The 57,187-nt window shown below is 70.1% G+C and carries 49 protein-coding genes, 2 tRNA genes and 2 pseudogenes (1 of these 53 cut by a window edge); 34 read left to right on the top strand and 19 right to left on the bottom strand.

Going from position 1 to position 57,187, the window contains the following annotated elements:
- Both GA0115254_RS31520 and GA0115254_RS31515 read left to right on the top strand, forming a co-directional pair.
- A pseudogene (locus GA0115254_RS31520) lies at positions 1–1,518 on the top strand (MMPL family transporter); it begins 731 nt to the left of the window's first position.
- A gap of 61 nt (positions 1,519–1,579) precedes the next feature.
- Positions 1,580–2,653 (top strand): zinc-dependent alcohol dehydrogenase family protein, encoded by a 1,074-nt coding sequence (locus tag GA0115254_RS31515; protein WP_093898675.1) that lies wholly within the window; start codon positions 1,580–1,582, stop codon positions 2,651–2,653.
- Positions 2,654–2,706: 53 nt separating this feature from the next.
- Here the strand turns inward: GA0115254_RS31515 and GA0115254_RS31510 are convergent, their stop codons facing one another.
- The 3 genes from GA0115254_RS31510 to GA0115254_RS31500 form a co-directional block, all read right to left on the bottom strand.
- The gene (locus GA0115254_RS31510; protein WP_093898674.1) at positions 2,707–2,904 is read right to left on the bottom strand and encodes a helix-turn-helix transcriptional regulator; all 198 of its coding nucleotides are present in this window, start codon (positions 2,902–2,904) and stop codon (positions 2,707–2,709) included.
- A 246-nt stretch (positions 2,905–3,150) separates the two neighbouring features.
- Complete coding sequence (locus tag GA0115254_RS31505) at positions 3,151–3,564, bottom strand: peptidoglycan-binding domain-containing protein (protein WP_093898673.1); 414 nt, start codon at positions 3,562–3,564, stop codon at positions 3,151–3,153.
- A gap of 127 nt (positions 3,565–3,691) precedes the next feature.
- Positions 3,692–4,618 (bottom strand): sugar phosphate isomerase/epimerase family protein, encoded by a 927-nt coding sequence (locus tag GA0115254_RS31500; protein ID WP_093898672.1) that lies wholly within the window; start codon positions 4,616–4,618, stop codon positions 3,692–3,694.
- Between the two features lie 132 nt (positions 4,619–4,750).
- Between GA0115254_RS31500 and iolC the strand changes: the two genes are divergently transcribed.
- The 8 genes from iolC (at position 4,751) to GA0115254_RS31460 (ending at position 16,478) form a co-directional block, all read left to right on the top strand.
- Positions 4,751–5,752 (top strand): 5-dehydro-2-deoxygluconokinase, encoded by a 1,002-nt coding sequence (gene iolC / locus GA0115254_RS31495; protein ID WP_093898671.1) that lies wholly within the window; start codon positions 4,751–4,753, stop codon positions 5,750–5,752.
- Positions 5,749–6,684 carry a Cgl0159 family (beta/alpha)8-fold protein gene (locus GA0115254_RS31490; RefSeq protein ID WP_093898670.1) on the top strand — a complete coding sequence of 312 codons (936 nt, stop codon included), beginning with the start codon at positions 5,749–5,751 and terminating at the stop codon, positions 6,682–6,684. Before iolC ends, GA0115254_RS31490 begins: the two co-directional genes overlap by 4 nt.
- The gene (iolB, locus tag GA0115254_RS31485) at positions 6,681–7,562 is read left to right on the top strand and encodes a 5-deoxy-glucuronate isomerase (protein ID WP_093898669.1); all 882 of its coding nucleotides are present in this window, start codon (positions 6,681–6,683) and stop codon (positions 7,560–7,562) included. Before GA0115254_RS31490 ends, iolB begins: the two co-directional genes overlap by 4 nt.
- Positions 7,559–9,448: a 3D-(3,5/4)-trihydroxycyclohexane-1,2-dione acylhydrolase (decyclizing) gene (iolD, locus tag GA0115254_RS31480; RefSeq protein WP_093898668.1), complete on the top strand. Its 1,890-nt coding sequence runs from the start codon at positions 7,559–7,561 to the stop codon at positions 9,446–9,448. The genes iolB and iolD overlap by 4 nt, the downstream gene beginning before the upstream one ends.
- Before the next feature lie 12 nt (positions 9,449–9,460).
- Entirely contained in the window at positions 9,461–10,960 is a 1,500-nt protein-coding gene (mmsA, locus tag GA0115254_RS31475) for a CoA-acylating methylmalonate-semialdehyde dehydrogenase (protein ID WP_093898667.1), read from the top strand.
- 226 nt (positions 10,961–11,186) lie between these two features.
- On the top strand, positions 11,187–11,651 hold the full coding sequence (locus GA0115254_RS31470; RefSeq protein ID WP_093898685.1) for an acyl carrier protein: 465 nt from the start codon (positions 11,187–11,189) through the stop codon (positions 11,649–11,651).
- Between the two features lie 5 nt (positions 11,652–11,656).
- Positions 11,657–14,845, top strand: a complete 3,189-nt coding sequence (locus GA0115254_RS31465) for a type I polyketide synthase (protein ID WP_093898666.1) — start codon at positions 11,657–11,659, stop codon at positions 14,843–14,845.
- A 64-nt stretch (positions 14,846–14,909) separates the two neighbouring features.
- The gene (locus tag GA0115254_RS31460) at positions 14,910–16,478 is read left to right on the top strand and encodes a long-chain-fatty-acid--CoA ligase (protein ID WP_093898665.1); all 1,569 of its coding nucleotides are present in this window, start codon (positions 14,910–14,912) and stop codon (positions 16,476–16,478) included.
- Between the two features lie 116 nt (positions 16,479–16,594).
- Here the strand turns inward: GA0115254_RS31460 and GA0115254_RS31455 are convergent, their stop codons facing one another.
- Positions 16,595–17,377: a thioesterase II family protein gene (locus GA0115254_RS31455; RefSeq protein ID WP_093898664.1), complete on the bottom strand. Its 783-nt coding sequence runs from the start codon at positions 17,375–17,377 to the stop codon at positions 16,595–16,597.
- 186 nt (positions 17,378–17,563) lie between these two features.
- Here GA0115254_RS31455 and GA0115254_RS31450 point away from each other — a divergent pair, with 186 nt between their 5' ends.
- Entirely contained in the window at positions 17,564–19,009 is a 1,446-nt protein-coding gene (locus GA0115254_RS31450; RefSeq protein ID WP_256102871.1) for an MFS transporter, read from the top strand.
- An 85-nt stretch (positions 19,010–19,094) separates the two neighbouring features.
- On the opposite strand, the gene GA0115254_RS31445 is transcribed toward GA0115254_RS31450, so the two are convergent.
- Positions 19,095–19,982: a helix-turn-helix domain-containing protein gene (locus GA0115254_RS31445; protein ID WP_218105594.1), complete on the bottom strand. Its 888-nt coding sequence runs from the start codon at positions 19,980–19,982 to the stop codon at positions 19,095–19,097.
- 592 nt (positions 19,983–20,574) lie between these two features.
- Here GA0115254_RS31445 and GA0115254_RS31440 point away from each other — a divergent pair.
- The 13 genes and pseudogenes from GA0115254_RS31440 to GA0115254_RS31380 all read left to right on the top strand — a co-directional run bounded on the left by GA0115254_RS31440 (position 20,575) and on the right by GA0115254_RS31380 (position 33,048).
- A complete protein-coding gene (locus tag GA0115254_RS31440; protein WP_370740973.1) occupies positions 20,575–22,065 on the top strand; it encodes an aldehyde dehydrogenase family protein in 1,491 nt (496 codons plus the stop codon).
- A complete protein-coding gene (locus GA0115254_RS31435) occupies positions 22,065–23,204 on the top strand; it encodes an acyl-CoA dehydrogenase family protein (RefSeq protein WP_093898663.1) in 1,140 nt (379 codons plus the stop codon). The genes GA0115254_RS31440 and GA0115254_RS31435 overlap by 1 nt, the downstream gene beginning before the upstream one ends.
- A gap of 17 nt (positions 23,205–23,221) precedes the next feature.
- Positions 23,222–24,490, top strand: a complete 1,269-nt coding sequence (locus GA0115254_RS31430) for an aspartate aminotransferase family protein (protein WP_093898662.1) — start codon at positions 23,222–23,224, stop codon at positions 24,488–24,490.
- Positions 24,491–24,533: 43 nt separating this feature from the next.
- Positions 24,534–25,058 carry a type II toxin-antitoxin system RatA family toxin gene (locus GA0115254_RS31425; protein ID WP_093898661.1) on the top strand — a complete coding sequence of 175 codons (525 nt, stop codon included), beginning with the start codon at positions 24,534–24,536 and terminating at the stop codon, positions 25,056–25,058.
- Positions 25,058–25,561, top strand: coding sequence for a hypothetical protein (locus tag GA0115254_RS31420; RefSeq protein ID WP_093898660.1), 504 nt, complete (start codon positions 25,058–25,060; stop codon positions 25,559–25,561). Before GA0115254_RS31425 ends, GA0115254_RS31420 begins: the two co-directional genes overlap by 1 nt.
- Complete coding sequence (locus GA0115254_RS31415; RefSeq protein ID WP_093898659.1) at positions 25,558–26,094, top strand: flavin reductase family protein; 537 nt, start codon at positions 25,558–25,560, stop codon at positions 26,092–26,094. The genes GA0115254_RS31420 and GA0115254_RS31415 overlap by 4 nt, the downstream gene beginning before the upstream one ends.
- Complete coding sequence (locus tag GA0115254_RS31410) at positions 26,091–27,047, top strand: VlmB-like protein (protein ID WP_093898658.1); 957 nt, start codon at positions 26,091–26,093, stop codon at positions 27,045–27,047. Before GA0115254_RS31415 ends, GA0115254_RS31410 begins: the two co-directional genes overlap by 4 nt.
- Complete coding sequence (locus tag GA0115254_RS31405; protein ID WP_093898657.1) at positions 27,044–28,075, top strand: beta-ketoacyl-ACP synthase III; 1,032 nt, start codon at positions 27,044–27,046, stop codon at positions 28,073–28,075. The genes GA0115254_RS31410 and GA0115254_RS31405 overlap by 4 nt, the downstream gene beginning before the upstream one ends.
- A gap of 57 nt (positions 28,076–28,132) precedes the next feature.
- Positions 28,133–28,372, top strand: coding sequence for a phosphopantetheine-binding protein (locus tag GA0115254_RS31400; RefSeq protein ID WP_093898656.1), 240 nt, complete (start codon positions 28,133–28,135; stop codon positions 28,370–28,372).
- Positions 28,369–29,614, top strand: a pseudogene (locus GA0115254_RS31395) (beta-ketoacyl synthase). The gene GA0115254_RS31400 and the pseudogene GA0115254_RS31395 overlap by 4 nt, the downstream one beginning before the upstream one ends.
- Positions 29,615–29,665: 51 nt before the next feature.
- Positions 29,666–30,715, top strand: coding sequence for a fatty acid desaturase family protein (locus GA0115254_RS31390; protein ID WP_093898655.1), 1,050 nt, complete (start codon positions 29,666–29,668; stop codon positions 30,713–30,715).
- 339 nt (positions 30,716–31,054) lie between these two features.
- Positions 31,055–31,849 carry an AfsR/SARP family transcriptional regulator gene (locus GA0115254_RS31385; protein ID WP_176740376.1) on the top strand — a complete coding sequence of 265 codons (795 nt, stop codon included), beginning with the start codon at positions 31,055–31,057 and terminating at the stop codon, positions 31,847–31,849.
- A 77-nt stretch (positions 31,850–31,926) separates the two neighbouring features.
- Positions 31,927–33,048, top strand: coding sequence for an FkbM family methyltransferase (locus tag GA0115254_RS31380; RefSeq protein WP_256102870.1), 1,122 nt, complete (start codon positions 31,927–31,929; stop codon positions 33,046–33,048).
- 83 nt (positions 33,049–33,131) lie between these two features.
- Here the strand turns inward: GA0115254_RS31380 and GA0115254_RS43470 are convergent, their stop codons facing one another.
- The 6 genes from GA0115254_RS43470 to GA0115254_RS31360 form a co-directional block, all read right to left on the bottom strand.
- A complete protein-coding gene (locus tag GA0115254_RS43470) occupies positions 33,132–33,299 on the bottom strand; it encodes an ABC transporter ATP-binding protein (RefSeq protein WP_107451432.1) in 168 nt (55 codons plus the stop codon).
- A 91-nt stretch (positions 33,300–33,390) separates the two neighbouring features.
- Positions 33,391–34,392: a DUF2156 domain-containing protein gene (locus tag GA0115254_RS31375; RefSeq protein WP_093898653.1), complete on the bottom strand. Its 1,002-nt coding sequence runs from the start codon at positions 34,390–34,392 to the stop codon at positions 33,391–33,393.
- A 117-nt stretch (positions 34,393–34,509) separates the two neighbouring features.
- Positions 34,510–34,600, bottom strand: a tRNA-OTHER gene (locus GA0115254_RS44835).
- Between the two features lie 120 nt (positions 34,601–34,720).
- Positions 34,721–35,143: a hypothetical protein gene (locus GA0115254_RS31370; RefSeq protein ID WP_093898652.1), complete on the bottom strand. Its 423-nt coding sequence runs from the start codon at positions 35,141–35,143 to the stop codon at positions 34,721–34,723.
- On the bottom strand, positions 35,140–36,072 hold the full coding sequence (locus GA0115254_RS31365; RefSeq protein ID WP_093898651.1) for a helix-turn-helix domain-containing protein: 933 nt from the start codon (positions 36,070–36,072) through the stop codon (positions 35,140–35,142). The genes GA0115254_RS31370 and GA0115254_RS31365 overlap by 4 nt, the downstream gene beginning before the upstream one ends.
- Positions 36,073–36,227: 155 nt before the next feature.
- Positions 36,228–36,956 (bottom strand): VC0807 family protein, encoded by a 729-nt coding sequence (locus GA0115254_RS31360; RefSeq protein ID WP_093898650.1) that lies wholly within the window; start codon positions 36,954–36,956, stop codon positions 36,228–36,230.
- A gap of 226 nt (positions 36,957–37,182) precedes the next feature.
- Here GA0115254_RS31360 and GA0115254_RS31355 point away from each other — a divergent pair, with 226 nt between their 5' ends.
- Together GA0115254_RS31355 and GA0115254_RS31350 are read left to right on the top strand one after the other, a co-directional pair.
- Complete coding sequence (locus tag GA0115254_RS31355) at positions 37,183–37,788, top strand: DUF4291 domain-containing protein (RefSeq protein ID WP_093898649.1); 606 nt, start codon at positions 37,183–37,185, stop codon at positions 37,786–37,788.
- A gap of 63 nt (positions 37,789–37,851) precedes the next feature.
- A complete protein-coding gene (locus tag GA0115254_RS31350; protein WP_093898648.1) occupies positions 37,852–38,574 on the top strand; it encodes a DUF981 domain-containing protein in 723 nt (240 codons plus the stop codon).
- Between the two features lie 5 nt (positions 38,575–38,579).
- Here the strand turns inward: GA0115254_RS31350 and GA0115254_RS31345 are convergent, their stop codons facing one another.
- Complete coding sequence (locus GA0115254_RS31345; RefSeq protein WP_093898680.1) at positions 38,580–39,152, bottom strand: nucleoside/nucleotide kinase family protein; 573 nt, start codon at positions 39,150–39,152, stop codon at positions 38,580–38,582.
- Between the two features lie 189 nt (positions 39,153–39,341).
- Here GA0115254_RS31345 and GA0115254_RS31340 point away from each other — a divergent pair, with 189 nt between their 5' ends.
- From GA0115254_RS31340 to GA0115254_RS31325, 4 genes are all read left to right on the top strand, one after another.
- A complete protein-coding gene (locus GA0115254_RS31340) occupies positions 39,342–42,041 on the top strand; it encodes an alpha/beta fold hydrolase (RefSeq protein ID WP_093898647.1) in 2,700 nt (899 codons plus the stop codon).
- Positions 42,038–42,913 (top strand): ABC transporter permease, encoded by an 876-nt coding sequence (locus GA0115254_RS31335; protein WP_093898646.1) that lies wholly within the window; start codon positions 42,038–42,040, stop codon positions 42,911–42,913. The genes GA0115254_RS31340 and GA0115254_RS31335 overlap by 4 nt, the downstream gene beginning before the upstream one ends.
- A 132-nt stretch (positions 42,914–43,045) precedes the next feature.
- The gene (locus GA0115254_RS31330; protein ID WP_093898645.1) at positions 43,046–44,641 is read left to right on the top strand and encodes a vWA domain-containing protein; all 1,596 of its coding nucleotides are present in this window, start codon (positions 43,046–43,048) and stop codon (positions 44,639–44,641) included.
- A 75-nt stretch (positions 44,642–44,716) separates the two neighbouring features.
- Positions 44,717–45,166, top strand: a complete 450-nt coding sequence (locus GA0115254_RS31325; RefSeq protein WP_093898679.1) for an anthrone oxygenase family protein — start codon at positions 44,717–44,719, stop codon at positions 45,164–45,166.
- Between the two features lie 48 nt (positions 45,167–45,214).
- Here the strand turns inward: GA0115254_RS31325 and GA0115254_RS31320 are convergent, their stop codons facing one another.
- The 6 genes from GA0115254_RS31320 to GA0115254_RS31295 all read right to left on the bottom strand — a co-directional run bounded on the left by GA0115254_RS31320 (position 45,215) and on the right by GA0115254_RS31295 (position 51,277).
- Positions 45,215–45,529, bottom strand: a complete 315-nt coding sequence (locus tag GA0115254_RS31320) for an L-rhamnose mutarotase (RefSeq protein WP_093898644.1) — start codon at positions 45,527–45,529, stop codon at positions 45,215–45,217.
- A gap of 21 nt (positions 45,530–45,550) precedes the next feature.
- Positions 45,551–46,636 (bottom strand): rhamnose ABC transporter substrate-binding protein, encoded by a 1,086-nt coding sequence (gene rhaS, locus GA0115254_RS31315; protein ID WP_093898678.1) that lies wholly within the window; start codon positions 46,634–46,636, stop codon positions 45,551–45,553.
- A 43-nt stretch (positions 46,637–46,679) separates the two neighbouring features.
- Positions 46,680–47,741 (bottom strand): ABC transporter permease, encoded by a 1,062-nt coding sequence (locus GA0115254_RS31310; protein ID WP_093898643.1) that lies wholly within the window; start codon positions 47,739–47,741, stop codon positions 46,680–46,682.
- Positions 47,725–48,777: an ABC transporter permease gene (locus tag GA0115254_RS31305; protein WP_093898642.1), complete on the bottom strand. Its 1,053-nt coding sequence runs from the start codon at positions 48,775–48,777 to the stop codon at positions 47,725–47,727. The genes GA0115254_RS31310 and GA0115254_RS31305 overlap by 17 nt, the downstream gene beginning before the upstream one ends.
- Complete coding sequence (locus GA0115254_RS31300) at positions 48,774–50,285, bottom strand: sugar ABC transporter ATP-binding protein (RefSeq protein ID WP_093898677.1); 1,512 nt, start codon at positions 50,283–50,285, stop codon at positions 48,774–48,776. Before GA0115254_RS31300 ends, GA0115254_RS31305 begins: the two co-directional genes overlap by 4 nt.
- Before the next feature lie 221 nt (positions 50,286–50,506).
- Positions 50,507–51,277 (bottom strand): nucleotidyltransferase domain-containing protein, encoded by a 771-nt coding sequence (locus tag GA0115254_RS31295; RefSeq protein ID WP_093898641.1) that lies wholly within the window; start codon positions 51,275–51,277, stop codon positions 50,507–50,509.
- A 338-nt stretch (positions 51,278–51,615) separates the two neighbouring features.
- Between GA0115254_RS31295 and GA0115254_RS31290 the strand changes: the two genes are divergently transcribed.
- On the top strand, positions 51,616–52,905 hold the full coding sequence (locus GA0115254_RS31290; protein WP_093898640.1) for a sensor histidine kinase: 1,290 nt from the start codon (positions 51,616–51,618) through the stop codon (positions 52,903–52,905).
- Positions 52,878–53,537, top strand: coding sequence for a response regulator (locus GA0115254_RS31285; protein ID WP_176740375.1), 660 nt, complete (start codon positions 52,878–52,880; stop codon positions 53,535–53,537). The genes GA0115254_RS31290 and GA0115254_RS31285 overlap by 28 nt, the downstream gene beginning before the upstream one ends.
- 332 nt (positions 53,538–53,869) lie before the next feature.
- Here the strand turns inward: GA0115254_RS31285 and GA0115254_RS31280 are convergent.
- A tRNA-Arg gene (locus GA0115254_RS31280) sits at positions 53,870–53,942 on the bottom strand.
- 328 nt (positions 53,943–54,270) lie between these two features.
- Between GA0115254_RS31280 and GA0115254_RS31275 the strand changes: the two genes are divergently transcribed.
- Positions 54,271–55,914, top strand: coding sequence for an ATP-binding protein (locus GA0115254_RS31275; protein WP_093898638.1), 1,644 nt, complete (start codon positions 54,271–54,273; stop codon positions 55,912–55,914).
- Positions 55,911–57,187, top strand: a 1,277-nt coding sequence (locus GA0115254_RS31270; RefSeq protein ID WP_107451430.1) for a YfjP family GTPase, incomplete at its 3' end; no start/stop codon positions are given. The genes GA0115254_RS31275 and GA0115254_RS31270, both read left to right, overlap by 4 nt.

The raw sequence follows: 57,187 nt of genomic DNA, 5'->3' as shown, positions 1-57,187 counted from the left end.
CACGGCCCTCGGCCTCGGGCTCGCCATCGACTACGCGCTGTTCATCGTGCGCCGGTTCAGGGAAGAGCTCGCGGCCGGGGCGGACACCCGGGCGGCTGTGGGGGCGACGCTGCGCACCGCGGGGCGCACGGTGCTGTTCTCCGCGCTGACCGTCGCGGTTTCGCTCGCCGCGATGATGGTCTTCCCGCAGTACTTCCTGCGCTCGTTCGCCTACGCGGGGATCGCCGTGGTGCTGCTGGCGGCTGCCGCCGCATTGATCCTGCTGCCGGCCGCGCTGATGCTGCTCGGACCACGGGTCAACTCCTTGGATCTGCGCCGTCTGCTGCGACGGGGGCCGGGGGCACGGGCGGGCGTGTCGACCTGTCCGCGACCGCCGCAGCCGGATCCGGCAGCGGGTGGGGCCGGTTCGCGGCCCTCGTGATGCGTCGGGCGCCGGTCTTCGCCGCCGTCACCACCGTGGGTCTCGTCCTGCTCGGGCTGCCCTTCCTCGGGGTGAAGTTCGGTACGGCGGACGACCGCCAGCTGCCCGCGACCGCCGAGTCGCATGTCGTCCAGCAGCACATCCGGGACGGCTTCCCGGGCAGCCCGGGCGGCGGCCTCGCAGTACTCGCGGAGGGTGCGGCGACGCCGGCCCAGTACGCCGAATACCGCAGCAGGATCACCGGCCTTCCCGGTGTGCTGCGGGTCGACGGGCCGGTCACGACGGGGCGGTTCGCCTACTTCAGCGTTCTGCCCGACGGTGAGTCCGTGGGGGAGGAGTCCCAGCAGCTCGTCCAGGACCTCCGGGCCGAGCCCGCCCCCTTCGACACCTCGGTGACGGGCACGGTAGCCGTCCTGGTCGACTCCAAGCACGCCATCGCGGACCGGCTGCCCTGGGCGGTGGGCATCATCGTCGTGGTGACACTGCTTCTCGTCTTCCTGCTCACCGGAAGCGTGCTGATCCCCCTCCAGGCGGTCGTGCTCAACGCGCTGAGTCTCACGGCGATGTTCGGAGCGGTCGTCTGGGTCTTCCAGGACGGGCATCTGTCCGGATTGCTCTCCTTCACCAGCACCGGGGACATAGAGACGACACTGCCGGTGCTGATGTTCTGCGTCGCCTTCGGACTCTCCATGGACTACGGGGTCTTCCTGCTCTCCCGGATCAAGGAGGAGTACGACCGCACCGGGGGCCACGAGCGGTCGGTGACCTTCGGGCTGCGGCACACCGGCGGGCTGATCACCGCGGCAGCCGTGATCCTGGCGGTGGTGATGGTCGCCATCGGTACGTCACGGGTGGCCAACACCAAGATGCTGGGCCTCGGTATCGCCCTGGCCGTGCTGATGGATGCCATGGTGGTGCGCAGCCTGCTGGTTCCTTCCGTGATGAAGCTGATGGGCAAGGCCACCTGGTGGGCACCCGCTCGGCTCCGGGCCTTCCACCGGAGGTTCGGCCTGAGCGAAGGGACGTCCCTGCCGCTGCCGGCCGAGGAGATATCGAAGGACGCTCCGGAGCGGGACAAGATCACCAGCGGAGCGTAGATTCGGCCGCCCGGACGACGGGCACGGAGCGGACAACGGGGCTGAACGAAGGGCTGGGTCGATGCGAGCAGTGGTGTTCGAGGAGTTCAAGCAGGACGCCAGGGTGCGGGAAGTGCCGGACCCGAGCCCGTCCGGCCAGGGCGTCGTGGTCCGCGTCGAGGCCACCGGGCTGTGCCGCAGCGACTGGCACGGCTGGATGGGTCACGACCCCGACATCACCCTGCCCCATGTGCCCGGTCATGAACTCGCCGGTGTGGTCGAGGCGGTGGGGAGCGGTGTCGTCAACTGGCGACCCGGCGACCGGGTCACCGTGCCCTTCGTCTGTGCCTGCGGCCGCTGTCCCGCCTGTGCGGCCGGGGCCCAGCAGGTCTGCGAGCGGCAGACCCAGCCAGGCTTCACCCACTGGGGCTCGTTCGCCGAGTACGTGGCGCTGGAGCAGGCCGACGTCAATCTGGTCTCCGTTCCCGAGGGCCTGTCCTTCGCCACGGCGGCCGGTCTGGGGTGCAGGTTCGCCACGGCGTTCCGGGCGGTCGTGGCTCAGGGGCGGGTGGCGCCGGGCGAGTGGGTCGCGGTGCACGGTTGCGGAGGGGTCGGGCTTTCGGCCGTCATGATCGCGGTGGCCTGTGGGGCCAGGGTCGTCGCGGTCGATGTCTCGGCGGGCGCTCTCGACCTGGCGCGGGCGTTCGGCGCGGTGGAGTGCGTGGACGCGTCCGCGTACCCGGGCGGGGCGGACGAGGCGGTACGCGAACTGACGGGCGGCGGGGCCCATCTGTCACTCGACGCGTTGGGCTCCCCGGTGACCTGTGCCGCCTCGGTGCGGAGCCTGCGCCGACAGGGCCGCCATGTGCAGATCGGGCTGCTGCCCACGGCCGCCGGTGACCCCGTCGTGCCCATGGCGCGGGTGATCGGCCTGGAGCTGGAGATGCTCGGCAGTCATGGCATGGCCGCGCACGCGTACCCGCCGATGATGGACATGATCCTGGCCGGTACCCTGCGCCCCGATCTGCTGGTGACCTCCACCATCGGCCTGGACGCGGCCCCGGCGGCGCTCGCCGCGATGGGTACGGCGCCCGGGCCAGGGGTGACGATCATCCAGCCGTCGAGCGGTGGGACGTACACCGCGGCGAAGGAGTGAAGCCCCGTACGGCGGCAGGTGGGAGTCGTTCCCCGTACGGGGCGCCGGAGGTGTCAGTCCCTGCGTCCTCGGTTGCCGGGTCTTGAGGCGACCCAGGCGCGGATGGTGTCCGCGTACCAGTAGGGCTTGCCGCTCTCCACATGGTCGGGTGACGGGAGGAGGCCGTGTTTGCGGTAGGAGCGGACGGTGTCCGGCTGCACCCGGATGTGCGCGGCAATGTCCTTGTAGGACCAGAGTCTTCTGTCCGTCATGTATGACACCTCTCTGCGCCGCAGCGCAGCCGGGCAGGCCGTCGGGGGAGCTGCGGCGCGGACGCTGACGATCACTCAGCCTGCGCCCGGTGCAACGACAGGGGGAGAGTTCCGGGGAGGGGCTGTCGAGCGCCTGTGACGGAAGACCCGCGTAACGGAGACATGTGTGACGAGAGTGTGATCTCTGTTACAGAAGCCATGCATGGTGCCCAACGGGGCCACGGGAGAGGAGTGCCGCGTGCCGGGTCACACCGGTGGGTAGGGGAGAGGGGTCGTGCGGGTCGGTCCCGCGTGCCAGAGCGCCGACCAGGTGACCGGGGTGACCAGGCCGTCCGGCACGAGCGGCGGATTGTCCGCCTGGAAGCGCTGTACGGCGAGGAGGGTCTGCGGTCCGAACGTTCCGTCGAGCGCCGACCACGGCAGATAGTGGCGGTTGGCCAGCATGCACTGCACCTGGGAGACCCGATCGCCCCGGTCGCCGTACACGGTGAGCCCGTCGCCGTCGTAGAAGACGCAGACCGCGCTCGAGCCGGGCGGTGGCGGCGGGTTGTGCTCGTCGGCCGAGGCGCCCGGGGCAGCGGCGAGGGCGGCGGCCAGAGCGACGACGGCCAGGGCCGAGGCCCCGGCCGTCCTGCGGGACGACAACATTTTCCGGATCATGGCGAGTTGCTCCTGGTGCGGTGGTGTGTGCGGTGGTGGTGGGGCGCGGCCGGGGCCGCGCACCGACTCTCACCGAGGACAACACCGCGTACCGCCACTACGTCACTTCCCGGGGCCGCTCGGCGTGTCAGGGTTCCCGGTGCGGGCTGCCGCAGGAGCGGAGGAAGTCCCGGGTGCGGCGGGCGATGGGGAAGGGCTTGTCGGGCGGGCAGGGGTACATGTCCTGCTCGACGATGGCGAAGAGATCGACATCCAGCTTGCGGGCGGCTGCGAGTACGGGCTCCAGCGCGGGCACCCCGCCCGGCGGTTCGCACATCACTCCGCGCGCCACGGCGGGGCCGAACGGCACTTCGTCCGCCATGACTTCGGCCAGGATCTCCGGGTCGACCTGCTTGAGATGCAGATAGCCGATCCGTTCGCCATAGGTCTCGATCAGTTTGACGCTGTCGCCGCCGCAGTAGGCGTAGTGGCCGGTGTCGAGGCAGAGCGAGACCAGTTCGGGATCGGTGGCGTCGAGGAAGCGGCTGACGTTCTCCTCGCTGTCGATATGGGTGTCGGCATGCGGATGGACGACGATGCGCAGCCCGAAACGGTCCTGCACCTCGCGGCCCAGTCGTTCCGTCTGGGTGGTGAGGCTGCGCCACTGCTCCGCGGTGAGGTTGCGGTCCTCCAGGACCTCTCCCGTCCTGTCGTCGCGCCAGAACGACGGGATGACCACGAGATGCCCGGCGCCCATCGCCCGGGTGAGTGCCGCGATGTCGGCGACATGCGCCCAGGTCCGGTCCCAGACGTCCGTTCCATGGTGCAATCCGGTGAAAACGGTCCCGGCCGAGACCGTGAGCCCGCGTCGGTGGGTCTCGTCGGCGAGGCGGGCCGGGTCGGTCGGGAGATAGCCGTACGGGCCGAGCTCGATCCACTCGTAACCCGCCGCGGAGACCTCGTCGAGGAAACGCTGCCAGGGCACTTGCCGCGGATCGTCGGGGAACCACACACCCCACGAGTCGGGTGCCGAGCCGATACGGATACGGGCCGGAGCCAATGCGGAGGAGGTCATGCGGCCCAGCCTCCCGGCCCGGCAGACGCGTGTCAATCATTCGTCCTTATGTCCGGACAAAGCATTGACAGGGTTCCGGGGGAGGGCTAGACCTGGGAGCAGCCGCCCCGGTCGCCGGTCGAAGGGATGCATATGCCTGAGCTGTACGACGTGATCACCATGGGCCGGATCGGTGTGGATCTCTACCCCCTGCAGACCGGCGTGCCGCTGGCCCGGGTCGAGACATTCGGGAAGTTCCTCGGCGGCTCGCCGACCAATGTCGCCGTTGCGGCAACCCGGCTCGGCCGGCGGACCGCCGTGGTGACCCGCACGGGCCGGGATGCCTTCGGGGAGTATCTCCACCACCAGTTGCGGGAGTTCGGGGTGGACGACCGGTGGGTGACGCCCGTCGACGCGTATCCGACACCGGTCACCTTCTGCGAGATCTTCCCGCCGGACGACTTCCCGCTCTACTTCTACCGGCAGCCCAAGGCCCCCGATCTGGAGATCCACGAGTCCGAGCTGGACCTCGACGCGGTGCGGTCCGCCCGGGTCTTCTGGATGACCGGGACCGGGTTGTGCGCCGAACCGAGCCGCACATCGACCCTGGCCGCCCTGCGCGCCCGCGACCGGTCCGGCATCACCGTCTTCGACCTCGACTGGCGCCCGATGTTCTGGGACACCGCAGAAGAAATGCCCGGGACCGCGTCCGGCGCCACCGCCCGCTACCGCGAGGCGCTCGCCCATGTCACCGTCGCCGTCGGCAACCTCGACGAATGCGAGATCGCGACCGGCGAGCGCGAACCGTACGCGGCCGCCCGCGCCCTGATCGCCGCGGGCGTCGAGCTCGCCGTCGTCAAACAGGGCCCCAAGGGCGTACTGGCCGTCCACCGCGACGGCACGGTGGCCGATGTGCCGCCGCTGCCCGTCGAGGTCGTCAACGGCCTCGGTGCCGGTGACGCCTTCGGCGGGGCGCTCTGTCACGGGCTGCTCGCAGGATGGGAGACCGAACGCATCATGCGGTACGCCAACGCCGCCGGCGCCATCGTCGCCTCCCGGCTCGCCTGCTCGTCCGCCATGCCGTTCCCGTACGAAGTCGAAGCGGCCCTGACCGAAGGTGCCGTCACCTCCCGCCCCACCGGAGCCACTCCATGACGCCACCGGCCTCCTCGGTCTCCGAACTCGTCCAGCTGCGCATGCGCCACCCCGAGGCCATCGCCGAAGCCGCCGCGCGACGCCGCAGACGCCCCCTCGTCGGCAGCGGCGGCCGTCTGATGATCATCGCGGCGGACCATCCGGCCCGTGGCTCCCTCGCCGTCGGCGACCGCGAACTGGCCATGGCCAACCGCTTCGAGCTCCTGGACCGGCTCTGCCTCGCCCTCTCCCGCCCCGGTGTCGACGGAGTCCTCGCCACCGCCGACATCCTCGACGACCTGCTGCTCCTCGGCGCACTGGAGAACAAGGTCGTCGTCGGCTCGATGAACCGCGGCGGACTCGCGGGCGCCGCCTTCGAACTCGACGACCGCTTCACCGGCCACCGCCCCGAGGACCTCGCCCGGCTCCGCTTCGACGCGGGCAAGCTGCTGCTCCGTATCGACTACGACGACCCCGGCTCGCTCGACACCATGCACGCCACCGCCCGTGCCATCGACGCCATGGCCGCGCACCGGCTGCCCGTCTTCGTCGAGCCGTTCCTCTGCCGCCGCATGGACGGCCACGTCCGCAACGACCTCGGCGCCGAGGCGGTCACCACCTCGATCGCCATCGCCTCGGGGCTGGCCGGGACATCCGCGTACACCTGGCTCAAGGTCCCCGTCACCGAGAACCCCGACGACATGACCCGGGTGATGGAGGCTTCGACGCTGCCCGCCGTGCTGCTGGGCGGCGAGGTGGGTGACGACCTGGACGGCGCGTTCGAGAAGTGGCGCACGGCGCTGCAACTGCCGACCGTCCAGGGCCTGGTGGTGGGGCGTTCGCTGCTCTACCCGGCCGACGGTGAGGTGGCCGCGGCCGTCGACACGGCCGTATCGCTGCTGGAGCCGAGAGGAACGGGCGGGGACCGGGTATCAAGTAGGGAATGGGTATGACGACGCACAACGAACCGCGGTACCACCTCGGAGCCGGGAGCGCGGCGAGCGGCCCCTACGCCCTCGACATCGACCCGAAGCGCGCCGGCTGGGACCGGTCGAGCCTGCGTGTGCTGGAGCTGGGGCCGGGCGGAGTTCACACGCTTGTCACCGGGGAGAGCGAATGGATCGTTCTGCCATTGACCGGTGGCTGTACGGTGCACACCTCAGGTGAGATCTTTGAACTGCTGGGCCGGGAAAGCGTGTTCAGCGGGGTATCCGACTTCGCGTACGTACCGCGTGACGCCCATGCACAGATCGCCTCCGGCGCAGGAGGCCGCTTCGCCCTGGCAGGAGCGAAGTGCGAGCGACGACTCCCCGCTCGCTACGGCCCCGCGCCGGAGGTACCCGTCGAACTGCGCGGCTCCGGGAACTGCTCCCGCCAGGTCAACAACTTCGCCGCCGCCGACACCTTCGAGTGCGACCGGCTGATCGCCGTCGAGGTACTCACCCCGGGCGGCAACTGGTCGTCCTACCCACCGCACAAGCACGACGAGCACCGCCCCGGCGTCGAGTCCGTGCTGGAGGAGATCTACTACTTCGAGGTGGAGAACGACGGCCTCGGCTACCACCGTGTGTCGCCGTCGAGGGACGGCGGTACGGACGTCCTGGCCGAGGTCCGCAGCGGCGACGCGGTCCTCATTCCCGACGGCTGGCACGGTCCGTCCATTGCCGCCCCCGGCCGCACGCTCTACTACCTCAATGTGATGGCGGGCCCGGGGGAGCAGCGGGAGTGGCTGATCAGCGACCACCCCGACCACGGCTGGATCCGCGACACCTGGCCGTCGCAGCCGGTGGACCCCAGACTCCCGCTCTACGGACCGGAGGCGACCTCGTGAGCGCACCACGCACCCGTAGGCTCACCACCGCCCAGGCCCTGGTGTCCTTCCTGTCCCGCCAGTACACCGAGCGCGACGGCCGGCGACAGCGCCTGATCAGCGCCACCTGGGGCATCTTCGGCCACGGCAATGTCGCCGGGGTCGGTCAGGCGCTCGTCGAGTCGGGCCGGGCGATGCCCTATCTCCAGGGCCGCAACGAGCAGGCCATGGTGCATGCCGCCGTCGGCTACGCCCGCCAGTCCGGCCGGCTCTCCGCGCACGCCGTCACCACCTCCATCGGACCCGGCGCCACGAACCTCGTGACCGGCGCCGCCCTCGCCACCATCAACCACCTCCCTGTCCTCCTCCTGCCCGGGGACACCTTCGCGACCCGGCCCGCCGACCCCGTGCTCCAGCAGCTCGAGGTCCCGTCCGCGGGCGACATCTCGGTCAACGACTGTCTGCGTCCCGTCTCCCGCTACTTCGACCGGATCACCCGCCCCGAGGCCCTGATCCCGGCCGCGCTCCAGGCCATGCGGACCCTCGCCGACCCGGCGGAGACCGGCGCGGTCACGCTCGCGCTGCCGCAGGACGTGCAGGCGCAGGCGCATGACTGGCCGGAGGAGTTCTTCGCCGAGCGCATCTGGTACGTACGCCGGCCGGCCCCCGACCCGCACGAGCTCGACCGGGCGGTACGGGCCGTGCGCAGCGCCCGTCGGCCGCTGATCGTGGCAGGCGGCGGCGTCCATCACAGTGCGGCGGAGGAGACCCTTGCCGCGTTCGCCGCCGCCACCCGTATCCCCGTCGCCGCCACCCAGGCCGGCAAGGGCTCCCTGCGTCACGACCACCCCGCCGACGTCGGCGGCATCGGCCACACCGGCACCGCGACCGCCGACGAGCTGGCCCGTACCGCCGACCTGGTGATCGGCATCGGCACCCGCTACTCCGATTTCACCACCGCCTCCGCCACGCTCTTCTCCGAACCGGCGGTCCGCTTCCTCAACCTCAACATCACCGGCTTCGACGCACACAAGCTCGGAGCGCTCCCGCTCGTCGCCGACGCCCGCACCGCCCTCGAAGCCCTCACCGCCGCGCTCGCCGCACGCAACCACCGCGTCGACCCGTCCTACGAGACCGAGTACACCGAGGCCAAGGAGGAATGGGAGCGGCGCGTCACCGCCGCGTTCACCGCCGACGACCCGCACGCCCGCCCCACCCAGGCCCAGGTCCTGGGCCTCCTCGACACCCTGGTCACCGAGGACGACATCCTGATCAACGCGGCCGGATCGCTCCCCGGCGACCTGCACAAACTCTGGCGGGCCCGCTCCCCGCACCAGTACCACGTCGAATACGGCTACTCCTGCATGGGCTACGAGATCCCGGCCGCGATCGGGGTCCAGCTGGCCGCCCCCGGCCGCCCCGTCTGGGCCCTCGTCGGCGACGGCACGTATCTGATGAACCCCACCGAGATCGTCACCGCGGTGCAGCAGGAACTCCCCGTGAAGCTGGTCATCCTGCAGAACCACGGCTACGCGTCCATCGGAGGCCTGTCCGAGACGGTCGGCGGTGAGCGCTTCGGAACGGCCTACCGCCAACGTGCCGCGGACGGCACCTTCACCGGCCCCCCGCTCCCCGTCGACCTCGCGGCCAACGCCGGCTCGCTGGGAATGCGGGTGCTGCGTGCCAAGACCGTGCGTGACCTGCGCGAAGCCCTTGCCGAGGCGCGCGCTGCGGACCGTCCCACTTGTGTCTACGTCGAGACCGAAACGGCAGACACAGTGTCGGGCCCCCCTCCGGCGCAGGCGTGGTGGGATGTTCCTGTAGCCGAAACGGCCACCCGGCCGTCGGCCGTGAAAGCCCGGGAAGAGTACGACCGTCACGTCGCCGACCGACGCCACCACCTTTGAAGGAGTTCTGTCATGAAGACCGTCAACCACTGGATCGGTGGCAAGACCGTCGAGGGTGCGTCGGGCAACTACGGCCCGGTCACCGACCCGGCCACCGGCGCCGTCACCACCCAGGTCGCGCTCGCCTCGCTCGAAGAGGTCGACGCCGCGGTCGCCGCCGCCAAGGACGCCTACGCCACCTGGGGCACGTCCTCGCTGGCCACCCGCACCGCGGTCCTCTTCCGCTACCGCGCGCTGCTCGACGCCCACCGCGACGAGATCGCCGCGCTGATCACCGCCGAGCACGGCAAGGTGCACTCGGACGCGCTGGGCGAGGTCGCCCGCGGTCTGGAGATCGTCGAGCTGGCCTGCGGCATCACCACCCAGCTCAAGGGCGAGCTGTCCACCCAGGTCTCCAGCCGGGTCGATGTCTCCTCGATCCGCCAGTCGCTCGGTGTCGTCGCCGGCATCACCCCGTTCAACTTCCCGGCCATGGTGCCGATGTGGATGTTCCCGCTCGCCATCGCCTGCGGAAACACCTTTGTGCTCAAGCCCAGCGAGAAGGACCCGTCGGCCGCGAACCTGCTGGCCGAGCTGGCCGCCGAGGCCGGTCTGCCGGACGGTGTGCTGAACGTTCTGCACGGCGACAAGGTCGCCGTCGACGGGCTGCTGAACCACCCGGACGTCGCCGCGGTCTCCTTCGTGGGCTCCACCCCGATCGCCCGCTACATCCACGCCACCGCCTCCGCCAACGGCAAGCGCGTCCAGGCGCTCGGCGGCGCGAAGAACCACATGCTGGTGCTGCCGGACGCCGATCTCGACGCCGCGGCCGACGCCGCCGTCTCCGCCGCGTACGGCTCCGCCGGTGAGCGCTGCATGGCGATCTCCGCGGTCGTCGCGGTCGGCTCCGTCGCCGACGAGCTCGTCGCCAAGATCAAGGAGCGCGCCGAGAAGATCAAGATCGGTCCCGGCAACGACCCGACGTCCGAGATGGGCCCGCTGATCACCACCGCCCACCGCGACAAGGTCGCCTCCTACGTCAAGGGCGCGGCCGCCCAGGGCGCCGACGTCGTCCTCGACGGCACCGGCTTCACCGTCGAGGGCTTCGAGGACGGCCACTGGATCGGCCTCTCCCTCCTGGACAACGTCTCCACCGACTCGGACGCGTACAAGGACGAGATCTTCGGCCCGGTCCTGTGCGTCCTGCGCACCGAGACGTACGAAGAGGGCGTCGCCCTCATGAACGCCTCGCCGTTCGGCAACGGCACCGCGATCTTCACCCGTGACGGCGGTGCCGCCCGCCGCTTCCAGCTGGAGATCGAGGCCGGCATGGTCGGCGTCAACGTGCCGATCCCGGTGCCGGTCGGCTACCACTCCTTCGGTGGCTGGAAGGACTCCCTCTTCGGCGACCACCACATCTACGGCAACGACGGCGTGCACTTCTACACCCGCGGCAAGGTCGTCACCACCCGCTGGCCGGACCCGGCCGACGCCCCGGCGGGCGTGGACCTGGGCTTCCCGCGCAACCACTGACCCCACTGCCCTTCTGCACCGACGGCCCGTACGGAAGCTGTATCCGTACGGGCCGTCGCCATGCCCGCGGCACCCCCGCGCTGACGTGTCGCTGACGCCGGAGACACATGGCCGTACCGCCGTTCCGACGGCGCTGGACTGCTCTCGTGCCCGTCGACTGGAATGGAGCAGGCACCCACGAAGCGCGGTACGGGGGCTCTTGCGGAGGCTCGACCTGGCGGAGGCGATGGCAGTGAGTGCGGTGGACGAACGCCCTTCGGGGCCCGAGACGGTGGGTGCCGCCACGGTTGTGGACGACCTGCTCGATCTGCCCCGGTCCGAGCGGCGGCAGGCATTGGAGGACCTCGTCGTCGCCGAGTTCAAGATCGCGCTTCTCATGGAGGGCGATGATGAACTCCCCCTGGACGAGAGCTACTTCGACCTCGGGCTCACCTCGCTGACGATCACCGATCTGAAGCAGGGCCTGGAGGCGATGATCGGACACGAACTCAGCGCGAGCCTGCTGTTCAACAGTCCCACCGTGGGCCGGCTGATGGACCACATCTGCGACGAGCTGCTCCCCGGCCTGTTCCGCCCCGCGGGCGTGACCGCGTCGGCGAACGGGCCCGCATCCGCCGCCGCACCCAGCCCGGCCGACCCTTCGGCGGACGCGCTGCTCGACGAAGCCCTCAAAAACCTCTACCAGGGGTAGGAGACATGGCAGATCCGGACGACGCGACCAGCGAAAGCGCCCTGAAGCAGGCTCACGAGGAACTGCGCAAGCAGCGCGAACTCCTGAAGGACCTGCTGCGGGAGAAGTACGAGCCGATCGCGATCGTGGGCGTCGGCCTGCGCTTTCCCGGCGGGAACAACTCCCTGGAGGAATTCACCGAGTTCCTGCGCGAGGGGCGCAGCGCCATCGGCCCGCTCCCGAAGGACCGCTGGGACGTCGAGGCATACGCCTCCGGTGAGGGCCGCGGCGTCATCCGGACCACGGGCGGCGGCTTCCTCGACGGCCTCGAACGGTTCGACCCCAAGTTCTTCAGGACGGCCCCGGCCGAGGCGCACTGTCTGGACCCGCAACAGCGGCTGGTGCTGGAGACGGCGTGGGAGTCCCTCGAACACGCGGGGATCGACCCGACCGCGCTGCGGCACGGAAACGGCGGCATCTACGTGGGCGCCAGCTCCCTCGACTACGTGATGGAGATGGACGAGCTTCCCGACGACGAGCTGGACGGCCGGATCGCGGCCGGGGTCTCGCACTCGGGCATCTGCGGCAGACTCTCGTACTTCCTCGGCTGGCGCGGGCCCTCCATCACCGTGGACACCGCCTGCTCCGCCTCCCTGGTCGCACTCCACCTCGCCGCCCAGGGACTGCGCCGCCGCGAGTGCGACATCGCCCTGGCCGGCGGGGTCAACGCCATCCACCACCCCCGGAGCACCGCGCTCTTCTCCGATCTGACCGCACTCTCGCCCGACGGCCTCTGCAAGACCTTCGACGACGCGGCCGACGGCTACGGCCGGGCCGAGGGCTGCGGCATGATCGTGCTGAAGCGGCTCTCGGACGCCCGGCGCGACGGCGACACCGTCCTGGCGCTCGTCCGGGGCAGCGCCGTCGGGCAGGACGGGGAGAGCGCCGGGCTCACCGTGCCCAACGGCGCGGCGCAGGAGACCCTGTTGCGGCGGGCGCTCAGCAGCGCCCGGCTGGAGCCCGGCGACATCCAGTACGTGGAGGCGCACGGCACCGGAACCCCTCTCGGGGACCCGATCGAGATCGGTGCGATCAGCGAGGTCTTCGCCGACTCGCACAGCAGGAACGATCCGTTGATCGTCGGCTCGTCCAAGACCAACCTCGGACACATGGAGCCGGCCGCGGGGATCGGCGGAGTCATCAAGGCCGTCGCCCAGCTGCGCAGCGGCGAGATCTTCCCGCACCTCAACTTCGAGAAGCCGTCGTCACGCATTCCCTGGGAGGTGTCCCCGGTCGAGATCCCGACGGAGACCCGCCCCTGGACGTCCGGCACCCGTCGCGCGATGGTCAACTCTTTCGGCTTCGCCGGAACTCTGGCCTCTGCGGTCCTCGAAGAGGCGCCCGCCGAGACGGACGCCCCCGCCCGGGAGCAGGTGGACCCGACCGGGGACGCGAACCGTGAGACGGACGGCCTGCCCGGGGATGCGAACCGTGAGACGGACGGGCGGCCCGCCGGCGCCGGCCGGGAGAGCGGTCATGTCTTCACACTGTCCGCGAAGTCGGCCCGCTCCCTCGCCCTGCAGATCGAGCGCTACCAGCGGCTGCTGGCCGACCGGCCCGACCTGCCCGTCGACGCCGTCTGCTACACCGGCAACACCGGGCGCGCCCACTTCGACCACCGGATCGCCGGAGTCGTCCGCGACCACGCGGGTCTCTCCGCGCTGCTCGCCGACCGGGCCGCCAGGCCCACGGCCGACAGGCCGGAGGCCGTACGCAAAGCGGTCTTCCTGTTCACCGGGCAGGGGGCGCAGCACCCGGGCATGGGCCTCGCCCTGTACGGCCGTCACCCGCTGTTCCGCCGGACCGTCGACGAGCTGGACGAGCTGTTCGCCCCTCATCTGGGCCGTTCCATCAGGGAGTTGATGTTCGGCCGAAGCGAGGACGCCGAGGAGCTGCATCGCACCCGGTACACCCAGCCCGCCCTGTTCGTCCTGGAGTACGCGCTGGCGCGGCTGTGGCTCTCCTGGGGCGTGCGGCCCTCCGCCGTCATCGGACACAGCATCGGCGAGGTGGTCGCGGCGACCGTCGCCGGACTCTTCACCGTGGGCGACGCGGTCCGGCTGGTGGCGATCCGGGCGCGGCTGATGGACTCGGTCACCGCGCCCGGCGGCATGGCGGCCGTCGGGGCCGACGCGGAGACGGCGACCGCCCTGGTGGAGCCGTACGAGGACCTCGCCGTCGCCGCGTACAACACACCCACGCAGTGCGTCGTCTCGGGAGGCGCCGCCTCGCTCGACGCGGCGATCGCCGAGCTGTCCGCCAAGAGCGTCCGGGTCAAGCGGCTGCCCGTCTCGCACGCCTTCCACTCGCCGTTGATGGACGCGGTCACCGAGGAGTTCCGGGCGGCCTTCGACGACATCGTCTTCCACGAGCCCGAGTTCACCCTGATCTCCAACCTCACGGGCCAGGTGGCCCGGTGGCGGGACATCTCCAAGCCCGACTACTGGGTCCGGCACATCGCCGAACCGGTGGACTTCGCGGCCGGGATGCGCACCGTGGCCCGGCGCGGCAGGCACGCGTACATCGAGATCGGGCCGTCCGCCACGCTGTCCTCGCTGGCCCGGGAGAACCTTGACGCCCCGGGCGACACCTGGCTGCCCAGCCTGCGTCCGGCCCAGCAGGACGACCTGGCGCTGCTGTCGTCGGTCGCCAAGCTGTACGCCGCCGGATACCCGGTGTCCTGGACCGGCTTCCACTCGGAGCGGCGGATGCGGCGGGTGGTGCTGCCGGGCTACGCCTTCGACCGCCAGGAGTACTGGCTCCGGTCGGCGAACCCGCGCCGCTTCTCGCCGAGGGCCGGAGCGGACGCCCGGCCGAGCACCGCACCGGAGGGCCCGTCGACCGGGCCCGTCGCCACCGCCCCGGCGGAGCTGGACACCGGACGGCTGCTCTCCATGGACCAGGGCGAACGGCTCGCCGCCCTCACCGGGCACATCCGCGCGCTGATGGCCGCCGAGCTCCAGTTCGACGACCCCGCGGAGATCGAGCCCGGCGCGCACTTCCTCGACCTGGGCCTCGACTCGCTGGCCGCCGCCCGGCTCAGCGGACAGCTGGGCACGGCTCTGGGCCGGCGGACCACGGTGTCCGAGGTCATGGACCACCCCAGCGCACGCTCCCTGGCCGAGTTCGCCGAGCAGCGGCTGACCTCGGACTGAACCCCGCGCCGCACCCGGCCGGGCAGCAACCTTCCGATCAGCCGGACCTGTTGATGGAGAGACCATGGACGAGGCCACGCCAGAGACACTCGCCGCCATCCCCGGACACCACGCCGCCGTCCGGCCCGATCATGTCGCCATGATCCACCTCGGCACCGAGGTGACGTACGCCGAACTCGACCGTGAGAGCAACCGTGCCGCGCACGCCCTGCTCGCCGCGGGGCTCGCTCCCGGCGACCGGGTCGCGTTCCTCGGCATGGAGTCGCAGTACTACTACGAGATCGCCTTCGCCTGCGCCAAGAGCGGCACCGTCCTGGTACCGGTCAACTGGCGGCTCACCGAGAGCGAGGTCGAGCACCAGCTGCGCGACTCCTGCGCCCGGCTGCTCTTCGTGGAGGAGGAGTACCGCGCCACCGCCGAGCAGATCGAGGCCGAGCTGCCGGAACTGAAATGCGTCGTCGGCATGGACACCGACGGGCGGCGCGGCGCGGGCTTCCTGGACTGGAAGTCCGCCTTCCCGGACTCTGGCACCGGCTATCGCCCCGATCCCGCCCAGCCCGTCGCCCAGATGTACACGAGCGGCACCACCGGGCTGCCGAAGGGCGTGGTCCTGCCCCACCGGAGCTTCTTCGCGCTGGGCCGCGCCATGGACGACAACGGCCTGGACTGGGTGGACTGGAAACCCGGCGACAGGAGCCTGATCGGGCTGCCGGGACTGCACATCGCCGGGCTGTCCTGGTCCATGCAGGGGTTCACCGCCGGCGTGACGAACGTGATCATGCGGATGTTCGTCGCGCAGGAAGCGGTCGCATTGATCAGGGACGTGGGCGTCACCACCACGTTCGTCGCCCCGGCCATGCTCCAGATGATGCTGGCCGAGCCCGCCGCGTCCAAGGAGACCTTCGCGACACTGCGCAAAGCGGTCTACGGCGGATCGCCGATCGCGGAGGAGTTGCTGGTCCGCTCCCTCGACGTGCTGGGGGCCGATCTGGTGCAGGCGTACGCCGCCACCGAGACGGGCAACGCGGTGGCCCTGCTGCCGATGCCCGACCACGTACCGGGAAGCCCCCGGCTGCGTGCCGCCGGGCGTGCGTGCCCGGGGGTGGAGATACGGATCGTCGCCGACGGCAAAACCTGTGCGGCGGGGGAGACCGGCGAGGTGTGGGTGCGGTCGGCCGCGGTCATGCTGGGCTACTGGAACCTCCCGGAGGCCACCGCGCGGACCCTGACGGACGGATGGCTGCGGATGGGCGACGCCGGATACCTCGACGAGGACGGCTACCTCTATCTCTGCGACCGGATCAAGGACACGATCATCGTCGCCGGGGAGAACGTCTACCCCGGCGAGGTGGAGGAGGCGCTGGGCAAGCACCCCGCGGTGGCCGAGGTGGCGGTCATCGGTGCCCCGCACCCTCGTTGGGGCGAGGCGGTGCATGCCTGCGTGGTGCTGAACGAGGGCACGCGGGCGACCCCGAGGGAACTGATGCTCTCGCTGAAGGGGCGGATCGCCGACTTCAAGATCCCCGTCCGGTACGACTTCCTGGACGGCCTGCCCCGCAACTCGACCGGCAAGGTGCTCCGCCGCGAACTGCGGGACCGGTTCTGGGCCGGGCGGGCCAGCAAGATCCACTGATGGCTGAGGCCGACGACGGTGCCGGTGCCGAAACCGGCACCGGAGCGGCATCGGCTGCCGCACCGGTCTCGGCGCCGGTACCGAGACCGGTACCGGCGCCGAGACCGGTACCGGTGTCAGCCCCGGCGCCGGCCCGCCGCGCCGCGCCGCAGCCGGCGCGCCAGATCCGCGGCCACCGCCATGGCCTGCTCGTAGATGTAGAAGTGGCCGCCCGGAAGCTCGTTGAGCCCCTGGAACGCGTCCGCCCGGTCCGCCCACGCGCCCATGGCGCCCCCGCCCAGGAGCGGGTCCGAGGCTCCGCCGTAGGCCACCACGGGGCAGTCGACCCGCGCACGGTCGTCCGTGTATCCGTTGACCACGGTGAAATCGGCGCGCAGCGTGGGGAGTACGAGGTCGAGCAGTTCGCGGTTCCCGGTGACCTCCGGCGGCAGACCCCCGAACTCCCCGACGCGGGCCAGGAATTCCTCGTCGGAGAGCTGTGCGACGGGCGCCGGGCTCGGCCGGTGCGCGCTCCCCTCCCACCCCGAGACCGCGAGCAGAGCGGGAGCGGGGGCACCGTCCTTCTGCAGGGCGAGGGTCAGCCGGTAGGCGATCAGCGCGCCCATGCTGTGCCCGAAGAACGCGAAGCGGCGTCCGTCGAGGTCGTCCTCCAGGGCCTCGTACACGGCCTCGACGAGTGTGTCCAGATCGGTGAACGCAGGGGTGGAGCGGCGGTTCTGCCGGCCGGGCAGTTGGACCGCGGCGACCTCCACGTCGTCGGGCAGCATCTGTGCCCAGCGGGCGTACGTCGCGGCCGACCCGCCCGCGTGGTGGAAGACGTACAGCCTGCACGCCGCGTCGGGCCGTGCCCGGCCGGTGTGGAACCAAGCGGCGCCGAGCCCCGCGTTCTCCTGGACCATCTGCCCCTCCCACGCTTGTGCCGCAATGGGCGGGGACCTTGCCGCGGCCCCGCCTCGCGTCCGTACCGCTCGACGCTAGGCAGCCGGCCGTGGCCCGGACAATTACCTGCCAGGTAATCGACGCCGTCGCCACCGTACGCGGAAGGTGAGCGGACTCGTACCGGTTCGAGCGCGGGGAGGAACGCTGTGACCGACGTCGACACCGCACCACCGAAACCTGGCCGGGCCGCTGCCGACCGGCCCGGCTCCCTGGCGCTGCCGGTGATCCTGGCCGGAATTTTCATGGTCGTCCTCGACTTCTTCATCGTGAACGTCGCGATTCCCGCGATGCAGAGCGAACTGGGCGCGAATACGGCTCAGGTCCAGCTGATCGTGGCCGGATACGGCCTGGCGTACGCCTGTGGCCTGATCACGGCGGGACGGCTGGGCGACATCTTCGGGCGGCGCCGTCTCTACGTCATCGGGCTGCTGCTGTTCACGGCGGCCTCGTTGGTGTGCGGGATCGCGCCGAACGCCCTGGTGCTGGTGCTCGCCAGGGTCGCCCAGGGCGTCGGGGCCGCAGTGCTCTCCCCGCAGGTGCTGACCATCCTCGGGGTCACCTACACCGGAGCCTCCCGTGTGCGGGCGTTCACGGCGTACGGCCTGGTCCTGGCGTCGGCTTCGGTCGGCGGCCAGCTGATAGGCGGGGCGCTGATCCAGGCCGATGTCGCCGGTCTGGGCTGGCGCAGCTGCTTCCTGATCAATGTGCCGATCGGGGCAGCCGCGCTGCTGCTGACCCCCAGGCTGATCACGGAGTCACGCGCGGAGGGGGCCAGCCGGCTCGACATCCCCGGGATGCTGCTGGTCACGCTGGGCCTGGTGGCCGTGGTGCTGCCGCTGGTCGAAGGGCGGGAGGCGGGCTGGCCGGCCTGGACCTGGGCGTGTCTGATCCTCGCTGTGCCGTTCCTCGGAGCCTTCGTACTGCATCAGCGACGGCTGTCGGCCAGGGGCGGCTCGCCCCTGCTGGATCCGGGACTCTTCCGTCAGCGCGCCTTCACCGTCGGACTGTTCGCAGTGATCGTCTTCTACTCGGGGATGGCCTCGTTCTTCCTCGTCCTCGCGCTGTATCTGCAGCAGGGACGCGGGCTGAGCGCGCTGGACTCCGGTCTCACCTTCACGATCATGGGAGCCGGATTCTTCGTCACGTCCGTGTTCGGGCGGAGGCTCGGGGCATGGCTGGGACGACAGGCGCTGGCCCTGGGCGGGGTACTGATCGCGGTCGGTCAGCTGCTGCTCTTCCTCACGGTGTCCCGCATCGGTGTCGAAGGCAACATCTGGCTGCTCGCCCCGGCCCTGCTGCTCGACGGGGCGGGGATGGGGATGGTGATGGCGCCGCTCAACTCGACGGTCCTGGCGGGCATTCCGCCCCGTCTGGCCGGTGCGGCCTCCGGGGTTCTGACCACGATGATGCAGGTGGGCAACGCGCTGGGTGTCGCACTGATCGGCATCATCTACTACGGCAGGGCCGACGCCGTCCCGGCGAGCGCGGCGGACGGGCTGGACGCCGGGCTGGTGTATCTGACCGCCCTCGCACTGCTGCTCGTTGTCGCCATCCAGCTGCTGCCGAAGAAGGCCACCGAGGAAGCCGCCTGAGCGCACGGTCACCGGGGAAGCCGCCTGAGTTCACGGCCACCGGGGAAGCCCCCGCTGAGCGCACCCGCAACAGCGGCGGGTGCGCTCAGCGGCCCGTCGGCAGCAGAGGAGAGCTCTCGGGCACAGCCGCGCGCAGGTGATCGTTCCAGTGGTGGGAGTGGAGCGTGCCGGCGGTGTGCCTGTCGGCGGGATAGAACGTCTCGATGGTCAGCTCGGCCAGCGTGATGTCGACGGGCGCCACAAAGGTGGTCACGGCACTGATGAATCTCAACTCGGTCCCCAGCGCGCGGATGTGCAGCGGAATCGCGATCTGGTGGGTGTCCGAGGTGTCCGGGGAGTTCGGCTCCGTGCCCAGCAGACCCGGTGGGTACCGGTAGGCGCGGACCTCCTCGTACAGGCAGCTGAGCCGCTCGTCATGGGTGAACGCGGCATCGCGCCGCAGCCGTGCTAGCAGATGCCGGCGCCACTCGGCGAAGTTGGTGATCGTGCGTGCCATGCCCTGCGGATGCAGCGAGAGCCGCACGACGTTGACGGGCGGCAGCAGCAGTTCATCGGCCACACCGTCCAGCAGCGCCATCGCCGACCGGTTGGCCCGGAACAGATCCGAGACGGTGTCGAAGACCAGGGCGGGGTACGGCTCATGCCCGGTGAGGAGCCGCTCGACGGCCTCGTTGGCCCGATTCATAGGTGACTCGCCGATCGGCGTCTCCTCGTAGGCCGGCGCGTAACCCGCGGCCATGATGAGGGAGTTGCGCTGGCGTACGGGCACGCCCAACTGGTCGCAGAGCCTCAGGAGCAGTTCGCGGCTCGGCCTGGCGCGCCCGGTCTCTATGAAGCTCAGATGACGGCTGGACGTCTCGGCCAGCAGGGCAAGTGCCAATTGGCTCAGATTCCGTCGATGGCGCCACTCCCGGATCATGGGGCCGATTCGATGGGGCTTCGTGTGTCCGCTGGGCATCGTGTGTCCGCGCATTTGCCCATCGTAGGCAGGTCGACTTCACCATTCCTGGCCCGGCCGTGAGCTGTAATAAAGTTTGGCCGGAATGATTCGCCCGCGGCCGTAGAGGTTGTTTATCGCCTTCCTGGCCTGTTGCTGACGCCCTCGTAAATAAACGGGAATCGGTGACAAGAATCCGTACTGCCGACCCAGCACCTGCGAAGCCGCGCTCCGTCCGGTTTCCGGATGGGTCAGTCCACTGTCAGGGCCGTATCAGTGCGCCCTGCCAGAATCGCCGACGTGCCGAGTCGCGCAGCTTCCGGCCACTTCCGTGTATCCGCAGCTTTTGTCTCCGCAGTGTCGAGCGCCCAGCACCTCGGAAGGAAGACATCGAATCGTGGAATCTCCCACCGGGACCTTCGGACAAGTCGCCATGAGTGGTTCGCGACCGGCCCGACCCGTGTTCCTCAGCTACGACTCGTATATCGCCGGACGTGAGGTGGCCGCAGAAAGACACGTCTACACGGTGAAGACGTCATCCATTCTTGATGATGTCTTCAGAAGCCTGACACTCAAACGAAAACTGGAACGTGGTAAAGCCGATCCCGCGGAAGCGACGGACTTTGTCGTGGGGCGCTGCGCACTGGCCGACGACCGTACGGTCGAGGAGGCATCCCGCAAAGCGGCCGAGGCGGCTCCGGCATGGGCACGGTTTCCGCTGGAACAGCGTCTCGGACTGGGCAGAGGAATCCGCGAACGGCTGCTGAGCCGCCACCTGGAGTTCGTCGATCTGCTCATCGCCGAAGGCAACCCGCGGGCACTCGCCGAATGGCAGGTGGCCGGACTGCTGGAGATCTTCAGCGAGGAGACCCTCGGCTGGTGCGCCCGGCAGATGGAGCAGAGCATCGAGCACGCCGGCCGGCGGATGACCGTACGGCGGGTCGCGGACGGCGTGGTCGCCGTCAACCCGCCGCAGAACGCGCCCGCCAGCAGCGCACTGTTCGGGATCACCCCGCTGATCGCCGGCAACGCCGTGGTCGTGCGGGCCCCGCGCAGCGCACCGCTCGGCGTCATGTACGCGATGCGTGAGCTGGTGGCACCCGCCCTCGACGACATCGGCGCTCCCCCCGGCACGCTCAACGTCTTCTGCTCCCGCCCCGGGCCGGCCATCAAGAGCTGGCTGCAGAGCCCGCACATCGACGACATCTTCTACACCGGAGGCGTGACCACCGGACTGGAGCTGGAGCGCGACTGTGTCGCGCACGGCAAGAAGCCCGTCCTCGAACTCGCCGGCAACGACGCCGTGCTGATCTGGCACGACGCCGATCTGGAGGCCGCCTGCGAGGCCCTCGTGGAATGCTTCTTCGGCTCGGGGCAGATCTGCATGGTGCCCAACCAGGTGATCGTGCACCCCGCCGTCGCCGAACAGCTGCTGGAACGGCTGCGGCTGACCGCATCACTGATCCGCCCGGGACTGCCCGAGGACCCCGGCGCGCTGCTCTCCCCCGTACTGCGCAGCGAGCGCTTCTACGCCTATGTCCAAGACGCCCTGGACAAGGGCGCCACCCTGGTGCACGGTGCCCGGCGGATGGAGACCGACGGTACGCCCTCCGACACGGGCCTCTTCCTGGAACCGACCGTCCTGCGGGTGGACGGCCTCGAAAACTGCCGCGACATCGAGGCGGTCGCCGAGGAGACGTTCTTCCCGCTGCTTCCGGTCATCGTGCCCGAGGCGGCCCCCGACGGCGAACTGCTGGACCGGATGCTCGCCTACGTCAACAGCAACCCCTACGGGCTCCGCAACTCGCTGTGGACCCGGGACGAGGCCGTCGCCGACCGCTTCGTGGACGAGGTGTCCAACGGCGGCCTGCTCAAGGTCAACGACTCGCACATCGGCTTCCTGCCCTATCTGCCGACGCACGGCGGCACCGGACGCACCGGCGGCGTCTTCGGCGAGGCCAACTATCCGATGCTGCGCACCACTCATCTGCAGGGCGTCTCCCGCGCCACCGGGGTACGGCCGCGCGAGGCGGTGTTCGGAGCGTACGCCGAGCTCGCCGGGCTGCGCCCGGGGCCACCGCCGACCGCGACGCCGGATCACAACTCTGAGGAGCAGTAATGCAGTTCATGCAAGCCGACCGTGAAACCTGTGAGGCGCTGCTGCCCGGCCTGCTGGACCGGCTGGACGAAGTCCCCTTCGCCGAGCTGGAGTCCGACAACAGCCCCGCCGTCGGGATCTTCCGGGACCACGGCGGATCCAACCTGCTGGTGCCCGCCGCGTTCGGAGGGGCGGACGCCACCGCGCTGCAGGCAGCCCGGGTGGTGCGCGCCCTGGGCGCCGCGGCCCCCTCCCTCTCCGTGGCGACCGCCATGCACCACTTCTCGATCGGCACGCTCTTCGGCGTCGCCGACACCTTCGCGGACGGCACCGACCTCGACGACCTGCTGCTGAAACGGGTCTCCCAGGAACGCCTGCTGGTGGCCTCGGCCTTCGCCGAAGGACGTACCGAACAAGGCATCCTCAGCCCCACCATGGAGGCCCGGCCGGTGGACGGCGGATATCTGCTGACCGGCTCCAAGAAGCCGTGCAGCCTGTCGAAGTCCATGGACCTGATCACCGCGAGCGTCGGGATGCGCCGGCCGGACGGCTCGGTCGACATGGGCTTCCTGATCCTGCCCGCCGACACCCCCGGCATCAGCGTGCACCCCTTCTGGAAGACCAGCGCACTGCTGGGCACCGAGAGCAACGAAGTCCGCCTGACCGATGTGTTCGTGACCGACCGCCAGATACTCCAGCCGCCGGCCGAGCTGGCCGAGGAGCTCAGCGAGCTCCAGGAGGTCGGACTGATCTGGTTCCAGATGATCGTGTGCGCCGCGTACACCGGCATGGCCAGCTCCCTGGTCGACCGGGTGCTCAAGCGCGGACGCGGCTCCGCCTCCGACCGCGGGGCCCTCGCCGTCGGCATCGAGACCGCGGCCGCGCTCACCGAGGGACTGGCCCGGCGCGTCATGGACGGCGACACCGACAACGACGGGCTCGCGGCCGCACTGGTCACCCGGTTCGGCGTGCAGAAGCTGATCGCCGAGACCACCGCACAGGCCGTGGAGATGCTCGGCGGCATGGCCTTCATCTCCTCCTCCGACATCGCGTACCTCGCCGCGGCGACCCACGCGATCGCCTTCCACCCGCCGTCGCGCACCAGCACCGTCGACGGCCTGCTCGACTACTACGCGGGCCAGCCGCTGGTTGTGGCATGACACCGGGAGCGTCCACGATGACCACCACCTACACCGGCACCGCGCCGGCCCCCGCCGAGGACCCGTACGCCGACCTCGTCACCCGCTACCGCCGCTGCCTGAGCAAGGGCCGCGCCTCTCTCGGCGAGATGTTCGGCGGCGATGTGGAGGTCGCCGCCGAGGGCCCCTGGATCCACACCGCGTCCGGAAGCCGCATCCTCAACTGCGGCGGATACGGGGTCTTCCTGATGGGCGCCCGGCACCCCCGGGTCGTCGCCGAGGTGACCCGGCAGCTCAACACCAATCCGGTCGCCACCCGGCTGCTCCTCGAACCCGCCGTCGTCGAAGCGGCCGAGGCGCTGATCGACGTCGTCCCCACCGGGCTGCAGAAGGTGCACTTCGCGGGCTCCGGAGCGGAGGCCGTGGAAGGTGCCATCAAGCTGGCACGCGCCCAGGGCCGCAGACGGCTGATCTCCATGGACCTCGGCTACCACGGCAAGACCATGGGCGCCCTCAGCCTCACCGCGAAGGATGTCTTCCAGCAGCCGTTCCGGCCGCTGCTGCCCCAGGTCTCGCATGTGCCGTACGGCGACGCGGCCGCCCTGGAGACCGAGCTGGCACGCCACCCGGGAGAGGGCTGCGTCATCGTCGAGCCGGTGCAGGGCGAGGCCGGTGTGATCGTGCCGCCCGAGGGCTATCTGCGGGACGTCGCACGGCTGTGCCGTGAGTACGGGGCGCTCTTCGTGCTCGACGAGATCCAGACCGGACTCGGCCGCCTCGGCACCTGGTGGGGTGCCGACCGGGAGGGTGTGGTGCCGGACATCCTTCTGGTGGGCAAGGGGCTGGCCGGCGGCGTGGTGCCGGTCTCGGCCCTGGTGGCGACCCCCGAGGCGTTCCGGCCCTTCGACAAGGATCCGTTCATCCACACCTCGACCTTCTCCGGCAACCCGCTGGCGATGGCCGCGGCCCGCGGTGCGCTCGCCGCCATCAAGGAGGACTCCCTGGTGGAACGGTCCGACGAGCTGGGGCGGCTGCTGCTGACCGAGCTGCACCGGATCGCCCGCGAGGTACTCGGCCACCGGCTGCTGGAGGTACGCGGAGCGGGCCTGCTCATCGGCCTGGAGTTCACCGTGCCGGGACTGGCGGGGGACCTGCTCCTGGAGCTGATCGGCGCCGGTGTCCTCGCCAACCACTCGCTGAACTCCTCCACCGTCATGCGGCTGACGCCACCGGCGGTGCTCGGCCAGGACGACGTGCAGTTCCTTCTCGACGCGTTCGAGAAGGCCGCCCACGCCGTCATCGCCTGACCCTCCGGACCGCTCTACCCCCGACAACTGGAGCTGCATCACCGTGAGAAGCATTCACCTCCGGGTGGCCCTGGACACCGAGAACTCCTCGGCGGCCTTCGGGACCATCGCGGACTTCACCCGCTTCGCGGACATCGCGGAGGACATCCACGTCGTCGAAACCCATCCGCCCGCCGCCCCGGACACTGCGCGCGACAGCGACTGGGAGGTGAACTTCCGGCGCGGCATCATGCGCTGGAACGAGGCGGAGACCCTCGACCCGGAGAACCTGAGGATCGAATTCGACCAGACCGACGGCGACTTCGAGGAGTTCCGGGGCAGCTGGCAGCTGACCTCGGCCGGCTCCGGTACCGAGGTCCGCTTCGAGGTCACCTACGACTTCGGCATCGAGAGCCTCGTGGGAATCATGGACCCCATCGCCGAACGCGTCATCAAACGGGCCATCTGCGCCGTGCTCGAAGGGCTTTTCGGCTCCATCACGGTGCTGGAGGGCGGCGAGGCGCTCACCGATCTGCCCGGCCCCGCCCCGGAAGCGGCCCCCTCGCTCTCCGCCCGAGGAGGTGCCTGATGGATGCGCTCAACCGCTTCGACACCAAGACCACCTACCGGCTGGTCAGGCTCGAATACCTCTTCGCCCTCGGCGTCAGCTTCTACTTCTTCTTCCGGCACCTGGGCGACATCCGCTGGTGGCCCTTCGCCCTGCTCTTCGTCTACATCGACCTGATCGGCTACATCCCCGGCGCCATCGCCTACCACCGCAGCAGGAGCAAGCGGATTCCGAAGGCGTACTACGTGCTGTACAACACCATGCACAGCATGGCGACCCAGGGCGCCGTCGCCCTGCTGTGGATCCTGCTGATCGGCAACGAGTGGGCGCTGCTCGCCCTCCCCATCCATCTGTGCGGGGACCGGGCCCTGTTCGGCAACTTCCTGAAACCGTTCGGCGTCAGCTTCGAGCCCGTCGTCCATCCGCAGTTCGCCGCACTGGAAGCGGCCGTGGAGCAGGGATCCGGCCGGGCCCCGGCCCCCGTTCCCGCCCCGGCCCCCGCCCGTCAGTCCGCCACCTCATGACCTCGCCGATCGGCACGGCACACCGGCCGGTCGTCGAGACCACGGTGTGGAGCGCCGCCCGGAGGTTCCCCACCGGGGTGTCGGTGGTCACGGTGGGCAGCGGCGATTCGGTGCACGGCAGCACCGTCAGCGCGTTCTCCTTCGTCTCCCACGAACCGCCGATGGTCTCCATCTGTCTGCAGAACGACAGCTCACTGCTCCCTCGCATCACGCAGCACCGTGCCTTCACCGTCAATGTGCTCGCCGCCCACCAGTCCGCGCTGGCCCGGCACTTCGCCAGCCGCTCCAGAAGCCCCGGGCGGGCCCAGTTCCAAGGGGTGCAGTGGACACCGGGCGAGGACGGCGTGCCCCGGCTGCGCTCCACCCTCAGCTGGCTGCACTGCCGGGTGCACGAATGCGTCCCGGCCGGGGACCACGCGGTCGTGCTGGCCACCGTGACGGCCTGCGCGGCCGAGAGCGGCATGGCTCCCCTGCTGTATTTCGCCGGGCATCTTCACCCCGGTCACATCCGGATCGAGGAGGAAACCACATGACCACGCCGATTCCCGCCGAGGCGGACTGGGACCAGGCCCCCGGACTGCTCGAAGGCGCCATGGACCTGGAGCTCACCGCGGCGGACTGCAACCTCCGCTACTGGCTGCAGGCCGTACCGCAGGGCACCCTGCGCGGACGCCCGGACGGACACGACCCCGCCCTCACCGTGGGCCCGCACATGCTGGAGGGGCCGTTCTTCGAGGCCATCACGCAGGAGTACGCCTTCCGTGCGCTGGCCGAGGAGAAGGCCACCCGGGTGCTGTCGTACCTGGTCCCGATCGCACCGGACAACGACACCATGGAGTTCTACGCGACCCAGGTGCTGGACGAATGCCGGCACGCCATGGTCTTCCGCAACCACCTGCTGGCCCTCGGTATCGCCCCCGAGCGGCTGGTCGAGGCGGTCGACACCTTCGCCGCCCCGTACAAGAAGAGCGTGCTGGGGCCGCTGGAGCAGCGCAGCCTGGAAATCATGCGCGACGACCGTGACTTCATCGGCGGCGTGGTGATGATGACCATCATCCTGGAGGGCGCCCTCGCACCCGCCGCCGAACTGAGCGAGCGCAAGTGGCGGCCGCTCGACCCGGCGGCCGCGGAGATCGACAAGGGCGCGGGCATCGACGAGATCCGCCATCTGACGGTCGGGGCGGACATCGCGCGCCGCCACCTGATCGACCACCCGCAGGACAAGGACCGGGTCGTGGAAATGATCCGCCGGGGCATGGACATGTGGGAGGAGCTCCCCACCCACGACATGGTGCACTGGCGCGAGGAGCGGTTCCAGGAGGGGCTGCGCCGCCACGGCGACCTGGTGGGCGACTACGAGATCTGGCCGGGCCGGCGGCTGATCGACACCACCCCGCAGGAGCGCCAGGACACCGCCGACAAGTGGTCCGACGACATGAAGGCCACGCGTCTGAAGTACATGGGGCTGGAAGAGGCCCTCATATGACGGGCCCGGCCGGGGCCGGGCGGCCGAACGGACCGGCGGCGGTGCTGTGCGGGCTCGGCGGCTGGCTGCCGCCCCGGGTGGTGACCAACGAAGAGCTCGTCACCCGGCTGGACACCTCGGACGAGTGGATCCGTACCCGTACCGGCATCCGGCAGCGGCACGTGATCGAGCCCGGTATGTCCACCGGTTCGCTGGCCGTCGAGGCCGGAGCCAGAGCCCTGAAGTCGGCGCAGCAGGACTCCGTCGGAGCAGTGGTCCTCGCCACCACCACCCCGGACCGCCCCTGCCCGGCGACCGCTCCCGAGGTGGCCGCGCGGCTCGGCCTGGCCGGGGTGCCGGCCTTCGACGTCGGGGCCGTCTGCGCAGGATTCGTCTACGCACTGGCGATCGGCGCCGGACTGATCGCCTCGGGCACGGCGGACGACGTCCTGGTGATCGGCGCGGACACCTACTCGACGCTGCTCGATCCCGAGGACCGCACCACCGGCCCGATCTTCGGGGACGGTGCCGGAGCCGTCGTACTGCGCCGCGGCGCCCCGGACGAGCCCGGAGCGCTCGGCGGATTCGACCTGGGAACCGACGGCCACCTCTGCGACCTGATCGAGATCCCGGCCGGGGGCTCGCGCCAGCGGGGCAGCGGCGTACCGGCCGGGCCCCGTGACCACTACTTCGCCATGCAGGGCAAGCAGGTGTTCCGGCACGCCGTGCTGCGGATGACCGGCTCCGTGCAGAAGGCCGCCGGACAGGCCGGCTGGACCGTACGGGACATCGACCGGCTCGCCGCCCACCAGGCCAACTCCCGCATCCTGGACGCCCTCGCCGAACAGCTCGGGCTGCCGCAGGAACGGGCCCTGACCAACATCGACCGGGTCGGCAACACCGCGGCGGCGTCCGTCCCGCTGCTGCTTGCCGACGCCGTCGCCGACGGCTCCCTGCGCGCCGGCCACTCGGTGGTGCTCACCTCCTTCGGAGGCGGCCTCGCCTGGGGCTCCACCACGCTGCGCTGGCCGCAACTGGACGCCGTCTGACCGCACGACCACACCCGTCCCGCCACACCCTGTGCGTACACCCTTGAGGAGACAGACATGCCCAGCGTTCTCGACCGGATCACCGAGGTCCTCGTCAGCCGGTTCGGAGTCGAGCCGGAGGAGGTGACCGAGGACACCACGATGCGCGATCTCGACCTGGACTCCCTGGCCCTGGTCGAATTCGCCCTGGTCGCCGGTGGTGAGTTCCACATCCAGATCGACGACGAGGAGGTCGGCGCGGAATCGTCGGTCAAGGACCTGATCGCCCTGATCGACAGCAAGAGCGCGGTGCTGTGAGCCCCGGCCGCGACGACGCCGGGGCCCGTGACATCGCGGTCACCGGTCTCGGCCTGCTGACCCCGGCGGGCAACGGGGTGGCGGAGAACTGGGCGCGGGTCCTGGAAGCCGAACCGGCCGCGGCCACCGACCCCGCGCTGGCAGGGCTGCTGGTCGACTTCAGCTGCCGCGCCGCGGACTTCGACCCGGTGGCCCACTTCGGCAGGCGACGGGCCTGGCGGCTCGACCGCTATGTGCAACTGGCCCTGATCGCCGCGGCGGAGGCCGTCCACGACAGCGGGCTCGACCCCGCCGGCTGGGACGGAGCCCGGGTCGGCGTGGTCCTGGGCAACGCCCTCGGCGGGACCGCCACGTTCGAGCAGCAGGTCCGCACCCTCGACCGGCAGGGGGCGGCGGCCGTCTCACCGATGCTGGTGCCGATGTCCGCGGTCAACATGGTGTCCGGTTACGCGGCCATGGAGTTCGGCGCCCTCGGCCCCAACCTCGTCACCGCCACGGCGTGCGCCTCGGCCGCCACCGCCATCGGCACCGCACGGGACCTGCTGCGGTCCGGTACCTGCGACGTGGTGATCACGGGAGGCACCGAGGCGAGCCTGACCCCGGCGGTGCTGTCCGGCTTCGCCCGGATGGGAGCACTCTCCCGGCGGTGCGACGATCCGGCCGCGGCCTCCCGCCCGTTCGACACCGGCCGGGACGGGTTCGTGGCGGCGGAGGGCGCGGGGGGTGCTGGTCCTTGAGCGGGCGGCCGACGCCCGCGCCCGCGGCGCCCGGGTACGGGCCCGGCTGAGCGGATACGGGGCATCGGCCGATGCCCATCACGCCACCGCTCCCGACCCGGAGGGGCGGGGTGCCGAACGTGCGATCCGCACAGCGCTGCGCGACGCGGGCGTGGCCCCCGACGAGGTCGACCACGTGAACGCGCACGGCACCTCGACCCCGCTCAACGACCTCACCGAGGCCCGGGTGCTGAAACGGGTGCTCGGCACGCGTCCCGTGGTGACGTCGTCCAAGGGCGTGACCGGGCACTCGCTCGGCGCCGCAGGAGCCATCGAAGCGGCACTCACCGTCCTCGCGCTGGAGCAGGGGATCGTGCCGCCCACCGCGAACCTCGACAGCGTCGACCCTGCCATCGAGGTCGACATCGTGGCGAAGGCGCCCCGGGCCCTGCCGATCGGAGTCGCCCTGAGCAACTCCTTCGGATTCGGGGGGCAGAACGCCGTACTCGTGTTCACCGCGGCCTGACCACGGCGCCATCCGGCCCGGCAATTCGGCCCGACATGAAGGAGAACGCTCATGCCCGCCCGACAGGACTCTCTGACCATCTCGCCGACAGGCTCCTTCGAGGAGCTGTCCGAACTGGTCAAGCAGGCCGGGCTGATGGATTCCCGGAAGGACTACTTCACCTTCAAGATAATCTCCAACCTCGTTCTTTTCGGGGCCTGCTGGGCAGCCCTGTTCTGGTTCGGGGACACCTGGTGGCAGCTGGTGACCGCGGTCGCTCTGGGGCTGGCCTTCGTCCAGACGGGCTTCATCGCGCACGACACGGGCCACAAGCAGATCAGCAAGGCCAAGGTGCCGTCCGAGGTGCTGGGTGCCATCCACATGAACCTGCTGATGGGCACCGCGTACGGCTGGTGGATCAACCACCACAACCGGCACCACAGCAACCCCAACAACCTCGACCGCGACCCGGACACGATGCGCCGTCAGGTCATCTTCGACGTGGACGAGATGCCGGCGAAGGCGACGAGCGGCTTCCGAAGGTTCGTCATCCGCTTCCAGTCGGTGATGTTCTTCGTGCTGCTGGGGCAGGAGGCCTGGCGGCTGCACGCGTCCGGCTTCAAGGCGGCGCGGGCGGGCGGGCTGCGCCGCCCCGTCCTGGAACTCGGGCTGATCGGGGTGCACGCCGTGGTCTGTCTGGCAGCCGTGTTCACCGTGCTGTCACCGCTGACCGGTGTGGTGTTCGTGCTCGTCAACCAGGCGGTGTTCGGCCTGTATCTGGGTGCCGTCTTCGCCCCGAACCACAAGGGCATGGTGGTCTACCGCAGCGATGTCCAGCTGGACTGGCTCCACCGTCAGGTACTGACGTCACGCAACATCCGGTCCAGCCGGCTGACCGATTTCCTGTACGGCGGGCTGAACTACCAGATCGAGCATCATCTCTTCCCCGCCATGCCCCGGGTCAATCTGCGGTACGTACGGCCGATGGTCATCGACTACTGCGCGGAGCACGCCATCCCGTACCGGGAGGTGTCCGCCTGGGCTTCGTACCGCGAGGTGGCACGCTTCCTCGGGAAGGTCAGTGACGAGGCCCGCAACGGCGCGGAACCGCAGGCTGCGTGAGTGTCGCGGCCGGGTCCGCCGGTGCCGGATCCGGCGGCGTCGCGCGGCATCGGGTGCCGCTGGGCCCGCGTGCCGGATGGTACGTGGGCCCTCAGTCGCACGGCCGGTGCCCAGGCATTCTTGGTTATTTTTTTGCGTTCTCCGCCGAGAATGGGTTTATCACGCTCCCCGGCGAGTCGTCAATTACTGGACGGGTAATGGACTTTGCCAATTGCTGTACTGCACAGTTGGCTGAGCGAGGGGCGTGCTCAATAAATGTTCAACGAGTTACGGCCCTTCCCGACGGTCAACGGATGATTGGACTCGGGGGGATTCGTGACATTCAGGGTTCTTGGCTCAGTGGGAATAATAAACGGAACCGGTCTGACCGCTTTACGGGGTGCGCGTCAGTGCACGCTGCTCGCGCTGTTGCTCCTGAAGGCGGGGGAGCCGGTGACCAAGGAGCAGTTCTTCGAGGAGCTGTGGGAGGAGGGAATACCGAGTCAGCCCGGAAACGCCTTGCAGGCCCAAGTGGCCCGGCTGCGAAAAGTGCTCCGCGCCGAGCTCGGTGACGAGTTCGTCGGCCGGCGGCTGATCACCCGCCCGTCGAGCTATGTGCTGGACGTCGACCCGCTCGAAGTGGACGTGCACCTCTTCGGGTCCCTGACGAAGCAGGCGCGCGCTTCCATGCGCAACGATCCGGTGGGCGCGAGGGAGCTGTTCGACCGGGCCCTGTCGCTCTGGCACGGCGCGCCGCTGGAGGGGGTCACGGGCGGCCCGATCTGCCAGAGTGCCGCCGCGCAGTTCGAGGAGAACCGGCTCTCGGCCGTGGAGGCGCGGATACAGCTCGATATCGCGATCGACGGATACGCCCAGGCCGTCAGCGAGTTGAAGATGCTCGCCTACCTCGCCCCCTGGCGGGAGCGGCTGTTCGAGCTGCTGATGGTGTGCCTCTACCGCCTCGGTCGTCAGGCCGAGGCCATACAGACCTACAACCAGCTGCGCAGCCGTCTGGTCGAGGAGTTCGGGATGGAACCCTCGCCGAGCGTCAAGAGCTGCATGATGGCGATCCTCAACCAGGACCCGGCGCTCGGCGGCGCCGAACGGCTCGTGGTGGCACGTACCCCGCTGGCCGGTTCCGCGGTCGCGTCCTGACCCGCAGTCCCGGCGCACCGCTCCCCGCCCACCCCCACGCACCCCGGAAGCGATTGTCGATGACGGAGGAATTTCTCGTGACGAAGCCCGACCGGTCCCCTTCGCCGAATGCGCCGAAGACGGAACTCGACGAAGTGCGCGATCTCATTCTGCGATACCCCGGAGTCGCCCGTGTGCGGCTGGACCACACGTCCGCGGGTGGGCTGACTGCACGCATCCAGGGGTGGGACCATGCGAATGACCTGTCGCCCGCCGGGCCGCTGAGCGAACTCGCCGAGATCAATCCGCACGAGACACGCTTCCTCTACGACGAGATATTCGCCGCCGAATCCTACCTACAGGGCGGCATCACCCTGCGCGAGGACGCGGTCGTCTTCGACGTGGGCGCGAACATCGGAATGTTCAGCCTCTTCGTCGGGGCCCGTTGCCCCTCGGCCAGCGTCTTCGCGTACGAGCCGGTGCCCGATGTCTTCGATGTGATGCGCCGTAACGTCGAGCGGCACGGAGTGCCGGTGCGGCTGCTCCCCTTCGGGCTGTCCGATCGGGAGCAGGAGATCGTCTTCAACTTCTACCCGGGCATCTCGATCATGTCGTGCCGCAGTGACTACGCGGACCTGGACAACGAGGTCGATCTGATCAAGCAGTATGTCGCGAACACCCGGGAGACCGGTGCCGCGGGCCGGGACGACCATCTGGCCCAGGTGGAGGCCCTGGTCGCCAAGGACTTCGAACTCACCCAGCGGCGCTGCCGGCTGCGGCCGCTCTCCGATGTGATCGAGGAGACCGGAGTGACGCGCATCGATCTGCTGAAGATCGATGTGCAGAGGGCCGAGCTGGATGTCCTGCGGGGCGTCGAAGACCGTCACTGGCCCTTGATCCAGCAGATCAGCATGGAGGTCCACGACGAGAAGGGCACCCCGACCGAAGGCCGGGTGCAGCTCGTCCGGGACCTGCTGACCGGGAACGGTTTCCGGGCCACCGTGGCCGAGGAGGACCTGCTGCGTGGCACCGGCCGGTACGCCGTGCAGGCGGTGCGCCCCGAGTACGCGGACGATCCCCGCCCGGTGGTGGCCTCGGCCGAGTCCGGCAGGCCGCGTCTCGACCCCCTGGCCATCGCCGGCTGGCTGGCCGCACGCCGGCCCGCCGGACGCCTTCCGGACGAGCTCGTGCTGGTCGACGCCCTGCCCCCGCAGGACTGAGCGACCGGGCCGCCGCCCGTACAGCGTGAAGGACCCCCGGGCCTGCGGGCCAGGGGGTCTTTTGTGCGGCCAGGGGGCAACCGTCAGTTGGCGGTCTCCTCGGGCACCGCATCCAGCAGAGCGTCCAGCTCCGCCAGTGCCAGGTCCGCCGCCGCGGCGGCGGAAGCGCTGTCCGGGTCACCGGCCAGGCCGAAGAACGAGTTCAGCAGCTGGCCTTCGGCGGCCTCCAACTGCTCCGGTGTCGGTCCCATGACAAGCTCCCGGGTCTCGGAACGGATCGGTTTCCGTACTCCGTACGTCACGAACGGACGGCTGGCCGCACCGGACAGGTGCGGCGCGTCCTCAAATGGCGTTGGCCGCCTTGAAGATGTGGAGAAGCCCGCTCAACCGGGCCTCGCCCTGGAAGGCCACGTACTCCGGCAGCACCAGCGGTGCCCACTTCTGCTTGTACGCCAGCTGTGTCTGAGCCGGGTACACGGTGGCGCCATTGGCCAGCAGCCACCGCATGAACCAGGCGAAACCCCTGCTGGAGCCGGGTACTTCGTACTCCTCGGCGAGCCCGGTGAACGGTGTGAAGCCGAAGTGCAGCCAGTCGGCCCCCTCGGCGACGAAGGTGTCGATGGCCGTCCTGTTGATGGCCTCCATGATGCCCGGCACCTTGTCCGGAAGGCGACGGCTGAGATCGTGCAGCCAGCCGCTGCGGCTGCCGTGGGCGGGTGAGTAGGAGATGTAGCCGACGGGCTTGCCGTCGATCCGGCCCACGAAGAGCCGGCGCAGCGCCTGCGCTTCGCCGCCGAGCTCACCCACCAGGAACTCCAGCGGTTTGGCGTGCTCGCCCTTGCTGCCCAGCCAGGCACGATCGACCTCCGCCACCGCCTCCGCGCAGTCCGCCAGCGGACTCTCCGTCACGGTGAGACCGGCCCGGAACGAGCGGGCGATCTTGTTCCGCAGCTGCATGAAGCGCGTGCCGCGCAGGCTGAAATCGGACAGGTCGATGGCGTACGACGCACCCACCTGGTTCACGGTGAAGCCGTGTTCGGCGTACAGACCCGTCTCCGCCTGCTGGAGCTGGACCGACACGACCAGACGCTCCTGGGCCGCGGCGAACTCCAGAAAGCCCTTCAGTAGCCGGTCCGCGGCGTCCGGGGGAGACAGGGGACCGCCGAACTGCACCAGATACGGCCCGGAGGTCCGGTACACGATCACTCCGCGAACCCCCGGCAGCGCGAAGCGGGAATTACCGCTGCTGAGGGCCAGGAATGCGCTGGGGTTGTCGCTGAACTCCGCCACGGCGCGGAGCGTGTTGTCGAAGTCGATGCTGTCTGCTGTGACACTGGAAGTCATCCTGCACGCCCCACGAGAATAGACGGGTAATGCGGTCTGCCGCCGCGCAGCGGGAAGTCAGACAGATCCGGCCCTGCTCCTGATGGAGTGCAGGGCCGGATCCATTGCTGCGTGCTGCGGAGAGGGCAGGATTCGAACCTGCGTGGACCGTTGAGGGCCCGACCTTGCTTGCGCGCGGTCCCCGATAAACCACTCCGGGCACCTCTCCGTGTTTCCGGTCCGGTTTCCCGTCCCGTTCACAGTGAAGAGTCTGCCAGAGGGGGCTGACATGGCCCTGACGTCCCGCTGATGGTGCGCGGGCTTCGGTTCAACCCTGCCCGGCGCGCCCTCACATGCGCCGCAGGCCCACGTACTGGAGTGCACCCATGGCCGCTACCACCAGGCCCTGGAACACGATCCATCCGTTGCCGATGCCCGTCGCGCTCAGCGAGTCCATGGCGACCGTCGCGACGCTGAGCACGGCCCAGGCCACGTTCATGGTGATGATGACCGAGACCGCGCCGCGGTTGATGTTCTCCTGGCGGGAGACGACCAGCACCCACAGGGCGTACACCGTGAGGAACACGCCCACCGGGTACTGCACCGCGAGGCGCACGCCCAGGAACGAGTCCAGGACCGTGGCGAGTGCGAGGTAGCCGATGCCGTTCGCACCGGTGAGGACCACGTCCGCCACGAGGGCGAAACGGAGAAGGCTGTCGGAACGGGCGGCGCCCGTCGCCGGGACCGTACCAGCGTTCTGGGACGACGTCATGAGGTCTTCCTTTCGTTGTCATGCTGCTGACCTGGAGGTGTGTGCGGAGTGGGCCCGGAGGTGCTCCCGGCATCGGGGAACACCGGGGCGGGCGAACCGAGGAGGACCCGGGTCTCGGTATTCGCCGGCAGGAAAGATTCGAGCGCGATGCCGCTCAGCGGACCGGACGGAAGATGGGAGAAGAGGGTGCCGGGGCGCTCGCCGAACGAGGTGACGATGTGGAAGAAGGTCATCAGGTGCCCCTCCCGGTACAGCTCGATGGGCAGAAGCAGACGGTCCGCCTCCCCGGATATGGCGAATTCGGCTTCATCGGATGTGGCCAATTCGGTATCCTGTGCCGACGGAAGGCCCGCTATGAAGGCTTCCAATTCCCGCAGTCGGCTGTCCCCGGTGATTGCGCTCCATCGCCGGAGCATTCGTATGACGTGGTATCTCACCTGGGGAAGATTGGTCAGATGTGGCGCCAACCCCTCCGGGTGCAGAATGATGCGGAGAAAATTGGCGGGCGCCAGGAGATGACCGGCGACATCGCTCATCAGCATTTCCATCGTGTGGTTGAGAGCCACGATGTTCCAGCAGCTGTCGGTGACCATGGCCGGATACGGTTCATGGCCGGTCAGCACCTTCTCGAGAACCGGGCGAATGTCAGCCGGCAACGGGGGGACGCTGTCGTACCAGCGCAGCTTTCCCGCCGCGGTCGCACGGGCGACGAGCTGCTGTCGGTGCGCGGGCGGCAGCCCGAGCGCCTGGGCGATGTGGAGAACCGTCTCGGCGTCGGGCGTCTGCTCGCAGGCCTCGATTCTCCTCAGATGGCTGAGGGAAAAGCCGGCCCGCTCGGCAAGCACCTGCTTGCTGAGCGATTTCTGGCGCCGCAGGTCACGCAGGAGCAGCCCCAGGACTCCGTCGTCTTCTGTGGAACGCATGCCCATACGGGGACGGTAATGACCGGCACGGGGTCACCTCAATTACCTCCCAGGTAATGCTCGAAGGGGCTGCACCGGCTCGCGGGACGGGTCAGGGCCCGCCCGCCCCAGCCGGAAAAGGGGAGCCGCGAAAGCAGCTCCCCTTTTCCGGTCCCGCCATGTCAACGCGTAGCGTTCGCGGTCCCCTCGGCACCGACCGCCTCGGCGATCATCCGTTCCATCGGAACGGCGCCCACCCGCCCCGAGACCAGGAACGCGGACACCATCGTCGCGACCATGATCACTGTGCCGAGCCACACCATCGTCTCGACCGGCACGGTGTACGCCCCCACGGTCCGCACCACGCACTCACCCAGCAGCGCCGCACCCCACACCGCCGAGAAGCGCATCTCCGCCCGCCGGAACGCCGCCGACCGAGCCGAGAGCCGCTGCCAGGCGGTGTCCCTGGCCGCATCGCCCTTGGTCAGCCACGGCCGCACCCCCGCGCTCATCATCGGCTGCCCCTTCAGCGCGGTCACCAGAATGACGATCCCGATGATGCTGCTCACCCCACTGTCCTTGGCGAGCATCAGCCGCGGGTCACCGACCACCAGACTCGTCAGCAGCCCGACCGCGTTGAACGTCACCATCAGCGCCGCCAGCCCGTTGAGCCGGCGCTTCTGGGCGACACCCCACACGGTGCGCACGGCCGGTACCACGCTGCTCCAGGCCAGCGCGGCGAAGGTACCCATGCCCGCCGCCTTCAACGCGTAGTACGAGACGAGCGGCACCCCCACATCCACGAGCAGCGGCATCATGCTGTCCAGCAGCGCCTTGCGCGGAGCGAACGGGGCGGCGGCGACCGGAGCATCTGCGACAGGGGCGGTGGCTGTGGCGGCCGGGCTGGTCATGACGGGTTCCTCTCCCGTATCGGCAGGCGCCTTCGCGGCCCCGCTCTCCATGTGTCCAGACTGGCCGTCGGAGCCCGGTGCCCGGCAGAGCCGCGTGTACCGAGGTCCGTATGACGAATGTCAGCCCCTGCCGGTGACAGCGGCTGCTCATCGCTCGAAGGAGGCCCAGGGCTCCGACGCCGAAACTCGCTCGCCGCGCCGGTCGTACCGGTGCTGTGATGAGGTCATGACCGCCCCGACCAGGCCACAGCACGAGATCCGCGCCCAGTACACGGATACGACCGTCACCGTCTATCAGGCGTACGCCCCGTCCATCGGTCTTCCGGCCGTGCGCGACGGGCGCTTCCCGGAAGCCTGGAAGCGCGACCGGATGACATGGATCAAGCCGAGCTTCCTGTGGATGATGTACCGCTGCGGCTGGGCCACGAAGGAGGGACAGGAGACCGTCCTGGCCGTCGAGATCACCCGTGAGGGCTTCGACTGGGCCCTGGCGAACTCCGAACTTTCGCACTACGTGAGGGGAGTTCACCCCGACCGCGCCGCCTGGCAGCGCAACCTGCGCCGGAGCCCGGCCCGTGTCCAGTGGGACCCCGAGCGCGACCTCCGCCTGGACCGGCTTCCCCACCGTTCCCTCCAGCTCGGGCTCTGCGGCGAAGCGGCGCGGCGATACGCGGACGAGTGGACGGTGTCGATCCGTGATGTCACCCCGCTCGCCCGGCAGATCCACGAACTGGTGCGGGCCGGGCGGCTCGACGACGCGGGGGAACTCCTGCCGCGGGAGTCCCCGTATCCGCCGTCCGGCGCCGCGCTCCCGCTGGGGGCGACAGCCTGACCCGTCAACCGGGCAAAAGAGTTAATGCCCCATAAGGGATATATCTGGCGTTACGCTCCGCGCATGAACCACCATGCCATCCCCCTGGCGGCATCCGGCCTGAAGATCGACTGGGCCAGGATGCCGACGTACAACACGATCATGGCGGTGGCCGCCGGTGCCGGGCTGTTGCTCGTGGTGACGCTGGGGCGTCAGCTCCTCACGTCCGGGCACACCATCACCCCCGACGGCTGGGTGCTGGCGTTCGGGGCCGTCGGCTTCACTCTTGTCACCACCGGCCTCCATATGACCCTCACCTGGCCGCTCGCCGGACAGGGCTTCCCGTTCGACAACGTCATCTTCGGCGAGCCGGCACTCGCCTTCGGCGTCTTGCTGCTGGCCGCGTCCTTCTACCTCTGGAAACGCGGGGCCGAACTCAACAGCGCCGACCGCATCGTCCGCACGGCCCGCGTCGCCTCGCCCATCTCCGTCTTCGTGTTCGGCCTCGGGCTCGCCTGCTTCGGGATCGCCGCCGCGGGCTGGAAATACACCCTCTTCGCCGCGCCGCCCGAGGAACCCGTCTCCGGCGAATTCGCGAAGTGGCCCATGGTGGAAGCGAGCTTCATGTCCGGGCTGTACGTCCTCGTGGGCATCGGCGCGCTCCTGTTCCCGTTCGCGCTGCACCGGCCCAAGAGCTGGATGGCTCCGGTCATCGGAGTCGTCTGGGGGCTGGCCGGACTGGTGTTCCTGTTCTTCGGCGGGCTCAACTACTTCACCCACATCGGCCTCATCGTCAACACCATGTGAGTCGCTCAGGACCACGACGGGCCCGGTCGGACGGCCGGGCCCATCGGGTCCCCCCACCCCGTGACGGCCACCACCTCGCGCGCGATGTCCGTCACCTTCCGCCCGTCCGTCGCCACCCGGACCGTGTCCGCCGGTGAACGCTCGCCCAGGAGACGGGCCTTGCGGACACTGTTCGCCACCTCACGGTCCAGTTCCGAGCCGATCTCGCGTCCCGAGAGCCGGCCGTACGTCGTGGCATCGGAGGCGGTGAGCAGGATGCGGACGATCCGTACGTCCGTACCCATCGCACGCTCGAACATCGCCGCCGACTCCGGCAGCACGCTCACCGTGTTCGTGTAGATGAGGCGCCGGTAGCCGAGTTCCGCGAAGTTGGACCAGACCGCCGTCAGATTGCGCTCGGTGATCCCCGCACGGTGCGGATCGCCCTCCGGCGCCGGATGGACCTGTCCCATCAGATCGCCCTCCAGGACCGCGTGCGCCGCCTCGACGGACCGCAGTTGCGCCGAAACCTCCCAGGCCACGGTCGACTTGCCGACGCCCGCGCGCCCGCCGATGAGCAGTACCTCTGCGTGATTCATGTCGGCAGGGTGCCAGCCCACGAGGGCTCCCGCGATCCGATTGCGCGGCCGTGTCGAACGCGCCCGCCCGAACGGCGCGGCATACCGCGCATGGAGTACGGCGGGGAGTGCCGTACGCCGCAAGAAGGCCGGAGAGTTCCCCCTGGCGGCTGCCTGCGCACGGCGACTGTCGGCTTAGGGTCGTGAACCATGGAGACCCCTATTGCGCGTACGTCCCGGTGGCGGCGGCTGCTGCCCCGTAAACGCGGCCGATGGGCCTCGGGCCTCGCGGCGCTCGTCGTGCTGGCCGGTGCGGGCACCTGGACCGCGGCTGCCGACGACGGCGGGCCCGCCGTGCACCGTCAGGACCGGATGATGCGCGTGGACGGCGTGTCCATCGACACCTCGTACTTCACCACCGGGGGCACGCGGCGCAGGCCCGCCGTGCTGATCGGGCACGGATTCGGCGGCAGCAAGAACGACGTACGGGCGCAGGCCGAACAGCTGGCCGGTGCCGGGTACGCCGTGCTGACCTGGTCCGCCCGCGGGTTCGGGAAGTCGGGCGGGGAGATCGCACTCAACGCCCCGGACCGCGAGGTCAAGGACGTGTCCCGGCTGATCGACTGGCTGGCGGACCGGCCCGAGGTGGAGCTCGACGCCAAGGGCGACCCCCGGGTCGGGGTCACCGGGGCCTCCTACGGCGGAGCCGTCTCGCTCCTCGCCGCCGGGTACGACAAGCGCGTCGATGCCATCGCACCCCAGATCACCTACTGGAACCTGGCCGACGCCCTCTTCCCCGACGGGGTCTTCAAGAAGCTCTGGGCCGGAATCTTCGTCACCACCGGTGGCGGCTGCCAGAAGTTCGAGAAGCAGCTCTGCGACATGTACGAACGGGTAGCCGTCAGCGGGAAGCCGGACGCCGCCGCCCGAGCGCTGCTGACCGAGCGTTCCCCGAGCGCCGTCGCCGACCGGATCAAGGTGCCCGCGCTCATCGTGCAGGGACAGTCCGACTCCCTCTTCCCGCTCGGCCAGGCCGATGCCATGGCCGAGGCGATAAGCGGCAACGGTGCGCCGGTCGCCGTCGACTGGATCGCCGGTGGGCACGACGGCGGTGACCTGGAGACCGACCGGGTGCGGCAGCGGATCGGCGGATGGTTCGACCGCTACCTGAAGGGCGACCAGGGCGCCGACACCGGGCCCGGCTTCCGCGTCACCCGGACCGGAGGCATCGACTCCACCGACGGGGCCGCCCTCACGCGCGGGGCGAGCAGCGATACGTATCCGGGGCTGAGCAGCGGAGGAGAAACGATCGGCCTGGGGCGCCGGACGCAGACGTTCCACAACCCGGCCGGGGCCAACCCGCCCGCCATCTCGGCCGTCCCCGGCGTCGGCGGCGGGCTCTCCCGGCTGTCGTCCCTCGGCGTCGGCCTCTCGATCGACTTCCCCGGCCAGTACGCCCGCTTCGACTCCGCACCGCTGGACACGTCCCTGCGCGTCACCGGCTCCCCGACCGTGCGGGTCCACGTCCGCGCGGAACGGGGCGACGCCGTGCTGTTCGGGAAGGTGTACGACGTGTCGCCGGACGGCAAGCAGCAGGTGCTGCCCTCACAGCTCGTTGCACCCTTCCGGATCCCGCAGTCCCAGCAGGGCAAGGGCGTGCAGCTGACGCTCCCCGCCATCGACCACCAATTCGACGCAGGACACCGGCTCCGTCTGGTCCTCTCCGCCACCGACCTCGGCTACGCCTCACCGGCCGAGCCGACGACGTACACCGTGACCGCCGCCGGACCGCTGACCGTCCCCACCGCCCCCGCGCTGAAGACCGCAGCGGCCACCCTGCCCTGGTGGACCTGGGGACTCCCGGCCGCCGCCGTCGTGATCGCCGCCCTGCTGCTGCTCACGGCCCGCCGCCGCACCGCGACCCCCGCACCCGATCCGGCGCTCGCCGGAGTGCCTCTCCAGATCACCGGCCTGTCGAAGAAGTACGCCCGGTCCGCCGACATTCCCCAAGCTCTCAGCTTCGTTCGAGCAGGGGAGACCCCATTCGCCGTGAAGGACCTGTCCTTCCGGGTCGAGAAGGGGCAGGTGCTCGGCCTCCTCGGCCCCAACGGCGCGGGCAAGACCACCACCCTGCGCATGCTGATGGGGCTCATCACGCCCGACGACGGCGAGATCCGCGTCTTCGGGCAGGCCATCCGGCCGGGAGCGCCCGTGCTGTCCCGCGTCGGCTCGTTCGTCGAAGGAGCCGGCTTCCTGCCGCACCTGTCCGGGCGCGCCAACCTGGAGCTGTACTGGCAGGCCACGGGGCGGCCCGCCGAGGACGCGCACATCGAGGAGGCCCTGGAGATCGCCGGGCTCGGTGACGCGCTGGCCCGCGCCGTCCGCACGTACTCGCAAGGCATGCGGCAACGGCTCGCCATCGCCCAGGCCATGCTCGGGATGCCGGACCTGCTCATCCTCGACGAACCGACCAACGGACTCGACCCGCCCCAGATCCGCGAGATGCGCGACGTGATGATCCGGTACGCGGCCGGGGGCCGGACCGTCATCGTCTCCAGCCACCTCCTCTCCGAGGTCGAACAGTCCTGCACCCACCTCGTGGTCATGGACCGCGGCCGGCTCGTCCAGACGGGCCCGGTCGCCGAGATCACCGGCTCCGGCGACATGCTGCTCATCACCAGCGCGCAGGACGTGGCCGAACCCCTCGTGGGAAAGGTCGCCGCACTGCCGGGAATCGGCTCGGCCGTCCGTACGGACGACGGCCGCGGACTGCTCGTACGGCTCGACGGCGCCACCCCGTCCGAGCTGATCGCCGAACTGGTGCGGCTGGACATGCCGTTGACCGGTGTCGGGCCGCACCGCCGCCTGGAGGACGCGTTCCTCACCCTGATCTCCGGAGGCTCCGCATGAGTGCCGCAGTCGATGTCACAGAAGCCGCCGAAGCCCCCGGCTACCGCGCCCGGCACACCCTGCCGCTGCGCGTCGAGGCGGTACGTCAGCTGCGCAGGCGCCGCACCCTGCTCATGGGCGGGGTGCTGGCGGCGCTGCCGTTCATCCTGATCACCGCGTTCGCGATCGGCGGCACGCCGTCCTCCCGGGGCGACGGCGACCGGCTGACCCTGATGGACACCGCGACCGCGTCCGCCGCGAACTTCGCCGCGACCTGCCTGTTCGTGTCCGCGGGGTTCCTGCTCGTCGTCCCGGTGGCGCTGTTCTGCGGGGACACCGTCGCCTCCGAGGCCAGTTGGTCCTCGCTGCGCTATCTGCTGGCGGCGCCCGTGCCACGGGCCAGGCTGCTGTGGAGCAAGCTCGTCGTGGCGCTCGGCTTCAGTCTGGCCGCGATGGTGCTGCTGCCACTCGTCGCGCTGGCCGCGGGAGCCGCCGCATACGGCTGGGGACCGCTCGAACTTCCCACCGGTGGGGCGCTGGCGACCTCGGACACCGTGCCGCGCCTCGCGCTCGTCGTCGCGTTCGTCTTCGTCTCCCAACTGGTCACCGCCGGGCTGGCGTTCTGGCTGTCGACGAGGACCGACGCCCCGCTGGGCGCGGTCGGCGGGGCGGTCGGACTGACCATCGTCGGCAATGTGCTGGACGCCGTCACCGCCCTCGGGTCCTGGCGCGAATTCCTGCCAGCGCACTGGCAGTTCGCCTGGGCGGACGCGCTCCAGCCCGATCTGGAATGGGGTGGCATGGCGAAGGGCGCGGCGATCTCGGTGGCCTATGCCCTGATTCTGTTCGCCTTCGCCTTCCGGGGGTTCAGCCGTAAGGACATCGTGTCCTGAGCTTGACCTTCCGCCGATTCCCCGGCCTCCGTTGCCGCATCGAGATTCATCCGCAACGTCCTCGTCTGCTCCTCGGCACCGTCTCGCACGTCACATTCACAAGTGCTGACACGACGACGTTGGGGGCGGGGCATGGAATACCGGACAGGGAAGTACGTACGGACATGGCGAGGGGCACTCGGCATGCTGCTGGCGGGCGGGGTGCTGCTCACCGGGTGCTCGGGGGCATCCGACGGAAAGGAGTACTCCTCCGCCGACCGCCGGGGCGCCCCTGCTCCCGCACCCGCCGCGTCGGGCGGGGCGGCCGACAGCGACGGCGCGAAAGGTGCGGACGGTTCGAAGAAGCAGGACGGGCTGCGGGAGTCCGCGCGGCCCGACTACCTGTCCACCTTCGCCCTGGACGTCGACACCGCCTCGTACGGGTATGCGCGCCGCACCCTCGCCGACGGCAACCTGCCGGAGCCGGCCACCGTGCGGCCCGAGGAGTTCGTCAACAGCTTCCGCCAGGGCTACCGGCGCCCGGCCGGCAACGGCTTCACCGTGAACGTCGACGGCGCCCGTGCCGGGGCCGACGGCTGGTCGCTGGTACGGGTCGGCCTGGCCACCCGGGCCGCCCCCGCCCGTGACGAACGCCCGCCCGCCGCGCTCACCTTCGTCGTCGACATCTCCGGCTCGATGGCCGAACCGGGCCGCCTCGACCTGGTGAAGAAGTCCCTGGGCATCCTCACCGACGAACTCCGCGACGACGACTCGATCTCCCTGGTCACCTTCAGCGACGAGGCGAGGACACTGCTGCCCATGACCCGGCTGCGGGACCACCGCGGCAGAATCCGCGACCGGGTCGACTCCATGGAACCCACCGACTCCACCAACGTGGAAGCAGGCATCCGGCGCGGGTACGACGAGGCCGTCGACGGCCGCGTCAAGGGCGCCAACAACCGGGTCGTCCTGCTCTCCGACGCCCTCGCCAACACCGGGGAGACCGATGCCGAAGCCATCCTCGAACGCATCGACTCCGCCCGCCGCGAGTACGGCATCACCCTCTTCGGCGTCGGCGTCGGCAGCGACTACGGCGACGCGCTGATGGAACAGCTCACCAACAAGGGCGACGGCCACACCACGTACATCGCCGACGAGACCCAGGCCCGGAAGGTCTTCGTCGACCAGCTGCCCGCACACCTCGAACTGACGGCGCGCGACGCCAAGGCCCAGGTCGCCTTCGACCCGGAGACCGTCGAGCAGTTCAAGCTGATCGGTTACGAGGACCGGAAGGTCGCCGACGAGGACTTCCGCAACGACCGCGTCGACGGCGGCGAGGTCGGCCCCGGCCACACGGTGACGGCGCTCTACGCCGTACACCTCCGGGACGGTGCCTCCGGACATGTGGCGACCGCGACCGTGCGCTGGCTGGACCCCGGAACCCGGGCCCCGCACGAGCAGACGGGAGCGGTCGAGACGAAAGCGATCGACGGTCCGCTGTGGGGCGGCGCCAGCAAACGGCTCCAAGTGACGGCGGTCGCCGCCTACTTCGCCGAGACGCTGCGCGGAGGCCGGCTGCCGGGCGCACCTGGACTCGGTGAACTCACCTCACGGGCCGACAAGTTGGCCTCCGAGACCGAAGACGATTCGGTACGGAAGCTGGCGACCGCGATCGGACAGGCCGACCGGCTCAAGGGCGGCGGGGACGACAACGGGTCCGGGGGCGCCCCGGAAGGCGAGATGGACTGACCGGGGAAGGCGTCGGGTCGCACCGGCATACGAAAATGGCTGTGCGGCCCGTCCGACGAAGCCATGATGTGCACCATGTCCTCCCTGTTGCCGGCGCTCGCCGTGATGACGACCGGCCTCTACGCCGGTTTCCTGCTGACGTTCCTGATCGCGATCATGCCCGGCATCGCGGCACTGCCGGACGAGCGGTTCACCGCCGCGATGCGCCGCTTCAACGAGAAGGTGCCCGGGCCGGCCTTCCTGGTCCTCTTCGCCGGTGTGATCGCTTTCCCGGTCGCTGTGGTCGTGGGAGCCGACGACGACACGGACCGGGCGCTCGCAGTGGCGGCGCTGGTCTGCGCGGTCGGCAGCCACCTGATCACGATCACCGGGAACATCCCGCTGAACAAGGCGCTCGCGGCGTCCGAGGGCGGCGGTGACAGCGCGGCACGCGAGGCGTTCGAGTCCCGCTGGAACAACCTCCACCGGATCCGGACGGCCCTGTCCCTCGCCGCGTTCGCGCTGCTGGCCGTGGCCGCCGGGTAGGGCGACGGGCCGGTCCCTCCCGCCTTGAGGGGCCGGCCCGCCCGCGCATCACGCGAGGTGGAAGACCTCGGCCAGCGGGACCATCGCCTCGTCCGCCGCCTCCGGCTGCTCGAAGAAGTCCGCCATGTCCCGCTGCCACCGCTCGTTGACGTCGGTCGCTGCCATCGCCTCGCGCGCCGCGTCGAAGTCCGCCGTCTCCAGATAGCCGACGAGCAGCCCGTCCTCGCGCAGGAAGAGCGAGTAGTTGTGCCAGCCTGCCGCGGAGAGCGCGGCGAGCATCTCCGGCCAGACAGCGGCGTGACGCTCGCGGTACTCGTCGATACGGTCCTCGCGTACGTTCAGCAGAAAGCAGACGCGCTGCATGGTGTGGGCCCCTGCGTTCGCTCAGAAGTTGAACTTGTCGATGTTCTTCTTGTCGAAGACGGTCGGCTCGCCGAGGATGACCTCGCCGTCCTTGCCGATCGTGTACTCACCGAGCCTGCCCGCCTTGAACTTCTCGCCCTCCGCGCCGCTGATCTGCCCCGACGCCAGCGCGGCGGCGGCGTACGAACCGAGGTAGCCGAGCTCCTCCGGGTTCCACAGCGAGAACTGCTCGACGGTGCCGTCCTTGACGTACTTGCGCATCTGGTTCGGCGTGCCCAGGCCGTTCAGCACGACCTTGCCCCTGTACGAGGAGTCGCTCAGGTAGCGGGCGGCTGCCGCGATGCCGACGGTGGTGGGCGAGATGATGCCCTTGAGGTCCGGGTACGCCTGCATCAGTCCCTGCGTCTGCTGGAACGACTTCTGGTCCGCGTCGTCCCCGTACGCCACCTTCACCAGCTGCATGTTCTTGTACCTGGGCAGCTTCAGCTCGTCCTTCATGAACTCGATCCAGGTGTTCTGGTTCGTGGCGTTCTGGGTGGCCGAGAGGATCGCGATCCTGCCCTTGTAGCCGATCTGCTCACCGAGGTGCTGGATCAGGCTGCGGCCGATCTCCTCGGAGCTCGCCTGGTTGATGAAGAGCTGGCGGCAGTCCTTCGCGGTGTCGGAGTCGTACGCGACGACCTTGATGTCCTTCTTCATCGCCTGCTTCAGCGGGCCGCACACCGCGTTGGGGTCGTTGGCCGCGACCAGGATCGCGTCCTGGCGCTGCTGGGTCAGCGTGTTGATGTAGCTGACCTGTGAGGAGGCGCTGGCATCGGACGGGCCGACCTCCTTGCCCGTACCGCCGTACTCCTCGGCGGCTGCGATGCCCGCGTCGTCGACGATCTTCTCGTACGGGTTGTTGATCTGCTTGGGCAGGAAGGCGAGCTTCAGGCCCTTCTTCAGCGGCGCGTTCGGGTCGGCCTTCGCCGTCGTCCGGGCCTTTGCCGAGCCCTTGTCGGCGCTGTCCTTCGTGGTGCCGGAACAGGCGGAGAGGGCGAGAGCGAGCGACACGGCGGTGGCGGCGGCCGCGACAGCGCGGCGCCCGGCGGCATTGCGGAGCATCATGGCGGCGATGTGCCTTTCGAAGAGGTACGGGAGAGATGGCGGGTCAGGACCGGGCGTTCGCGGCACGCCGGTGCCGTCGTTCGACGACGGTGGCGATCAACCGAGGTGTGAGGACGGAAGCCACGAGCAGCAGACCGGTCACGATCACCTGCACCTCGTTGGCGATGTCATTGAGCGTCAGCAGGTTCTTCAGGACCCCGATCAGCAGCACCCCGGCGACCGCGCCGAAGAGCGTGCCCTTTCCGCCGTCGAAGTCGATGCCGCCGAGCAGTACGGAGGCGATGACGAGCATTTCGAAGCCGAGACCGTTGTCGGCGCGGGCACTGCCGTACCGGAGCGTGAAGACGACACCGGTGAACGAGGCGAACAGCCCGGTCACGACGAACAGCAGCAGCTTGATCCGCTTGACCCGGATGCCCGCGAAGTACGCCGCCTCCTCCTGGGCACCGATCGCGAACAGCGAGCGGCCCAGGCCCGTGGCGTGCAGCACGATCGCGGTGATCACCGCGAGGACGGTGAACAGCAGGACGGGGTACGTGAGGAAGGTGCCCGGCACGGTGGTGGTGTCGACGGCCCAGTCCGCGTACTTCTGCGGGAAGTCGGTCACCGCGTCGCTGCCCAGCGCCACCGATGCCAGACCGCGGTAGAGGGCCAGGGTGCCGATGGTGACGGCCAGCGACGGCAGCCCGACCCGGGTGACCAGCCACCCGTTGAGAAGCCCTCCCGCGACGCCGACCAGCAGCACGACCGGCACGATCGTCTCGAACGCCCAGCCCGCGTCCCACAGCGCACCGGTCAGCGCACTGCCCAGTCCCAGCATCGAGGCGACCGACAGATCGACCTGACCGGCGACGACGAGAAGCGTCATCGGCAGGGCGAGGATGGCGACTTCGGCGATGTCGTTGAAGGCGAAGGCGAGGTTCTCGCCGGAGCCGAATCCGTCCGTGGTGCCGAGTCCGATGACGAAGACCGCCACCAGGAGCACCCCGACCGCGGTGTCCCAGCGCAGCGCCGGATTCCGCAACGGACCTCCTCCGGCCTTCTTCACCGTCGCGGCCCTCTGCGCTGCGGGCACCGCTTTCTGCCTCTCAGGCGCCATTCCCATGCCGGGCGCTCCTCTTCCTCAGTGCGGCGGTCATCCGCACGTTCACGATCCGGTCGACACTGATGGCCAGCAGCAGCAGCGCACCGGTGATGGCGCCCTGCCAGAAGGAGTCGACCTTCAGGACGACCAGGACGCTGCCGATGGTGGTGAGCAGCAGGGCGCCCAGTGCCGCGCCCCAGACCGTGCCCGTACCACCGGTGATGGCGACACCACCGACGACGACGGCGCTGACGACGGTCAGTTCCCAGCCGTGCGCGTTGTCCGCGACGACCGTGCCGAACCTGGCCAGCCACAGGGCCCCGGCGAAACCGGCGACAGCCCCGGAGAAGGCGTACGCGGCCAGGATCCGGCGCCGGATCGGTACCCCGGCGAGCAGGGCGGCCTCCGGGCTCGAACCGATCGCGTACAGCTCCCGGCCGGAGCGGTAGCTGCGCAGGAAGTACGCGGTCACGGCGAGCAGGATCAGGGCGATCAGCGGCAGATACGGCACGCCGAGGACGCTGCCGCTGCCGAGCCCCAGGATCTGGTCCGGCACATCGGCGGCGCCGATCTGGTCGCCCTGCGCCCACCAGTAGTCGACGCCCTGAATGATGTAGAGCATGCCCAGCGTCACGACGAGGGCCGGGACCTTGCCGAAGCTCACGAGGGCGCCGGAGACGAGCCCGCAGACCACACCGATGGAAAGGCCGAGCAGTGTCACGGTGAGCACTCCGTGGTCCGTCCCGGCGACGAACTTGCCGCAGGCGAAGGCGGAGAGACCGACGACGGAGCCGACCGACAGGTCGATGTTGCGGGTGAGGACGACGGCGGACTGGCCGACCGCGAGCAGCACCAGGATCGAGGCGTTGAGCAGCAGATCCTTGATGCCCTGGTCGGACAGGAAACGCGGGTTGGCGATGTACGTGCCGAGGATCAGCAGGACGAGCGCCCCGGCGATGGAGATCTCACGGGCGCGGAAGACCGCGTCCACGAGCGAGGCGGCGCTGCGCGCCGGAGCCTTGGAGCTGGTGTCCGGAGGGCTTTCGACGGTGGTCATGCCGCTGCCCTTTCGCCGAGTCCGGTCGCCGCGGCCATGACCGTCTCCTCGGTGGCGCCCTCGCGCGGGAGCTCGGCGACGAGCCGGCCCTCGCGCATGACGAGGACCCGGTCGGCCATCCCGATCACTTCGGGCAGATCGGAGGAGATCATCAGCACCGCGAGCCCTTCCGCCGCCAACGAGGAGAGCAGTCGGTGCACTTCGGCCTTGGTGCCGACATCGATGCCGCGGGTCGGTTCGTCGACGATGAGTACGGACGGTTCGGTCGCGAGCCACTTGGCGAGCACGACCTTCTGCTGGTTGCCACCGGACAGCACGCCGACGGCGTCGGCCAGCCGGTTGTACTTGAGCTGGAGGCGAACGGCCCAGTCGGCGGCCCGGTCGTGCTCCAGCGCGCGGCGGACCAGCCCGCCCCTGCGGACCTCGCCGAGGCCGGTGAGGCCGATGTTGCGTTCGATGGACATCTCCATGACCAGCCCGCGCTGACGGCGGTCCTCGGGTACGAGCGCGAGCCCGGCGGCCATCGCGGCGGTCGGCGAACCCGGCCGCAGCACGGTGCCGTCCACCTTCACCTCTCCGGCGTCCGCCCGGTCGACGCCGAAGACCGCCTGGGCGACCTCGGTCCTGCCGGCGCCGACGAGCCCCGCGAGCGCGACGATCTCACCGCGCCGGACCTCGAACGACACATCGCGGAAGACGCCTTCACGGGTCAGCCTGCTGACCGACAGGGCGACTGCGCCGACCGCCGCGTCCTGCTTCGGATAGAGGTCGTCCAGCTCGCGGCCGACCATCCGGCGCACCAGATCGTCCTCGGTGAGTCCGGCCAGCGGCTCGGAGGAGATCCGGCGGCCGTCGCGCAATGTCGTGACCCGCCCGCACAGCTCGAAGATCTCGTCGAGACGGTGCGAGATGAACAGCACGGCCGCGCCCTCGGCGCGCAGCGTCCGCACGACGGAGAAGAGCCGGGCCGTCTCGTCGCCGGTGAGTGCCGCCGTCGGCTCGTCCATGATCAGTACCCGGGCGTCGAAGGAGAGCGCCTTGGCGATCTCGACGATCTGCTGGTCGGCGATGGAGAGCCCACGGGCCGGCCGGTCGGGCGCCAGGTCGACACCGAGCCGACGCATCAGCCCGGCGGTGGTCTCGTGCACGGCGCGGCGGTCGATCCGGCCGAGGGTGCGCCGGGGCTGGCGGCCCATGAAGATGTTCTCGGCGATCGACAGATCGGGGAAGAGCGTCGGTTCCTGGTAGATGACGGCGATCCCGGCGTCGCGGGCGTCGGCGGGTCCGTGGAAGGCGACGGGCCTGCCGTCGAGCAACACCTGCCCGCTGTCCGGGCGGTGCACCCCGGCAAGTGCCTTGATGAGGGTGGATTTGCCCGCACCGTTCTCCCCGGCGAGCGCGTGGACCTCGCCGGGGTACAGGGACAGGGAGACGTCCTGCAGGGCACGTACGGCACCGAAGGACTTGCTCACGTCCTTCAGTGCCAGGATCGGGGCGGGTTCGTTCATGGTGCGCTCCACGCCGTGAAAGGTTTCAATGAGGTAGCTCGGAAGCTAGACGGGGACCGCGGGCGCAGTCAATGGGTCGGCGACGAGAACTTCTACCGGGCAGAAGGGGGGAAGGTTCTCAGTGAGGGAAAAAATATGAAACGATTCACGCTGGTCCGATCGAGGGGTGACCGCGCGTGGCCCGGGCGTCCGTGATCTTCGTGTTCAGCCGGTGCGGATCGTCAGGATTCCGACCGCTGCGACAACGTTCGCTCGATGCCTGCCCGGACGAAGGTGCGCGCGAGGCGTCCCCGCCTGATACGCCACCGCAGGGAGGCCCGGCGCGGGTCGGTTCCGTACCGGCGGCGGTGGATGTCGCCGACGACCTCGGCGGGAGCACCCAGCTCGGCCAGCACCTCCAGAGCCTGCCCCTTGGTGATGAGCCGCCCGTCCCGCAGGGTGACCGATGCCCGTGCGAGGGTCAGCAGTCCGAGGTCCACCCAGATGTCGCGCAGCCAGCGGGTGGGCTTGGCGCTCGCCGGATACCAGTAGTCCTTGAGGTCGCCCCGGATGAACTCCGCCAGCTCCTGATCGGACACCTCCGCAACGAGCCCGGCGGGCTCCGGGCCGAACAGCGACAATCCGCCCGTGCTCAACTCCCGTCGGCTGACCGCCGTGACCGGACGCTCGAACAACCGGCCCTGGGCCCAGGTCACATGGTCACGGCTCACGTCCGGGAGTTGTGACCGCACCACATAGGAGCAGTGCAGTTTCGCGGCCGACGGCACATCCGCGATCAACGCACGGTGCAGAAGGACGAGTTGTCGCCTCTGGGTCTCGGTGACCGGCGACTCCACGAGGGCCACGAGGTCGAGGTCGCTGCGTCCCGGCTGATAGTCGCCCAACGCCATGGACCCGTGGGCCCAGACCGCCTCCAGGACAACGGCGTGACCGGCGTCGGCGATGAAGCGGTCCAGGAGGAGCCGGGTGGGCTGCGCCTCGTCGGCATTCATGGAACCGACTATGGCACGGGTGCCGGTGCGCCGGGATGACGGACGACCGGATCGGGCCTCCGCCGGGATCGGGGCGGAGGAGCTGTGACGGTCCAGGGGGGAGCGCAACCCTCGGGCGAGACCACTGGTCCGAGTCTGCGAAGTGCCGCCGCGGCGCACGGCCCCCGCACTCCGTACACCCCGGAGATCCACCGAGCCCCGCACCCGCCCCCCTTCATCGCTCACCGAACGAAGGAGCCCACGTGGCAATCCGCGGGCCGGGGGTAGGGACGGCCCTACCCCCGGGACTCGGGCAGCACGGATGTACCCGCCCCGAGACCGTCTCCTACGGTGAGGCCATGCGCCCTCGCACCGTGTGGCAGGCCCTGCCGGCCCCCCGCTACCTGCTGACGTCCTGGCCCTGGCGGTCGGCCGGTTACCTGATCAGCGGTGCCCTGGCCGGCGCGGTCGTCCTGGTGGTGAGCGTGATCGGCGTGGCCGTGGGCGGTGCGCTCTCCCTCGCACTGATCGGGCTGCCGCTGCTCGCCCTCCTCGCTCTGACCGGGATTCCGGTCGCGGCCCTGGAGCGGCGCAGGCTCCGCCTCATGGACCGCGCCCCGGCCGACGACCCGCACCGCCGGCCGGAGGAACCGGGGTTGTGGAGCTGGATGACGTGCCGGTTCCGGGAGCGGGCGACCTGGCGGGAACTCGGGTACGTGCTGCTGCTGGCCGTGGTCCTGTGGCCACTCGACGCCCTCGCGGTGGGCATCTGCACGGCCGTCCCACTGGCGATGGTGAGCACTCCCGTGGTGATGGAGGTGTACGGGGACGGCGCGGAGGCCCGGGTGGTGAAGCTGTGGACGGTCACGACGTGGCCCGAAGCCTTCGCGACCGCGGCGGGCGGACTCGTCACTCTGCTGCTCGGCTGCTACTTCCTGGGCCTGCTGGCCGGAGCAAGAGCGGAGCTGACCCGTTTCCTGCTCACCTACCGAGCAGCCGAGCCGGACGCCCGGGTCATGGAACTCACCCGTTCCCGGGTCCGGTTGGTCGACGCCTTCGAGGCGGAACGCCGCCGTATCGAACGCGATCTGCACGACGGGGCCCAACAGCGCATTGTCGCGCTCACGATGATGCTCGGGCTGGCCCGGCTGGACGCTCCGCCCGGCCCGCTGGCCGATCAACTGGCCAGGGCCCACGAGGAGGCCGGCAAGGCACTCGCGGAACTGCGCGAGCTGATCCACGGCATCCATCCCAAGGTCCTCGCCGACTACGGACTCCAGGCCGCGGTCGCCGACGCCGCCGACCGTTCCGTGATCCCCGTCGACCTGGACCTCGAACTGCCCGGCAGATTCCCCGAAGCCGTCGAGGCCGCCGCGTACTTCGTGGTCTGCGAGGCACTGGCCAACGTCGCCAGACACAGCGGCGCGCACCGCGTCGCAGTCAGCGGCGGCCACGCAGGAGGCCGGATGTTCCTGGAGATCCACGACGACGGACGGGGCGGTGCGAGCACATCCGGCGGCAGCGGACTGACCGGCTTGGCCGACCGGGTGTCCGTACTGGATGGCAGACTTTCCCTGTCCAGTCCGGCCGGGGGCCCGACCCGATTGCGTGTGGAGATTCCTTGCGAGTGGACCGATCGCTCCGCGTAGTTCTGGCCGAGGACAGCGTGCTGCTGCGCGAGGGCCTCATCGGCCTGCTCACCCGCTTCGGCCACGAGGTGGTCGCGGCCGTCGGCGACGCGGAGGCGCTCACGGCGGCGGTGGCCGAGCACGGCCCGGACATCGTCGTGACCGACGTCCGGATGCCGCCCGGCTTCCAGGACGAGGGCCTGCACGCGGCGGTGAGGCTCCGCGAGAAGCAGCCCGCACTCCCGGTACTGGTCCTGAGCCAGTACGTGCAACGTACGTACGCCGCAGATCTCCTCGACTCCGGGGACGGCTCGGGCGTCGGCTACCTGCTCAAGGACCGGGTCGGCCAGATCGAGGAGTTCACCGACGCCCTGCAGGAGGTCGCCGACGGCGGCACGGTCGTCGACCCGGAGGTCGTACGCCAACTCCTGCGCCGCCGCCGCGATCCACTGGAGCGCCTCACCGCCAGGGAACGCGAGGTGCTCGCCCTGGTGGCCCAGGGCAGGTCGAACGGCGCGATCGCCCGCGACCTGGTGGTCTCCGAGGCCGCGGTGGGCAAGCACATCGGCAACATCCTCGCCAAGCTGGACCTCCCGCCGGCCGACGAGACGCACCGCAGGGTGCTGGCCGTACTGACCTACCTGCGCGCGTAACCCGGCGGACTCACCACGACATTCCGTGGCAGGGCGCGGCAGCGATCTGTGCCCGGTGCATCGTCGGCCGCCTGCCGGATCTCAAGAAGCGCATCGAGGCCGGAACGGACCTACCGGATCTGCCGGAGCGTTGACCGTGGCTTCGGAAGGGCCACCGCGCATCCGCTGCGGCCACCTGCGCAAACCGGTGACGGCGGGAAAGCGCCGTACCCTCCCTGCCGCGACGTGGGGCCGGTCCGACGCTTATGCGTTCGCTACGCCGTCCTCGCTACGGTGCGGTGACCTGTAAAAAAGGCCCTCCCGAGGGAGGGCCTGATGTCGTACGGGCAGAGCGCCCCCGGCAGGACTCGAACCTGCGGCCAAGCGCTTAGAAGGCGCCTGCTCTATCCACTGAGCTACGGGGGCCGGGTGGTGGCCTCGGTGGCCTGGAGCCCTGGGGCCGGGCCGGTCGATGACCCGCCGGGACAAGGATAGGGCTCCGATCACCTCGACCCGGTTGCTTCACCTGCGTGGCACGATGTGGAGGTTCGGTGAAGCGAACCGATAATCGCAGGTGGGCGGGATTCCCGCATCGCTTTTGACGCCGCACGCCCCGGGTGTTGTGCACTCGTTATGCCTGCGCCCCACTCATCCCTTCTGTCCCGACTCTGTCCCGGCGGGAGAATCGGCGCGCAGAGGTGGCTATACGCTTCAAAAAGGCGCCAAAATTGGGCATTCTTCGCATGTGGTGACCTTGGACGTACGGCCTCAGCTCATCGACGCACTTTCCGCCCTGCGCGACCGTGTCGCTGCCGTGCGTCTTCCACTTCCGCTGCCGGGGGCCGAGCGCGGCCGACAGACCCGTAGCGAGCTGCTCTCCCAGCTCGACGACTATCTGCTTCCCCGGCTCAGAGATCCTGAAGCGCCCCTGCTCGCGGTCATCGGCGGGTCCACCGGGGCGGGGAAGTCGACGCTCGTCAATTCGCTGGTGGGGCGGCTGGTCAGCGAGGCCGGGGTGCTGCGCCCGACCACGCGGACGCCCGTGCTCGTCTGCCATCCGGATGATCACCACTGGTTCGCGGGGGTCCGCGTACTGCCGCAGCTCACGAGGGTCTGGCTGCCCCCGGAGGAGAACGGGGCCCCCGGTCGGTGCGACGACCTCGACGGGAGCGAGGAGGAGGACGGGACCGCGCTGCGCGTCGAGACCGCCACCGGGCTGCCGCGCGGGCTCGCGCTGCTCGACGCGCCCGATATCGACTCGCTCGTGGTCCGCAACCGGGTCCTGGCCGCCGAGCTGATCTGCGCCGCGGACGTGTGGGTGATGGTGACCACGGCCTCCCGGTACGCGGACGCCGTGCCGTGGCACCTGCTGCGTACCGCCAAGGAGTACGACGCCTCGCTCGTCACCGTCCTCGATCGGGTACCGCACCAGGTGATCGCCGAGGTGTCCCGGCAGTACGGGGCACTGCTCACCAAGGCGGGCCTCGGTGAGGTGCCGCGCTTCACCATTCCCGAGCTGCCCGAATCGGCCGGCGGCGGCAGCGGGCTGCTGCCCACCACCGCGGTCGCTCCGTTGCGGGCCTGGCTCAGCCACCGCGCCCAGGACCCGGCGGCCCGTCAGCAGGCGGTCGGGCGCACGGCGGCCGGGGTCATCGACTCGCTGGACGTACGGATGCCCGCGCTGGCCGGGGCCGTCGCGGCACAGTACGCGGCGGCCGTACGGCTGACCGGTGTGGTCGAGGACGCGTACCGCACGGAAGGCGCCCGGGTCCGGCGGCGGCTGCGCAACGGCGGCGTGCTCGCCGGGGACGCCCGGACCCGGTGGCGCGGATACCCGACGTACAGCAACTCCGAGGAACTCCTTGAAGCGCTGGTGGAGAGTCTTGCCGCACTTCTGCAGTGCGCGGTGGCCGCAGCCGACGAACAGATCCGCACGACCTGGCAGCGCGAGCCCGCGGCCGGGGTGTTCGGCTTCGAGGATGTCGGCCGGGAGGCCGGGGGATGGGGGCCCGCCGAGGACATCCGGGGCCGGATCGCCATGGCCGTACGGCGGTGGTGGCGGATGCTGGAGGAACTGGCCGAGGAAGAGGTGCGCCGGCTCGAACGCAACTTTGCACCCGCCGCGGAGACAGTGGTGGCGCTCCTGGCCGCCGCACTGCTCGGCGGTCGCCGTACCCGCGGCGCCGGGGAACAACTCGCCGAACGGATCGGGGCCCAGGGCGCCCTGCGGCTGCGCGACAAGGGCGGCGCACTGCTCACCAACTGCCTCGACCGGGTGCTGGACGGCGAGCGCGACCGGCGGCTCGCACCGCTCGACGCACTCGATGTGGCCCCCGAGCCGCAGGCCGAACTGATTGCCGCGCTGTCCGTACTGCAGAAGGAGAGGTGGCAGCGATGACTGCCGTCATTGACGAGGGGCCCGGCCGGGGCGAGAGTCCCACTTCTCACGAGGACCGGAACCACCGGAGCGCGCGCCGGACGCCCGACGGCCTGCGCACAGCCGTACCGGAGGCGGGCGGGGACTGGAACGACGGGCTCATCGCCCGGCGCGCGGCCGCCAACGGGACAGACACCGAGGCCGGGAACGTCCCGAACGACGAGGTACGGCTGCCCCAGGTCGAGGCGTACGTACCGTCGAGCGGTCTGCTCCGGCCGCGGCTCGACGCGCTGCGTGAGCTCGTCGGGCTGTCCAGGGCCAGGCTCGACCGGGCCACCCTCGCCGAGGCGGGACGCGTGCTCGACGAAGCGGCAGCCCGCCAGCGGCTCTCCTCCAGGCACACCGTCGTCGCCATCGCCGGAGCGACCGGCAGCGGCAAATCGACCCTGTTCAACTCACTCGCGGGTGCCCAGATCTCCGACACCGGTCTGCGCAGGCCGACCACCTCCGCCCCCATCGCCTGTTCCTGGACCGACGGGGCCGCCGGGCTGCTGGACCGGCTCGCCATTCCGGGACGGCTCAGGCGCAGGCCGCAACAGAGCGGTACGGACGCCGACGAGGCACTCCAGGGGCTCGTCCTCGTCGACCTGCCCGACCACGACTCGGCGGCGACCGGGCACCGTGATCAGGTCGACCGGGTGCTTGCGCTGGTCGATGCGGTGATCTGGGTCGTCGACCCGGAGAAGTACGCGGACGCGGCCCTGCACGAGCGCTACCTGCGGCCGCTCGCCGGGCACGCCGAGATCACGTTCGTCGTCCTCAACCAGATCGACCGGCTGCCCGGCGACGCCGCCGACCAGGTCCTCGACGATCTGCGCCGACTGCTCGACGAGGACGGCATGGCGCTCGGCGAACACGGCGAACCGGGCGCCACCGTCATGTCCCTGTCCGCACTCACCGGCGAAGGCGTGGGCGAACTGCGCGAGACGCTCGGCCGGTTCGTCCACGAGCGCACGGCAGCGGCGCGCCGGCTGTCCGCGGATGTGGACGCCGCCGCGGCCAGGCTCCGTCCGGTGTACGTCGCCGAGGGGCGGCCCGGTCTCGGCGAAGGGGCCCGCGAGGAGTTCGCCGACCGGCTCGCGGAGGCCGTCGGAGCGGCCGCGGCGGGGCAGGCGGCCGAGCGCGAGTGGCGAAGGAACGCCGGCCGGGCTTGCGGCACGCCGTGGCTGCGGCTGTGGCGCTGGTACGAGTTCACCCGGCGGCCGGGAAGCCTGGAGTGCCCCGGCGCGGCCCC

Origin of the sequence: Streptomyces sp. Ncost-T10-10d, assembly GCF_900091955.1 — a bacterium.
Taxonomy (GTDB): domain Bacteria; phylum Actinomycetota; class Actinomycetes; order Streptomycetales; family Streptomycetaceae; genus Streptomyces.
This window is presented reverse-complemented; position numbering and strand designations above follow the sequence as displayed.

Bases quoted from the DNA above. Each gene is read 5' to 3' on its own strand.
- GA0115254_RS31515 (WP_093898675.1), top strand. From the start codon at position 1,580: ATGCGAGCAGTGGTGTTCGAGGAGTTCAAGCAGGACGCCAGGGTGCGG.
- GA0115254_RS31510 (WP_093898674.1), bottom strand. From the start codon at position 2,904: ATGACGGACAGAAGACTCTGGTCCTACAAGGACATTGCCGCGCACATC.
- GA0115254_RS31505 (WP_093898673.1), bottom strand. From the start codon at position 3,564: ATGATCCGGAAAATGTTGTCGTCCCGCAGGACGGCCGGGGCCTCGGCC.
- GA0115254_RS31500 (WP_093898672.1), bottom strand. From the start codon at position 4,618: ATGACCTCCTCCGCATTGGCTCCGGCCCGTATCCGTATCGGCTCGGCA.
- iolC (WP_093898671.1), top strand. From the start codon at position 4,751: ATGCCTGAGCTGTACGACGTGATCACCATGGGCCGGATCGGTGTGGAT.
- GA0115254_RS31490 (WP_093898670.1), top strand. From the start codon at position 5,749: ATGACGCCACCGGCCTCCTCGGTCTCCGAACTCGTCCAGCTGCGCATG.
- iolB (WP_093898669.1), top strand. From the start codon at position 6,681: ATGACGACGCACAACGAACCGCGGTACCACCTCGGAGCCGGGAGCGCG.
- mmsA (WP_093898667.1), top strand. From the start codon at position 9,461: ATGAAGACCGTCAACCACTGGATCGGTGGCAAGACCGTCGAGGGTGCG.
- GA0115254_RS31470 (WP_093898685.1), top strand. From the start codon at position 11,187: ATGGCAGTGAGTGCGGTGGACGAACGCCCTTCGGGGCCCGAGACGGTG.
- GA0115254_RS31465 (WP_093898666.1), top strand. From the start codon at position 11,657: ATGGCAGATCCGGACGACGCGACCAGCGAAAGCGCCCTGAAGCAGGCT.
- GA0115254_RS31460 (WP_093898665.1), top strand. From the start codon at position 14,910: ATGGACGAGGCCACGCCAGAGACACTCGCCGCCATCCCCGGACACCAC.
- GA0115254_RS31455 (WP_093898664.1), bottom strand. From the start codon at position 17,377: ATGGTCCAGGAGAACGCGGGGCTCGGCGCCGCTTGGTTCCACACCGGC.
- GA0115254_RS31445 (WP_218105594.1), bottom strand. From the start codon at position 19,982: ATGCGCGGACACACGATGCCCAGCGGACACACGAAGCCCCATCGAATC.
- GA0115254_RS31435 (WP_093898663.1), top strand. From the start codon at position 22,065: ATGCAGTTCATGCAAGCCGACCGTGAAACCTGTGAGGCGCTGCTGCCC.
- GA0115254_RS31430 (WP_093898662.1), top strand. From the start codon at position 23,222: ATGACCACCACCTACACCGGCACCGCGCCGGCCCCCGCCGAGGACCCG.
- GA0115254_RS31420 (WP_093898660.1), top strand. From the start codon at position 25,058: ATGGATGCGCTCAACCGCTTCGACACCAAGACCACCTACCGGCTGGTC.
- GA0115254_RS31415 (WP_093898659.1), top strand. From the start codon at position 25,558: ATGACCTCGCCGATCGGCACGGCACACCGGCCGGTCGTCGAGACCACG.
- GA0115254_RS31410 (WP_093898658.1), top strand. From the start codon at position 26,091: ATGACCACGCCGATTCCCGCCGAGGCGGACTGGGACCAGGCCCCCGGA.
- GA0115254_RS31405 (WP_093898657.1), top strand. From the start codon at position 27,044: ATGACGGGCCCGGCCGGGGCCGGGCGGCCGAACGGACCGGCGGCGGTG.
- GA0115254_RS31400 (WP_093898656.1), top strand. From the start codon at position 28,133: ATGCCCAGCGTTCTCGACCGGATCACCGAGGTCCTCGTCAGCCGGTTC.
- GA0115254_RS31390 (WP_093898655.1), top strand. From the start codon at position 29,666: ATGCCCGCCCGACAGGACTCTCTGACCATCTCGCCGACAGGCTCCTTC.
- GA0115254_RS43470 (WP_107451432.1), bottom strand. From the start codon at position 33,299: ATGGGACCGACACCGGAGCAGTTGGAGGCCGCCGAAGGCCAGCTGCTG.
- GA0115254_RS31375 (WP_093898653.1), bottom strand. From the start codon at position 34,392: ATGACTTCCAGTGTCACAGCAGACAGCATCGACTTCGACAACACGCTC.
- GA0115254_RS31370 (WP_093898652.1), bottom strand. From the start codon at position 35,143: ATGACGTCGTCCCAGAACGCTGGTACGGTCCCGGCGACGGGCGCCGCC.
- GA0115254_RS31365 (WP_093898651.1), bottom strand. From the start codon at position 36,072: ATGGGCATGCGTTCCACAGAAGACGACGGAGTCCTGGGGCTGCTCCTG.
- GA0115254_RS31360 (WP_093898650.1), bottom strand. From the start codon at position 36,956: ATGACCAGCCCGGCCGCCACAGCCACCGCCCCTGTCGCAGATGCTCCG.
- GA0115254_RS31355 (WP_093898649.1), top strand. From the start codon at position 37,183: ATGACCGCCCCGACCAGGCCACAGCACGAGATCCGCGCCCAGTACACG.
- GA0115254_RS31350 (WP_093898648.1), top strand. From the start codon at position 37,852: ATGAACCACCATGCCATCCCCCTGGCGGCATCCGGCCTGAAGATCGAC.
- GA0115254_RS31345 (WP_093898680.1), bottom strand. From the start codon at position 39,152: ATGAATCACGCAGAGGTACTGCTCATCGGCGGGCGCGCGGGCGTCGGC.
- GA0115254_RS31340 (WP_093898647.1), top strand. From the start codon at position 39,342: ATGGAGACCCCTATTGCGCGTACGTCCCGGTGGCGGCGGCTGCTGCCC.
- GA0115254_RS31335 (WP_093898646.1), top strand. From the start codon at position 42,038: ATGAGTGCCGCAGTCGATGTCACAGAAGCCGCCGAAGCCCCCGGCTAC.
- GA0115254_RS31330 (WP_093898645.1), top strand. From the start codon at position 43,046: ATGGAATACCGGACAGGGAAGTACGTACGGACATGGCGAGGGGCACTC.
- GA0115254_RS31325 (WP_093898679.1), top strand. From the start codon at position 44,717: ATGTCCTCCCTGTTGCCGGCGCTCGCCGTGATGACGACCGGCCTCTAC.
- GA0115254_RS31320 (WP_093898644.1), bottom strand. From the start codon at position 45,529: ATGCAGCGCGTCTGCTTTCTGCTGAACGTACGCGAGGACCGTATCGAC.
- rhaS (WP_093898678.1), bottom strand. From the start codon at position 46,636: ATGATGCTCCGCAATGCCGCCGGGCGCCGCGCTGTCGCGGCCGCCGCC.
- GA0115254_RS31310 (WP_093898643.1), bottom strand. From the start codon at position 47,741: ATGGGAATGGCGCCTGAGAGGCAGAAAGCGGTGCCCGCAGCGCAGAGG.
- GA0115254_RS31305 (WP_093898642.1), bottom strand. From the start codon at position 48,777: ATGACCACCGTCGAAAGCCCTCCGGACACCAGCTCCAAGGCTCCGGCG.
- GA0115254_RS31300 (WP_093898677.1), bottom strand. From the start codon at position 50,285: ATGAACGAACCCGCCCCGATCCTGGCACTGAAGGACGTGAGCAAGTCC.
- GA0115254_RS31295 (WP_093898641.1), bottom strand. From the start codon at position 51,277: ATGAATGCCGACGAGGCGCAGCCCACCCGGCTCCTCCTGGACCGCTTC.
- GA0115254_RS31290 (WP_093898640.1), top strand. From the start codon at position 51,616: ATGCGCCCTCGCACCGTGTGGCAGGCCCTGCCGGCCCCCCGCTACCTG.